52 protein-coding genes, 1 tRNA gene and 2 pseudogenes (1 of these 55 running past the window's edge) are annotated in these 57,671 nt (G+C 43.9%); 23 read left to right on the top strand and 32 right to left on the bottom strand.

Features of this window, described 5'->3' with window-relative positions:
- Positions 1-120 precede the first annotated feature (120 nt).
- The 3 genes and pseudogenes from FN961_RS20265 to mak all read left to right on the top strand — a co-directional run.
- Positions 121-363: pseudogene (locus tag FN961_RS20265) on the top strand (glucose/galactose MFS transporter); the annotation flags it as partial.
- A 20-nt stretch (positions 364-383) separates the two neighbouring features.
- A complete protein-coding gene (locus FN961_RS20270; protein ID WP_144041991.1) occupies positions 384-2,990 on the top strand; it encodes a glycoside hydrolase family 3 protein in 2,607 nt (868 codons plus the stop codon).
- A 45-nt stretch (positions 2,991-3,035) separates the two neighbouring features.
- On the top strand, positions 3,036-3,938 hold the full coding sequence (gene mak, locus FN961_RS20275; RefSeq protein WP_144041992.1) for a fructokinase: 903 nt from the start codon (positions 3,036-3,038) through the stop codon (positions 3,936-3,938).
- A 214-nt stretch (positions 3,939-4,152) separates the two neighbouring features.
- Here the strand turns inward: mak and FN961_RS20280 are convergent, their stop codons facing one another.
- The 7 genes from FN961_RS20280 to rpsU form a co-directional block, all read right to left on the bottom strand.
- On the bottom strand, positions 4,153-4,845 hold the full coding sequence (locus FN961_RS20280; protein ID WP_185972856.1) for a DUF2711 family protein: 693 nt from the start codon (positions 4,843-4,845) through the stop codon (positions 4,153-4,155).
- Between the two features lie 409 nt (positions 4,846-5,254).
- Positions 5,255-5,605, bottom strand: coding sequence for a VOC family protein (locus FN961_RS20285; protein ID WP_144042036.1), 351 nt, complete (start codon positions 5,603-5,605; stop codon positions 5,255-5,257).
- Positions 5,606-6,894: 1,289 nt separating this feature from the next.
- A tRNA-Ile gene (locus tag FN961_RS20290) sits at positions 6,895-6,971 on the bottom strand.
- A 216-nt stretch (positions 6,972-7,187) separates the two neighbouring features.
- Positions 7,188-9,023, bottom strand: a complete 1,836-nt coding sequence (gene rpoD / locus FN961_RS20295) for an RNA polymerase sigma factor RpoD (protein WP_221936140.1) — start codon at positions 9,021-9,023, stop codon at positions 7,188-7,190.
- A 125-nt stretch (positions 9,024-9,148) separates the two neighbouring features.
- Positions 9,149-10,876 (bottom strand): DNA primase, encoded by a 1,728-nt coding sequence (gene dnaG / locus FN961_RS20300; RefSeq protein ID WP_144041994.1) that lies wholly within the window; start codon positions 10,874-10,876, stop codon positions 9,149-9,151.
- A 99-nt stretch (positions 10,877-10,975) separates the two neighbouring features.
- The gene (locus tag FN961_RS20305) at positions 10,976-11,419 is read right to left on the bottom strand and encodes a GatB/YqeY domain-containing protein (protein WP_144041995.1); all 444 of its coding nucleotides are present in this window, start codon (positions 11,417-11,419) and stop codon (positions 10,976-10,978) included.
- A 6-nt stretch (positions 11,420-11,425) separates the two neighbouring features.
- The gene (gene rpsU / locus FN961_RS20310; RefSeq protein ID WP_012323795.1) at positions 11,426-11,641 is read right to left on the bottom strand and encodes a 30S ribosomal protein S21; all 216 of its coding nucleotides are present in this window, start codon (positions 11,639-11,641) and stop codon (positions 11,426-11,428) included.
- A 375-nt stretch (positions 11,642-12,016) separates the two neighbouring features.
- Here rpsU and tsaD point away from each other — a divergent pair, with 375 nt between their 5' ends.
- Positions 12,017-13,030: a tRNA (adenosine(37)-N6)-threonylcarbamoyltransferase complex transferase subunit TsaD gene (tsaD, locus tag FN961_RS20315; protein ID WP_144042038.1), complete on the top strand. Its 1,014-nt coding sequence runs from the start codon at positions 12,017-12,019 to the stop codon at positions 13,028-13,030.
- 110 nt (positions 13,031-13,140) lie between these two features.
- Here tsaD and plsY read toward each other — a convergent pair whose 3' ends face one another.
- Positions 13,141-13,755, bottom strand: coding sequence for a glycerol-3-phosphate 1-O-acyltransferase PlsY (gene plsY / locus FN961_RS20320; protein ID WP_185972857.1), 615 nt, complete (start codon positions 13,753-13,755; stop codon positions 13,141-13,143).
- Positions 13,756-14,366: 611 nt separating this feature from the next.
- Here plsY and folB point away from each other — a divergent pair.
- The 5 genes from folB (at position 14,367) to FN961_RS20345 (ending at position 18,012) form a co-directional block, all read left to right on the top strand.
- Positions 14,367-14,720, top strand: coding sequence for a dihydroneopterin aldolase (folB, locus tag FN961_RS20325; RefSeq protein WP_144041997.1), 354 nt, complete (start codon positions 14,367-14,369; stop codon positions 14,718-14,720).
- Entirely contained in the window at positions 14,721-15,221 is a 501-nt protein-coding gene (gene folK / locus FN961_RS20330) for a 2-amino-4-hydroxy-6-hydroxymethyldihydropteridine diphosphokinase (RefSeq protein WP_144041998.1), read from the top strand.
- 64 nt (positions 15,222-15,285) lie between these two features.
- Positions 15,286-16,086 (top strand): undecaprenyl-diphosphate phosphatase, encoded by an 801-nt coding sequence (locus tag FN961_RS20335; protein ID WP_144041999.1) that lies wholly within the window; start codon positions 15,286-15,288, stop codon positions 16,084-16,086.
- 28 nt (positions 16,087-16,114) lie between these two features.
- On the top strand, positions 16,115-17,008 hold the full coding sequence (locus tag FN961_RS20340; protein WP_144042000.1) for a class I SAM-dependent methyltransferase: 894 nt from the start codon (positions 16,115-16,117) through the stop codon (positions 17,006-17,008).
- A gap of 98 nt (positions 17,009-17,106) precedes the next feature.
- Positions 17,107-18,012, top strand: coding sequence for a L,D-transpeptidase family protein (locus FN961_RS20345; protein WP_144042001.1), 906 nt, complete (start codon positions 17,107-17,109; stop codon positions 18,010-18,012).
- 412 nt (positions 18,013-18,424) lie between these two features.
- Here the strand turns inward: FN961_RS20345 and FN961_RS20350 are convergent, their stop codons facing one another.
- Both FN961_RS20350 and FN961_RS20355 read right to left on the bottom strand, forming a co-directional pair.
- The gene (locus FN961_RS20350) at positions 18,425-18,691 is read right to left on the bottom strand and encodes an Lpp/OprI family alanine-zipper lipoprotein (RefSeq protein WP_144042002.1); all 267 of its coding nucleotides are present in this window, start codon (positions 18,689-18,691) and stop codon (positions 18,425-18,427) included.
- A gap of 219 nt (positions 18,692-18,910) precedes the next feature.
- Positions 18,911-20,152 (bottom strand): multifunctional CCA addition/repair protein, encoded by a 1,242-nt coding sequence (locus FN961_RS20355; protein ID WP_144042003.1) that lies wholly within the window; start codon positions 20,150-20,152, stop codon positions 18,911-18,913.
- A 161-nt stretch (positions 20,153-20,313) separates the two neighbouring features.
- On the opposite strand from FN961_RS20355, the gene FN961_RS20360 reads away from it, so the two are divergent.
- Together FN961_RS20360 and FN961_RS20365 are read left to right on the top strand one after the other, a co-directional pair.
- A complete protein-coding gene (locus tag FN961_RS20360; protein WP_144042004.1) occupies positions 20,314-21,924 on the top strand; it encodes an ExeA family protein in 1,611 nt (536 codons plus the stop codon).
- Positions 21,924-22,880 (top strand): general secretion pathway protein GspB, encoded by a 957-nt coding sequence (locus tag FN961_RS20365; protein ID WP_144042005.1) that lies wholly within the window; start codon positions 21,924-21,926, stop codon positions 22,878-22,880. Before FN961_RS20360 ends, FN961_RS20365 begins: the two co-directional genes overlap by 1 nt.
- A 70-nt stretch (positions 22,881-22,950) precedes the next feature.
- Here the strand turns inward: FN961_RS20365 and nhaD are convergent, their stop codons facing one another.
- A complete protein-coding gene (nhaD, locus tag FN961_RS20370; RefSeq protein ID WP_144042006.1) occupies positions 22,951-24,198 on the bottom strand; it encodes a sodium:proton antiporter NhaD in 1,248 nt (415 codons plus the stop codon).
- Positions 24,199-24,802: 604 nt separating this feature from the next.
- Here nhaD and FN961_RS20375 point away from each other — a divergent pair.
- Positions 24,803-25,006, top strand: coding sequence for a hypothetical protein (locus tag FN961_RS20375; protein ID WP_144042007.1), 204 nt, complete (start codon positions 24,803-24,805; stop codon positions 25,004-25,006).
- Positions 25,007-25,336: 330 nt separating this feature from the next.
- Here FN961_RS20375 and hemL read toward each other — a convergent pair whose 3' ends face one another.
- From hemL to FN961_RS20405, 6 genes are all read right to left on the bottom strand, one after another.
- A complete protein-coding gene (hemL, locus tag FN961_RS20380) occupies positions 25,337-26,623 on the bottom strand; it encodes a glutamate-1-semialdehyde 2,1-aminomutase (RefSeq protein ID WP_144042008.1) in 1,287 nt (428 codons plus the stop codon).
- A 29-nt stretch (positions 26,624-26,652) separates the two neighbouring features.
- The gene (locus FN961_RS20385; protein ID WP_144042009.1) at positions 26,653-27,672 is read right to left on the bottom strand and encodes an aspartate carbamoyltransferase; all 1,020 of its coding nucleotides are present in this window, start codon (positions 27,670-27,672) and stop codon (positions 26,653-26,655) included.
- A gap of 253 nt (positions 27,673-27,925) precedes the next feature.
- Positions 27,926-28,354: a c-type cytochrome gene (locus FN961_RS20390; RefSeq protein ID WP_144042010.1), complete on the bottom strand. Its 429-nt coding sequence runs from the start codon at positions 28,352-28,354 to the stop codon at positions 27,926-27,928.
- Positions 28,354-28,734 (bottom strand): cytochrome C, encoded by a 381-nt coding sequence (locus FN961_RS20395; protein ID WP_144042011.1) that lies wholly within the window; start codon positions 28,732-28,734, stop codon positions 28,354-28,356. Before FN961_RS20395 ends, FN961_RS20390 begins: the two co-directional genes overlap by 1 nt.
- Positions 28,734-29,960, bottom strand: a complete 1,227-nt coding sequence (locus FN961_RS20400; protein WP_144042012.1) for a sulfite oxidase — start codon at positions 29,958-29,960, stop codon at positions 28,734-28,736. Before FN961_RS20400 ends, FN961_RS20395 begins: the two co-directional genes overlap by 1 nt.
- Before the next feature lie 2 nt (positions 29,961-29,962).
- Positions 29,963-30,295 (bottom strand): c-type cytochrome, encoded by a 333-nt coding sequence (locus FN961_RS20405; RefSeq protein WP_221936139.1) that lies wholly within the window; start codon positions 30,293-30,295, stop codon positions 29,963-29,965.
- Between the two features lie 388 nt (positions 30,296-30,683).
- Here FN961_RS20405 and FN961_RS20410 point away from each other — a divergent pair, with 388 nt between their 5' ends.
- Positions 30,684-30,905, top strand: a complete 222-nt coding sequence (locus FN961_RS20410) for a DUF7661 family protein (protein WP_185972858.1) — start codon at positions 30,684-30,686, stop codon at positions 30,903-30,905.
- Between the two features lie 197 nt (positions 30,906-31,102).
- Positions 31,103-32,554: an aspartate ammonia-lyase gene (gene aspA, locus FN961_RS20415; protein WP_144042013.1), complete on the top strand. Its 1,452-nt coding sequence runs from the start codon at positions 31,103-31,105 to the stop codon at positions 32,552-32,554.
- A 50-nt stretch (positions 32,555-32,604) separates the two neighbouring features.
- Here aspA and FN961_RS20420 read toward each other — a convergent pair whose 3' ends face one another.
- Positions 32,605-33,300, bottom strand: coding sequence for a DedA family protein (locus tag FN961_RS20420; protein ID WP_144042014.1), 696 nt, complete (start codon positions 33,298-33,300; stop codon positions 32,605-32,607).
- Positions 33,301-33,694: 394 nt separating this feature from the next.
- Here FN961_RS20420 and FN961_RS20425 point away from each other — a divergent pair, with 394 nt between their 5' ends.
- From FN961_RS20425 to FN961_RS20435, 3 genes are all read left to right on the top strand, one after another.
- Complete coding sequence (locus FN961_RS20425; protein WP_144042015.1) at positions 33,695-34,408, top strand: TerC family protein; 714 nt, start codon at positions 33,695-33,697, stop codon at positions 34,406-34,408.
- A 304-nt stretch (positions 34,409-34,712) separates the two neighbouring features.
- Positions 34,713-35,051 (top strand): P-II family nitrogen regulator, encoded by a 339-nt coding sequence (gene glnK, locus FN961_RS20430; RefSeq protein WP_144042016.1) that lies wholly within the window; start codon positions 34,713-34,715, stop codon positions 35,049-35,051.
- The gene (locus FN961_RS20435; RefSeq protein WP_144042017.1) at positions 35,052-36,350 is read left to right on the top strand and encodes an ammonium transporter; all 1,299 of its coding nucleotides are present in this window, start codon (positions 35,052-35,054) and stop codon (positions 36,348-36,350) included.
- A 114-nt stretch (positions 36,351-36,464) separates the two neighbouring features.
- Here the strand turns inward: FN961_RS20435 and FN961_RS20440 are convergent, their stop codons facing one another.
- Positions 36,465-36,839 carry a MipA/OmpV family protein gene (locus FN961_RS20440; protein WP_229814754.1) on the bottom strand — a complete coding sequence of 125 codons (375 nt, stop codon included), beginning with the start codon at positions 36,837-36,839 and terminating at the stop codon, positions 36,465-36,467.
- Positions 36,840-36,856: 17 nt separating this feature from the next.
- Here FN961_RS20440 and FN961_RS20445 point away from each other — a divergent pair.
- Positions 36,857-37,291: pseudogene (locus FN961_RS20445) on the top strand (winged helix-turn-helix domain-containing protein); the annotation flags it as partial.
- Positions 37,288-38,592: an ATP-binding protein gene (locus tag FN961_RS20450; protein ID WP_144042019.1), complete on the top strand. Its 1,305-nt coding sequence runs from the start codon at positions 37,288-37,290 to the stop codon at positions 38,590-38,592. The pseudogene FN961_RS20445 and the gene FN961_RS20450, both read left to right, overlap by 4 nt.
- Before the next feature lie 29 nt (positions 38,593-38,621).
- On the opposite strand, the gene FN961_RS20455 is transcribed toward FN961_RS20450, so the two are convergent.
- Positions 38,622-40,331 (bottom strand): chloride channel protein, encoded by a 1,710-nt coding sequence (locus FN961_RS20455; RefSeq protein WP_185972859.1) that lies wholly within the window; start codon positions 40,329-40,331, stop codon positions 38,622-38,624.
- A 96-nt stretch (positions 40,332-40,427) separates the two neighbouring features.
- Here FN961_RS20455 and FN961_RS20460 point away from each other — a divergent pair, with 96 nt between their 5' ends.
- A complete protein-coding gene (locus FN961_RS20460) occupies positions 40,428-41,351 on the top strand; it encodes a DUF6776 family protein (RefSeq protein ID WP_229814752.1) in 924 nt (307 codons plus the stop codon).
- A gap of 80 nt (positions 41,352-41,431) precedes the next feature.
- Positions 41,432-41,800: an iron-sulfur cluster insertion protein ErpA gene (gene erpA / locus FN961_RS20465; protein ID WP_144042021.1), complete on the top strand. Its 369-nt coding sequence runs from the start codon at positions 41,432-41,434 to the stop codon at positions 41,798-41,800.
- 126 nt (positions 41,801-41,926) lie between these two features.
- Here the strand turns inward: erpA and FN961_RS20470 are convergent, their stop codons facing one another.
- The 5 genes from FN961_RS20470 to FN961_RS20490 all read right to left on the bottom strand — a co-directional run bounded on the left by FN961_RS20470 (position 41,927) and on the right by FN961_RS20490 (position 47,930).
- Positions 41,927-42,358 carry a hypothetical protein gene (locus FN961_RS20470; protein ID WP_144042041.1) on the bottom strand — a complete coding sequence of 144 codons (432 nt, stop codon included), beginning with the start codon at positions 42,356-42,358 and terminating at the stop codon, positions 41,927-41,929.
- A gap of 97 nt (positions 42,359-42,455) precedes the next feature.
- Positions 42,456-42,833, bottom strand: a complete 378-nt coding sequence (locus FN961_RS20475; protein ID WP_144042022.1) for a DUF2750 domain-containing protein — start codon at positions 42,831-42,833, stop codon at positions 42,456-42,458.
- A gap of 208 nt (positions 42,834-43,041) precedes the next feature.
- Positions 43,042-43,740, bottom strand: a complete 699-nt coding sequence (gene aqpZ / locus FN961_RS20480; protein WP_144042023.1) for an aquaporin Z — start codon at positions 43,738-43,740, stop codon at positions 43,042-43,044.
- A 162-nt stretch (positions 43,741-43,902) separates the two neighbouring features.
- Entirely contained in the window at positions 43,903-45,297 is a 1,395-nt protein-coding gene (locus FN961_RS20485; protein ID WP_144042024.1) for an alkaline phosphatase, read from the bottom strand.
- 113 nt (positions 45,298-45,410) lie between these two features.
- Positions 45,411-47,930: an alpha/beta hydrolase family protein gene (locus tag FN961_RS20490; protein ID WP_144042025.1), complete on the bottom strand. Its 2,520-nt coding sequence runs from the start codon at positions 47,928-47,930 to the stop codon at positions 45,411-45,413.
- Positions 47,931-48,270: 340 nt separating this feature from the next.
- Between FN961_RS20490 and FN961_RS20495 the strand changes: the two genes are divergently transcribed.
- Positions 48,271-50,421 carry a winged helix-turn-helix domain-containing protein gene (locus FN961_RS20495; protein WP_144042026.1) on the top strand — a complete coding sequence of 717 codons (2,151 nt, stop codon included), beginning with the start codon at positions 48,271-48,273 and terminating at the stop codon, positions 50,419-50,421.
- Positions 50,422-50,454: 33 nt separating this feature from the next.
- Here the strand turns inward: FN961_RS20495 and FN961_RS20500 are convergent, their stop codons facing one another.
- Positions 50,455-51,564, bottom strand: a complete 1,110-nt coding sequence (locus FN961_RS20500) for an anhydro-N-acetylmuramic acid kinase (RefSeq protein ID WP_144042027.1) — start codon at positions 51,562-51,564, stop codon at positions 50,455-50,457.
- Positions 51,565-51,612: 48 nt separating this feature from the next.
- Entirely contained in the window at positions 51,613-53,040 is a 1,428-nt protein-coding gene (locus tag FN961_RS20505; RefSeq protein WP_144042028.1) for a peptidoglycan DD-metalloendopeptidase family protein, read from the bottom strand.
- A 138-nt stretch (positions 53,041-53,178) separates the two neighbouring features.
- On the opposite strand from FN961_RS20505, the gene tyrS reads away from it, so the two are divergent.
- Positions 53,179-54,375, top strand: coding sequence for a tyrosine--tRNA ligase (gene tyrS / locus FN961_RS20510; RefSeq protein WP_144042029.1), 1,197 nt, complete (start codon positions 53,179-53,181; stop codon positions 54,373-54,375).
- 362 nt (positions 54,376-54,737) lie between these two features.
- Here tyrS and FN961_RS20520 read toward each other — a convergent pair whose 3' ends face one another.
- The 5 genes from FN961_RS20520 to mtnN all read right to left on the bottom strand — a co-directional run.
- Complete coding sequence (locus FN961_RS20520; protein ID WP_185972860.1) at positions 54,738-55,211, bottom strand: nuclear transport factor 2 family protein; 474 nt, start codon at positions 55,209-55,211, stop codon at positions 54,738-54,740.
- Positions 55,212-55,216: 5 nt separating this feature from the next.
- Positions 55,217-55,852 (bottom strand): trimeric intracellular cation channel family protein, encoded by a 636-nt coding sequence (locus FN961_RS20525; protein ID WP_144042031.1) that lies wholly within the window; start codon positions 55,850-55,852, stop codon positions 55,217-55,219.
- Positions 55,849-56,226 (bottom strand): DUF2721 domain-containing protein, encoded by a 378-nt coding sequence (locus FN961_RS20530; protein ID WP_144042042.1) that lies wholly within the window; start codon positions 56,224-56,226, stop codon positions 55,849-55,851. Before FN961_RS20530 ends, FN961_RS20525 begins: the two co-directional genes overlap by 4 nt.
- 209 nt (positions 56,227-56,435) lie before the next feature.
- On the bottom strand, positions 56,436-57,422 hold the full coding sequence (locus tag FN961_RS20535; RefSeq protein ID WP_144042032.1) for a cobalamin biosynthesis protein CobD/CbiB: 987 nt from the start codon (positions 57,420-57,422) through the stop codon (positions 56,436-56,438).
- Between the two features lie 46 nt (positions 57,423-57,468).
- Positions 57,469-57,671, bottom strand: the final stretch of a protein-coding gene (mtnN, locus tag FN961_RS20540; protein ID WP_144042033.1) for a 5'-methylthioadenosine/S-adenosylhomocysteine nucleosidase. The gene runs 490 nt beyond the window's last position; 203 of the gene's 693 nt are visible here — the last part of the coding sequence; its start codon lies off the right edge, out of view; it ends in the stop codon at positions 57,469-57,471.

Genomic DNA, 57,671 nt, shown 5'->3' on the forward strand with positions numbered 1-57,671 from the left:
ACCCGTATGGTTACCGGGTAACATAGTACGCCTTAGTGGAGGCTTGAGCCGTATGCAGTGAAAGTTGCACGTACGGTTCTTAGGAGAGCGGCACTTGGTAACAGGTGCCGCTTATCCGACCCTACTATTTTCAGCTTAGCGTTACAAGATTTAGAGCAGCACACCAGCCAAGGTTCTGGCATTTTATGTTTAGCGATTGTTGGTGGTGCCATTGTTCCGCTTTTCCAAGGGATCTTAGCTGATAGCTTTGGTATACAAATTGCCTTTGTGTTGCCGCTACTTTGTTATGGCTTTATCGCGTATTACGGCATGAAAGGTTGTGATGCAAAACGTCCGGTAGCGCACGTTCCAAATAACACATAATAATTAAGAGGTTTTGAGATATGAGCGGGCTTGTGTACAAAGGTTCATGGTTAACGATAACGTCGATGGCAGTCAGTGTCGCGATAACAATAGGGGCGACAGGTTGTGGTACTGGTCAGTCACTAGACACTGCAACTGCTGTCGAGTCGATAGAGAGTGATCAAGATGATGCTTTTGGAGGCAAGCCAACGGACATTGCTATTTGGCCTGCGTTGGATATTCCTCATCGCGATAATTTAAAGGTTGAGCAGCGAGTCAGTGAGCTGTTAAGTCAGATGACATTAGCGCAAAAAGTGGCGCAGATGATCCAGCCTGAAATACGTGATATTAGCGTTGAAGATATGCGTCAATATGGCTTTGGCTCATACCTTAATGGCGGCGGTGCATATCCTAACAATGATAAACATGCCTTACCTTCAGATTGGATCGCGCTGGCAGAAGAGATGTACCAAGCGTCAGTCGATGCCAGCCTTGATGGTTCGAGTATTCCCACTATGTGGGGCACCGATGCCGTTCATGGTCACAACAATGTGATTGGGGCAACGCTGTTTCCCCATAATATTGGCCTTGGCGCGGCAAATAACCCTGAACTTATTCGAGATATCGCCTCCATTACCGCTAAAGAGGTGATGGTGACAGGCATTGATTGGGTTTTTGCGCCAACAGTGGCTGTAGTGCGTGATGATCGCTGGGGGCGCACCTATGAGGGCTATTCAGAAGATCCTGAAATCGTACTTGCCTATTCGAAAGCGATTGTTGAAGGCCTACAGGGAAAAGCCGATGAAGCTAACTTCCTATCGTCTGAGCATGTCATCTCAACAGTGAAACACTTTATCGGTGATGGCGGCACACAAAAGGGCGATGATCAGGGAGACAATGTCATCGATGAACAAGGGCTATTTGATATTCATGGTCAAGGTTATGTTGGTGGGTTAACTGCGGGCGCACAATCTGTGATGGCCTCTTTTAATAGTTGGCATGGTGTGAAGAATCATGGCAATCGCTATCTATTGACTGATGTACTTAAAGACAAAATGGGATTTGATGGCTTTGTTGTCGGTGATTGGAATGGTCATGGACAGATAGTGGGTTGTTCGAATGAAAGCTGCCCTCAAGCGGTTAATGCCGGGCTTGATATCTTCATGGTGCCCACCGATGCGTGGAAACCTTTGTATGAAAACACGATTGCCGAAGTGAAGAATGGCCAGATCCCCCTTGAAAGAATAGACGACGCGGTTAGCCGTATTTTACGGGTAAAAGTTCGTGCGGGTTTATTTGATAAACTCAGTCCTGCTTTGCGTCCGTTATCTGGCAAGCTTGAGTTAATAGGCCATGAGCGTCATCGAGCAGTGGCTAAACAAGCCGTGAAGGAGTCGCTGGTTTTGTTGAAAAACCAAAACAACATTCTGCCTTTATCTCCCAAGATGAATGTATTGGTTGCTGGCGATGGCGCTGACAATATTGGGAAACAATCTGGTGGTTGGAGTCTGACATGGCAGGGAACGGATAATCAAAACAGCGACTTTCCTGGTGCCAGTTCAATTTACCGTGGCATTGAGCAAAAGGTACTCGATGCGGGTGGCCGTGTTTCACTCAATGAAGAGGGGGCATTTACCGCAGAAAACCGCCCGGATGTCGCCATTGTTGTATTTGGCGAAGAGCCCTATGCAGAAGGCAATGGCGACATTGATAATCTAGAGTATCAAAGGGGCGATAAGCGAGATTTAGCCTTACTGAAAAAGCTTCAGGGTGAAGGGATCCCCGTGGTTTCGATCTTTATCAGTGGTCGACCGTTATGGATTAATCCTGAACTCAATGCATCTGATGCGTTTGTGGCCGCTTGGCTTCCTGGAAGCGAAGGAGATGCGATTGCTGATGTGTTGTTTTCAACCCCTGATGGGCAGATAGATACCGACATGACTGGCAAACTTTCTTTTTCGTGGCCTTCAACACTAGAACAAACCGTGGTCAATCGTTTCGATGCTGATTACCAGCCGTTGTTTGAATATGGCTATGGTTTGTCCTACGGCGATAAAGACGTATCAAGTGTCGTGTCAGAAGTGAAGGCGGTGGACTTAACACCCTTGCAGCCCTTGGCAATATTCAATAACGTCGTCAAAGCCCCGTGGCATTTATCCATCGGCACGCCTGATAAACAGGAGGTGATCAGTTCGAGTATTCAGACTCATGGCCCTGTAAACATGCGAACCATAGACAGAATGGTGCAGGAAGATGCCCGCAAGCTGAACTTAGATGGCACCGAAGCTGGCGTGGTGGTGTTTGGTGCTAACTTCACTAAAGACCTTCGGGCATACGCATCGAATAATACGGTTGTGTCATTCGATGTAAAGTTAGATAACCTGAAGCCAAGCAGTGTTCAATTATCACTTGTTTGCGACACACCCTGTAGGACAAGTGTTGAGTTAGCTGATGAGTTTCAACAAGCACTTGGCTCTGGCTGGCACAACATAACCGTTGATCTCGCTTGTTTCGAATTGACCAGTGAGCAGCTTTCAAAAATTCAAAGTCCTTTCTTGTTGACCTCTAAAGCAGAGATGACGCTGAGTTTATCGGACATATTTTGGCTACCTCAATACCATGAACAGCCTGATATTTCATGTCATTGACCCGTTACGCCTTTAGAGTCGTGCGTTATTATTGGAGAAGAGCAGATGTATAGAATTGGTATTGATTTAGGTGGCACTAAAATTGAGTTAATCGCCTTAGATGCACAAGGCGGTGAGGCCTTTCGTAAGCGTATCCCAACGCCCAGAGAGTATCAATTGACGTTAGATGCCATCGTGACCCTTGTTGAAGACGCTGAGCAGTTACTTGGTGAACAAGCAAGTGTTGGAGTTGGTATTCCAGGGATACTGTCACCCTTTACCGGCAAGGTGAAAAATGCCAATTCAACCTGGATCAATGGTCATGCCTTAGATGTCGATTTAGGTGATAGATTAAAACGAGAAGTGAGGGTTGCTAACGACGCCAACTGTTTTGCAGTGTCTGAAGCGGTTGACGGTGCAGCCAAAAATAAAGGGATGGTATTTGGCGTTATCATCGGTACCGGCTGCGGTGCGGGTATTGCGATAAATGGCCGAGTCCATGCTGGTGGCAACGGCATTGGAGGTGAGTGGGGACATAACCCGCTACCTTGGATGACGGCAGAAGAGCACCATTCAACAAGTTGCTTCTGTGGCAACAGAGATTGCATCGAAACCTTTATCTCTGGCACTGGCTTTGTACGTGACTTTTGCGAAGCGGGTGGCAAAGCCTCTAGTGGGATAGAGATAGCTGAGATGATGGCCCAAGGAGATGAGCTTGCTACTCAAGCCTTTACACGTTTCATCGGCCGACTCGCCCGCTCTTTAGCCCATGTGATCAACATACTGGATCCTGATGTCATCGTATTGGGCGGTGGCGTATCAAATATCGATGCCATTTACAGTGAGCTCCCCGCAGTGCTGCCACTTTATGTATTAGGCAGGGAATGTGAAACACCCGTGGTTAAGAATCAATACGGCGCATCATCCGGCGTCAGAGGTGCCGCGTGGCTGTGGGGCAGAGATGCGTAAACTTCTTTAACTGACTCGCATAAATACAGAAACCTGCAGCCATGCAGGTTTTTTGTTGGAGTATTATCCGGTTTCAGTAAAAAGGTGCAATTGACAATGCTTGTCCAACTTACTCATGTTCGACTACCATTGGCCATTGTAGGATAATGACTTAAAAACAGTTAAATAGAATTGTTCACAAACATGATAACTGTCAGATTTTAGTCACAGCACTTTAGTTGCCTACTCCCCAGTAAACTTTTGTTCGTTCGTCACAATAAAACCCTTCAATCTCAGCCTTATTTATTAGTGATGTCAAAAGCTTATTATTAGCACAAATAAAGGTGCAGTGACTGTCCCAATGTGTCGCTATCAAAATTTTTTTATTGGGAGTATATGAACACGCTGAATATGGTAACTCATCTTTAATAAGGATATCCTCTATCCACTTTAGTCTTCTCTCTATTCCAAATTCGTCGCCAACCCAAAGCCATTCATAACCTAGCTCATGTAAAGCTGACAATAACTTTCCTTCAACAAATGGGCATATGCACCCTTCGTCTGGAATGCTAATACTGGTCTCTTTGCTAAACTGACGTATCGCATCAGAGAATGCTTTGTTTTCAAACTGGCGCTTAAGCCCACCAATATGTGTTCGTAATCCAACATCCATCTCGGAAGGAGTGTTTAATGACACTTTAGATATGATCTCAGCCCAACTGATAGCCGTACAGCCACTTCTTATCTCGGCATTGGTAGGGAAATCATCACCTTCAAATTTATTCATTGGTATGTTATCGGGCTTGTAAAATTGATGATATGCAATGAATACAGAGTTAAATCTGTTTTTATAATAATCTAGTATCAAGTCATCACTGGGGAATGATGCGTATATATCAAATGTAGGTAATATCTTTTTCTTAACCACGATTTTCCCTTTCAGTAGTTCTTAAAATCAACTAATTAGTGGGCTGAGCGATAAGATATCATTCACAGAGTACTTAGTTTCTACAACTAACTATGCCTGTCCAAATTTGTTTTGTTTCACCTTTTCATTCAGTTCCGTTAATTTTTGGATCTCAGGTAGTTGGTATTGGAGTATGCCCCAAATCATAATCAACGGAATGACAGCGTGCCATAAGAAGCCATTAAAGAACTACAATGACGTAAAAGTAATTTGGATAACTACATATTAGAATAACTTGAGCCAATAAGGAGCGATGGGCATTTGTCCTACAGCCAAAATCGGTAAACCAAAAATGATAAACATAGGCAATAGTGAGAAAGCTAAAAAGAAAACATTATTCCTTTAATTAGCTAATAATCTCAATTTTTCATCATTCTGACCAAACTGCGAATTCATTTCCATTTGGATCACTAAAGTGAAATCTTCTACCGCCTGGAAATGAAAATATTGGTTTAACAATTTCACCACCTGCTTTCTTAATTTTATCTTGGGTCGCTTCAAGTAAGTTAGCGTATAAAACAATTAGAGGGCTTCCATTTTTAGTAGAAACAACTAAATCAGATTTAAAGAAGCCACCATCAACTCCCTGAGCGGCAAAACTACAATAATCGGGTCCATAGTCTACAAATGACCAGCCGAAAACTGTGTTAAAAAAAACTTTGGTAGCTTCAATATTTTTTGCTGGAATTTCAATATAATTAATTTTATTATTTTTAGTCATTTCAGTGCTTGCATCCTTAATCACATCTGAGTTATTTGCACTTGTACTAGCTATAAATAAAGATAGCGCCAATGCGAGAATATATTTCATAAACCTTCCTGATTAGATAACAGCTTATTCAATGGCAGCACGATAACGTTCCAGTCGGCCTTCATATTTTTAACCTATCATTGCTAGGTCGCCGCTGTAAACAGATCACAGCTTATAAAAATTTAGAGAATTTCGTAAGCCTCTATCTTTAGCTAAACAACCAAACAAAAAAGTGGTTTACCACGGAGGACAGGAGGATCTCGGAGATAAGCAAACGACAATAACTTTAGGAGCTAAATAGAAGAGAGGAATAACCTAGTGTGGAAGCGGCCGCGAGTTTCGATTTCAGGACGAAGTTGCACCAATTGCAACTCTTTGAGCGTGAGGTAGGGATGCCGAACTGGCAGTTTAACAAGGAAGTTATTGGCAACCGTAAAGCGGCCATGGAGGGCTTTATAGCGGCTCGCAGAAGTATCTGCACATACGCCCACCGCAGGTGATAAACAGCAATGAAGATTCAACCTTCAATAATCAGGTCCAACACCAAATTAAGCCAGAAGCTAAATCAGAAAATGTAATCAGTCTTCATTCAAAGGCTAACAAGCTTTCACCGCGGAGGACACTGAGGGCCACGGAGAAGTGCAAAAACAAACTACAACATCATAAGCCAAACTAACAAAGGGGTCGTAACGAATTAACTAATGGTTAAATCGAAGAGATAACCTTCTTGTCAATCAGCAAGTGTAGATACGGCTGCGAGCTTCGACTTCAGGGATGAAGTCGTAGAGCGTATAGGGATATATTTACAGCGTCTCGCAGAAGTGTCTGCACACACCACGCTGGAGGCGATAGGTAACAATGGATGTGCGACTTCCAATGATCAAACTCAATAACAATGAACCAAATCAGAAAATGTAATTAGTCTTCGTTCGAAGGTAATACCAATCAGTATAAAGATGTGATCGCTCAGCGAGAGTTTAGCGCCTCTGAGGTAAGGCAACGAGTGAGAAGCATAGTTGTTCTACGGTTAAGCTCGTTAACACAGTATCAGAGGCGCTAAAACTCGCCCTTTGGGTGTGTTTTTGGCTACCTACTTCTGCGTTGAATGAACTCACAAGGGAATAACCATTCCGTCATCCATTCGCCTTGAATTAGTTTGCCAAAAGCCACACTGAGTAGATCACTTTCTTATACTGATTGGTATAAGGTAAATTCCAGACACAAAAAAACCTACACAAGGTAGGCTTATCTGTTTAAATTGGTGGCCCCTCCCAGACTCGAACTGGGGACCTGACGATTATGAGTCGTATGCTCTAACCAACTGAGCTAAGGGGCCTACTTAAGGAAGTCGTCACTACCGAAAGCGAACAGAAGTATACGAGTTTTAAATGACGTTGTCACCTGTGATTTGATAAGAAATTGCAACTTTGAACTCAACTGCTTATCTGTTAATCGATATGCGGATTTGTGGCGTCAGAATGCTGAAATTAAACGCAAAAAAAACCTGCCGAGTAGGCAGGTTTTCATTATTTACTTAATTCTTAGAGTATGACTACTCGTCGAGGAAAGATTTTAAGATCTCTGAACGTGAAGGGTGACGCAGCTTACGCAGTGCCTTAGCTTCAATTTGACGAATACGCTCACGTGTTACGTCAAACTGCTTGCCCACTTCTTCAAGCGTGTGATCGGTGTTCATGTCGATACCGAAACGCATGCGCAATACTTTCGCTTCACGAGCAGTTAGACCTGCAAGTACTTCATGAGTGGCGTTCTTCAAGCTTTCGCCTGTTGCCGAGTCTAGAGGTAGCTCTAAGGTCGTATCTTCGATGAAATCACCTAAGTGCGAATCTTCGTCATCGCCGATAGGGGTTTCCATTGAGATTGGCTCTTTAGCAATCTTAAGTACTTTACGGATCTTATCTTCAGGCATCATCATACGCTCTGCCAGCTCTTCAGGAGAAGGTTCGCGACCCATCTCTTGTAGCATTTGACGTGAGATACGGTTTAGCTTGTTGATGGTTTCAATCATATGTACTGGAATACGGATCGTTCTTGCTTGGTCAGCAATAGAGCGAGTGATCGCCTGACGGATCCACCAAGTTGCATAAGTTGAGAACTTATAACCACGACGGTATTCAAACTTATCAACCGCTTTCATTAGACCAATGTTACCTTCTTGGATTAGATCCAGGAATTGTAGGCCACGGTTGGTGTATTTTTTCGCGATAGATATAACCAAACGTAAGTTAGCTTCAACCATCTCTTTCTTAGCACGGCGAGCTTTAGCTTCACCGATTGACATACGACGGTTGATATCTTTGATAGCAGCAATCGCAAGTCCAGTTTCTTTTTCAATGGCATCAAGCTTTGCACGACAACGACGAACGTCATGCTCAACCATCTCTAAACCTTCAACATAAGGCTTTTTAGAGGCAAGTTCTTCATCAAACCATGCGATGCTACTTTCGTCAGAGGTGTAACCTTTAACGAAGTTTTTCTTTGGCATTTTAGCTTGTTCAACACACAGTTTCATGATGAGACGTTCTTGAACTCGAACTCTATCCATCATGGCGCGCATGCTTTTGACTAAGCGGTCAAACTGCTTAGGCATTAAACGGAACTCTTTGAATATCTCACCGATGTCAAAAAGAGCTAACGTTGACTCTGGGTGTCCACGGCCTTTTAGATTGATGATTCTAAGTGTGTTTTCATGGGCTGCGCGAAGTTGAGTGAAGCGCTCTTTAGCTTCTTCAGGATCCGGACCTTTTGGACCTTCCTCCTCTTCATCATCGTCATCATCTGATTCACTATCTTCATCATCAAGCTCTTCATCAGAAAGCTCTGAACCAACGTGAGTTGCTGTTGGAGCAACATCTTCAGCGTTTGGATCGACAAAACCTGAGATAATGTCAGACAAACGGACTTCTTCAGCTTCGTAACGGTCGAATTGCTCAAGGATCATAGCAATCGCTTGCGGGTATTCCGCAACGGATGCCTGAACGGTGTTGATCCCTTCTTCTATACGCTTGGCGATAACAATTTCGCCCTCACGAGTAAGAAGTTCAACTGTGCCCATTTCACGCATGTACATGCGGACTGGATCAGTTGTGCGGCCTAGTTCGGCTTCTACCGTTGCAAGTGCAGCGGCAGCTTCTTCGGCAGCATCGTCATCGGTGCTGTCTTCAGACATCATGATGTCATCTGCATCCGGTGCCTCTTCATAGACCCGAATACCCATGTCATTAATCATCTGGACAATATCTTCGATCTGGTCGGCATCGACCATATCTGCAGGCAAGTGATCGTTCACTTCTGCATAGGTTAAGTAACCTTGCTCTTTACCTTTGGCAAGCAACAATTTAAGTTGCGACTGAGGAGTGTGCTCCATAGATATCATCCAAGTTGGGTAACAGTTAAAACGACGCACATTGATTGCTGCGCAAATCGTCAATTATAGCCTTGTGTGTTTCAGTGTGCTAGTCATAAATGCTTACATATCAGGTCAGATATACCTTATTTGAGCCCTTTTATGACAGCAATAAGCTTAGTCAGTTGTATCCTTTCATCTTTAGTATGGTTCTGTTTTAGACTGAGCTCTTGATATCGCTGTTCAATATATTGATTATTGAGCCAAACCAAGGTTTTCCTAAACTCGAAATGCAAGTTTTCATCCGCCACTTGATGGTCCCATTGGGTCAGTTTTTTTAGGGTGCTAAGTTGATTATCGCCCCTGAACTGCTCAAGTAGTTGTGCGCTGTTTTTAACTTGTTTACGAGTTATGTCTAATAAAAGAGTCAGCAAATCTATGCCGGCCATCTTTAAATGTTTCAGTGCAGGTTGCTCTGGCAAACCTTCACCTAAAAGAGGATTTTGTACTAGCAAGGCGATGGCAAGTCGCAATGGTGTTCCTCGTCCTTTTAATGCTTTTGTTTGAAGCGGTTTAGCTTGCTCTTTAGCGGAGAAGCCTAACTTTTTCTTTAGCTCTTCGGCACTGTTCATACCGAGTTTATACGCTAAGTTTTCAAGTAGTAGACTTTGTAAAACAGTGTCTTGTACTTTTTCAATTAGTTTTATTGCCTGTTTTGCAAGTGTACCTTTATCAGAACCATGTTGCTTAGCTAAAGTTTCAAAAAGAAACTCAGGTAGCAACTGTGCTTCGTCAACTTGGCTTTCAAACACGTCTTTTCCTACCTGACGGACCATGGTATCTGGGTCTTCGCCTTCAGGAAGGAACATAAATTTCACTTGATTCCCTGGTTTTAACAAGGGAAGTGCAGTCTCGAGTGCTCGCCATGCGGCTTCTACACCCGCTCTATCACCGTCATAACAGCAGACAACCTCTTTGGCACTTCGCAATAAAAGCTGAAATTGTTCAGCGGTTGTTGATGTGCCTAATGAAGCTACTGCGTAGTCGACACCAAATTGAGCCAGTGCGACGACATCCATATAACCTTCGACAATGAGCACTTTCTGTGCATCTCTGTGCTTTTGTTTAAGCTCATAGAGACCATAAAGTTCATTGCCCTTATGAAATATGGGCGTTTCTGGAGAATTCAAGTACTTTGGCGTACCATCGCCTAAAACTCGACCACCAAAACCGATAACTCGGCCTCTTCTGTCTCGAATTGGAAACATAAGTCGGTCACGAAATCTATCGTAACGCTTGCCGTTGTCATTTTCTATTACCATGCCGGCGGTAAGCAATTTATCTTGTGCACCCGGACTTTGGCGGTATCGGCTTAATAAGCCATCCCATCCGTCAGGTGCAAATCCAATATTGAAATGTTCAACCACTTCATTGGAAAGTCCTCGATGTGTTAAATAATCGAGCACCTTTTGTTTGTCATTATTTTGTCTAAGCTGATTCTGAAAATACAGACTTGCTTCTTCCATTAACTGGTATAAATCACGACTGAGTCCTTCGTCGCGTTTGGGCCCTGACCCTTGCTCTCTTGGAACTTCAACACCAAGTTGACCTGCAAGATCTTCAATGGCATCTATAAAGTCGAGTCGGTCATACTCCATTACGAAGTCAATGACGTTGCCATGTGCGCCGCACCCGAAGCAGTGGTAAAACTGTTTATCTCGGCTTACGGTAAAAGAGGGCGATTTCTCGCTATGAAAAGGGCAACAGGCAGAGTGATTCTTACCCGCTTTTTTTAAGGGTACTTTAGCGTCGATTAGATCGACTATGTCAATTCGAGCTACTAGCTCATTGATGAAATCACGAGGTATCGCCATTAGTCAGTAAATAACGCCTTTCGCGAAGAAAAAAAAACATAAATGATATAAACAAACAAGCCGCGCAAGTGCACGGCTTATTCACGCATTAAACATAAATTACTTAAGTTTTGCTCTGATCATAGCGCCAATTGCCGCCATGTCTGCTCTTCCTAAGACCTTCGGTTTTAATGCACCCATTACTTTACCCATATCCGCCATGGAGGATGCGCCCATTTCAACAATGCTTGCATCAACTAGCTGAGCAACTTCCTCTTCGGAAAGAGGTTGAGGCAAAAAGTCTTCAAGAACCTTGATTTCTTCTGCTTCAATTGCCGCTAGCTCATCACGTCCAGCTGCACTGTACTGTGCAATCGAATCGCGACGCTGTTTAACCATTTTGGTTAAGACCGCTATAGCCTGATCGTCGTTTAGAGTTTCGCGGGTATCCACTTCAATCTGTTTGACGGCGGCTAGTGCCATACGAATAGTCCCTAAGCGTACCTTTGCTTTGGCACGCATAGCGTCTTTCATCTGTTCTTTTAGCTGATCAACTAGGCTCATAAGAGTTTAGTATAAACGTACGCGACGAGCGTTTTCGCGTGAAAGTTTCTTAGCAAGACGCTTAACAGCAGCGGCTTTAGCACGCTTACGTGCAGTAGTTGGCTTCTCGTAAAACTCACGAGCACGAACATCAGCTAAGATACCAGCTTTTTCACAAGAGCGCTTAAAACGACGTAAAGCTACGTCAAATGGTTCGTTATCGCGTACTTTAATTATTGGCATACGCCATCACCCCTTAGGTGTAGTTGTTGGGATCAATTTCTTGACCCGAGTTAATTTAAAAATGGTGCGGAATTCTATACCGACTCCGACCACTTTGTAAAGCCTATATTGCGATCCAAATACAGATCTTTCGGCCAACATCCGATCATATTTAAGCCTAGCCCAAATAGCAAGGTGAATAAACAGGGATCTGCTTGATAAATTACGCAGAGAATTTAACGGTCATTTGATGACTTAGCCTAGGTTTTTCGCTCGAAATCGATGGGGCGATCCAAATAAGCGGTTATTTGCTGTGCTCTGAGAGGGAATATATTGATATAAGGTTGCAACAGCAGGTAGAATTGTCGCCCTATTTTGACTGTTTGACGGGATATGATGCGGGTTTTAGGTATTGAAACATCTTGCGATGAAACAGGGATCGCTGTTTATGATGACGAGTTAGGCTTGTTATCACACACATTGTACAGTCAGGTAAAGCTGCATGCCGACTACGGCGGAGTTGTACCTGAGTTAGCCTCTAGAGATCACGTAAGAAAAATAGTTCCTCTTGTTAAGCAGGCCTTAGCTGAGGCCAATTGCACCTTCGACGATATTGATGGCGTAGCTTATACCAAGGGACCTGGATTAGTAGGTGCTTTGCTCGTGGGCGCGTGTATGGGAAGAGCGTTAGCGTATTCGTGGGATAAACCTGCAATAGGCGTTCATCATATGGAAGGGCATTTGCTTGCGCCTATGCTTGAAGATGACGTTCCCGCATTCCCGTTTCTTGCCCTGCTTGTTTCTGGCGGACATTCAATGCTGGTTGGCGTTGAGGGGATTGGTAAGTACGAGGTGTTAGGCGAGTCAGTCGATGATGCGGCAGGTGAAGCATTTGATAAGACGGCCAAGTTGATGGGATTAGATTACCCCGGTGGTCCACGTCTGTCTAAACTCGCTGCTGAAGGCGAAACAGGTCACTACCGTTTTCCACGTCCGATGACAGATAAGCCTGGCCTTAATTTTAGTTTTTCGGGGTTGAAAACCTTTGCTGCCAATACTATTGCTAAAGAGCCTGACGATCATCAGACCCGTGCAAATATTGCTTTAGCGTTTGAAGAGGCGGTGGTTGATACCTTGTCGATAAAATGCCGCCGTGCATTAACGCAAACGGGCTATCAAAACTTAGTGATTGCTGGCGGTGTGAGTGCCAATACGCGTTTGCGCAGCTCTCTTGCTGAGATGATGACATTCCTTGGTGGTAAGGTCTATTATCCACGAGGTGAGTTTTGTACCGATAACGGTGCAATGATAGCTTATGCTGGCTTGCAAAGGTTGAAGGCTGGTCAAATGGACGATCTTGGTGTGAAAGGTGTGCCACGTTGGCCATTGGATACACTGCCACCGGTATAATATTTTCTGGCTAAAACGGTAAAGTATTCATCAAAGAAATGAACACCCCTATTGATAGAATCATAGCGGTGTTTTTTTATGCTCAAAAAAGGAGGTATTAGCCGTGAACCTTAGCTTTCTTTTCCTGCTTTATTCACCTTCTTGCGTGAAAACTTAGCTTCTTCACCTTTTAATAATCTGCGAATGTTGTCTTTATGGCGAATAATAATGAGCGCCGATAACATGGTGACAGGGATAACAAATCTGTCATCCAAGAACCAGGTATAAAAGGGCGCGAGCAGCGCGGTGACAATTGCGGCAAGGGAGGAGTAGCGGCACACAAGCACCATGACTATCCAAGTGCCACCCAGTAGCAGCGCTAACATAGGGCCTATCGGTGCCATAGCCCCAAAAGCTGTTGCGACCCCTTTTCCGCCTTTAAAATGAAAAAACACGGGGAAGATATGCCCAAGACAGGCGGCCACGGCAATGATCCCAAGTGAAACGGAGTCTAAGCCTAGGCGGAAGGCGATATAAGCGGGTAAAGCGCCCTTTAACATATCAAAGAACAGCACCAGAGCCGCAGAGCTTGCTCCACCGATACGCAATACATTGGTCGCACCTGGATTACCGGAACCTTGTGTTCTGGGGTCGGGTAATCCTCGCAATCGACACACCAGCACAGCACTCGAAATTGATCCGGCCAAATAGGCGGACAATATCATTCCTAAAGTAAGTGCTGTCATGGTCAAATTGGTTTCCTTATCCTTCTTAAGGTATCATCGCGCCACAATATTTTTAGACTACATTTATCTCGCATCACTCCCGATGATAGAGTGAGCTATTTAGGTAATAAAAATATTGAGCCAACATGAAATTTGTTGGAATTAGCGGGGGTATTATGACCCTTTTCTATTGAAATTGTCCCGATTTAGGACTTTCGTTAGAATATATACTCAAGTGACCTCAAGATGCTCGTTTCAGAGCTCCCGTAGGATAGCTGAACAAGGCAGTGATTGATACAATGGTTATTCCATTGTTGATATCACTAACGCAGTGCAGATATTCTACGGGAACTCCCGAAGGGCAAGGCGAGAAGCAACATTTTTCTGCGTTATGAAATATTGAATTAGAATAACTAGTCCAGCCATTTCATGCCTTGAACTCTGTCACTTCTCGACATGCTGAATCCTGTATCTTGAAGTCACTTGGGTATAAACAATATCACTGATTAGATTGGGATTATATCTTCTTTATTCGATTTAGCTTATCTGACCTCAGTGATTGACATTTAGTGTATTAAAGTTTCTTTAGATATTATTTTTCACCCTTTAACGCGTTTATCATTGAGGTTGTCATGGATAGGGTATTAATCAGGCAGTTAAAAATTGAAACCATTATCGGTATCTATGAATGGGAAAAGCAGATCCACCAAACTTTGTTGGTCGATCTCGATATGGCTTGGGATAACAGACCCGCTGCCGCAACCGATGATTACAAGCATGCACTTTGTTATGAAACGGTATCAAATCGCTTAACCGCACTAATCACCGATAAGCCCATCGAGTTGATTGAAACGGTGGCTGAGATGATCGCTGATTGTTTAATGAATGAGTTTACTGTGCCTTGGGTCAAAGTGACTGTGATGAAACCGGGTGCTGTACCGACAGCGGTTGCTGTTGGTGTTGAGATTGAGCGAGGACATGGGTAAATGAGCGTAAGAATTTTTATCAGCTTAGGCAGTAATATTGAACCTGAGCGTTACATTAAGGCCGCGTTAAGTGAGTTAAGCTATCATTTTAGCAACTTGCTTTGCTCATCGGTGTTTGAGAGCGAATCGGTAGGGTTTGATGGCAGTAACTTTTTAAACATGGTCGTGGCGGCTGACACTGATTTAAGTATCCCTGAGGTTATTGCCGTTTTTAAGAAGATAGAGCAAGCCCACGGACGTATTCCAGGGGCAAAGAAATTCTCAGCAAGAAGTTTAGATCTTGATCTGCTGCTTTATGACGAGCTTGTCACGCAAGATCCGATTGAGTTACCTAGAGCTGAGATTTTAACCAATGCATTTGTGCTCTGGCCTCTAGCAGAGATTGCACCTGAGTTGCTGCATCCCGTTGCTGCTCAGTCTTATCAATCCTTGTGGGATGATTATGATAAGTCGCAACAGAAGCTCTGGACCATTCCATTCACCTGCCCGCAAATGGCATAACGTAAACTTAGGTTACTCAATATAAGTAACCGAATCATAGATTGATATTTTTTAAAGGAAGTTCATGGACACTTTTCAGGTCATCGTACTAGCGCTGATTCAAGGCTTTACTGAGTTTTTACCTATTTCAAGTTCGGCGCATCTCATTTTACCTTCGCAAATATTAGGCTGGGAAGATCAAGGGTTAGCATTCGATGTTGCCGTTCATATCGGTTCGTTATTAGCGGTCATACTTTATTTCCGTAAAGAGGTTGTGTCGTTATTAACCTCATGGGTTGCCAGCATATTCAAGGGAAAGCAGACTGATGACAGTAAGCTTGCCTGGTGGATCATTTTAGCTACGTTACCCGCAGTGGTGCTTGGTTTTACATTAAAGGATTTAATTGAAGAGTATTTGCGTGGTCCGGGCGTTATTGCCATTACTACCGTTATTTTTGGTTTGTTATTGTGGTGGGCAGATAGAATGTCTCGCTGTGAGTTGACGGAATACCAAACCGGTTGGAAAAAAGCATTGCTGATTGGCTTTGCACAGGCGTTGGCACTTATCCCTGGTACGTCGCGTTCAGGTGCGACAATTACCGCTGCGTTAATGTTAGGTTTAGGTCGTGAAGCAGCGGCTCGATTCTCTTTTTTAATGTCGATCCCTGTTATTTTAGGTGCGGCGTTATTGATGGGAAAAGATCTGGTTGAAAGCGGTCATGCCATCGACTACACCTCATTAGCACTGGGCATCCTTGTGTCATTTGTGGCTGCGTATGTTTGTATCCACCTGTTTTTGAAAATTATCAGCCGTATGGGAATGACGCCATTCGTTATTTACCGTTTGGCATTGGGCGCATTGTTATGCGTCTTTATATTTGCGTAATACCAATTGGTATAAGAAAAGAGAAATCATGAAAAGTCTTTACCTTTGTCCTAAGTGCGAACAACCTCTGTTAATTCATGAGGCTTCTCAAGGACTACACTGTTGTAAAAAACACCATTTTGATAAGAATGAAAATGGTTATTGGATTTTTAGTCAGGCTAAGAAACCACAAATTGATTCTAGGCAGATAATGAGAGCAAAACGATTCCTGCTGGAATCTGGCATCTTTCAACCTGTTGTAGACGTTATCGATACGATGATACAACAGGCTGAGCTCGCTGAAGGCCCGATTAATTATTTAGATTACGAGTGTGGTGAAGGCTATTACTTAAGAACCATTAAGGACAAGCTAGCTCAAAGTCCTGAGGGTGAGAAGCTTGCACAAAGGCTGAATGCTTACGGGATCACAGAGGCTGAAAATGCTATTTTTTCAGCGGCTAAAATCCAGTCTGAAGCGAATGCTGAAACGCAAGCACAGGATGAGAGCATCGATACCGAAGCCACTGATAGCCACTTTATTGTCAGTACGCTAAAGAAATTACCTTTTGCCAGTGAAAGCTTTGATTTAATCACCTTGATTGATAAGCAGCTTAAGGGGAAGGAGCTAATCAGGTTGTTAAAAACGGGGGGATATCTCATTCAAGTTTCACCCGCGCCGCGCCATTTATGGCAGATTAAATCGATGGTTTATCCGGATCTAACTGAAAAAGAGTTAGCGTTACCTAAGTCGAGTGAGCTTGAGTTACTGCACACAGAACAAGTGAGCTTCACGCTGCCTATCGATGGTACTCAAGCTTTAGCGTTACTTGAGATGACGCCTTATGCTTGGCGTGCGAACGAGAGAGTGCGTAAACAGTTAGCGTCCAGTTCATTTGATTCACTTGAGATAGATTTTCTTATTAGTTTATCTAAGAAGAGATAATACTAAGTCAAAGGTTTTCTTCAGCTTCAGCTCAGGCTAATCTTTGGTTTAAATAAGTAAAAAGTAAGCTTTAAACACAACAGGAAGTAGAGTTAATTATGATGCGAGTCATGCTGTGGTTCATTGTAAGTTTAATCCCTTCAATTGCGTCGGCCAATGTTTATCCGTTACCTGATAAAGGCAGTCGTCTTATTGGTGAGATTAAAGAACATATTGTTGTTCAGGGCGATTTTTTTCAAACGATAGCCAAACAGTACAATATTGGCATTCTTGAATTGATGGAAACTAATCCTGGGGTCGATCCTTTTTTGCCAACCGTCGGTACTCGCATCGTTATCCCTACTCAGATGTTACTGCCAGATGTACCTCGTACAGGCATCGTCATTAACCTGCCTGAGCTGCGTCTGTATTACTTCCCTGAAAATGGCAAAGAAGTTCATGTTTTCCCTGTCGGAATAGGCCGTATTGGGCGTGAAACTCCAGAAATGGTGACTAAGATTAAGTCGAGGATCCCCAATCCAAACTGGACACCTCCTGCGAGTATTCGTAAAGATCACTTAGAAGAACGTAGTGAAGTACTGCCGCGGGTTGTACCAGCAGGCCCTGATAATCCTTTGGGTAAGTATGCGATGCAGCTTTCCTATGGCGATGGCAGTTATTTAATTCACGGTACAAACAAAGATTTTGGTATTGGCATGCGAGTCAGTTCTGGGTGCATTCGCCTCAATCCTGACGATATCGAGTGGTTGTTTAACCAAGCCAAGTATGGCGATGCGGTTAGAGTGATCAATCAAACGGTGAAGATATCTTCGGAGCCTAACGGTGCACAGATTATTGAGGTTCATTCAGCCTTATCTAAGTCTGAATCTGATGCAAGCAGAGAGAAAGTTGTCAGCTTGAATGCGGCTATTGTTAAATTTATCAGCCAAGGCAATGTAGACAACTTTAAAGCCAATGATGCTTTGCTAGCCCAAGATGGAATACCGGTTAATATCAGCCTATAAAACGGATAAGCAAATAGTACATAGCGCCTTAAATTGGGCGCTTTTTTATGCCTGATTGGTATGAATGTCGCGCAATTCAAATTCGTTGCTTGGCAGTGTCGTCGTCAGAATAACCTCATTGAACATGATGCCACTTAACAGCGTCCAGAGCGTCTTTTATTACTTTATTGATACCATGTTTAGCTTGCGTTAATTTGCAGCGAAAAAGTGATGTCTATTGGTCAGTACAGAGGTCGAACAGTTGGAAAGTCAGGCGCAGAAGTAGCTTTATACCAATATATAAAGTGGGTTAAGGCTGTTAATCATTTGGGCTTGGTTGAGTATGACGGGGATTAAGTATTAGGCAGTGATAGAGCAAGATTTCAAAGAGGGGATATATCGGCAACACAGATGTGTTGCCGATACAGACAAATTACTTCTTGTAAGAAGAAGCAACGTTGTCAATGCGAGCGTTAGCGCGCTGAGCTTCTGCTTGAGCATCCATAGCAGCTGCTTTTGCATCTTTTACGTTTGCAGAAAGAGCGCCTTGCTCAGACTTAAGCGAACTAACTTCAGAAGAAAGTTGGTCTACTTTGTTGCCAAGGTTAGCTACACTTTCTTCAAGAGCAGTAGTGTTTGCACAGCCACCTAGAAGGGCAGTCATTGCTACGCCAGCAATCATAAGTACTTTTTTGTTCATTGGGAAATCCCTTTTAAATAGGTTGGGTTAAATTGCACAGCTGTAAATTACAACTGAGCTGGTTAATTATGTCATAGCTGGTGTATTTTGCTACGAATTTTCACCCTAAGGCCTGAATACCTTAATGAATATAGGAAAAAAAGCAAGTTGAACCCTTTTTTTTCGACAGTTTAACGCCTGAGAACAACACTTACAGCCAATTTAGTTCGAAAATCATACTCAGTTTATAGGGAGACTTTTAAAGTTTGTTTTAAATTCTGTGACAACTTCAATACGCTTAATTTGCAGTTGCTGTTTAATCTCAGCGCCTTTAAATCCAGCTTCTATGATCGGCTTAACATCGACTGAACTTGCAGCCTTAAAGCTTTCTTCAAGATATTGGGCTTGTGGGTAGGGCTGAACTTCTAAGCCTAACCTGCCTCTCGAATCTGCTTCACACGCTGTTGCAAGTTGCGCGAGCCTGTGAGGTTTACGCCATAAATCGGCCTTATCGAATATTTTTATCAAGGTTTCTGGACGCAATTGATCGATGTTATGGACATTTTGATGTTGATCACTGACCAGGAGGGCTAAATCTCGATATTCGTTGGGAACTCTGACACGTATACAGAGTGCTTTGATAAGCGCTAAGCCAGATTGACCATGACCATGATGCTTTGGCAAAGACGCTTTTGGGCTTAGTGCTTTGCCCAAATCGTGAACTAATGCCGCAAATCTCACGCTGTTTTCATTCGATAGCTTAGCGGCTTGCTCTAAAACCATTAGCGTATGGATGCCAGTGTCGATCTCTGGGTGCCATTTTTCAGGTTGAGGAACCCCAAAGAGGGCATGGATCTCAGGAAACAGTATTTCAAGGGCCTGGCATTGATTGAGCACTTGAATAAAGATTTGTGGGCTGTCTGTTGAAAGTGCTTTATCGAGTTCAAGAAAAACCCGTTCAGGTGTTAACGCCTGTAGCTCACCGCTTTGACTAATTCGAGTCATGAGCGCAAGGGTTTCGTCTGCAACGGTAAATCCGAGAGTATGAAAACGTGCTGCAAACCTTGCGACTCTTAACACCCGCAGTGGATCTTCGATAAATGCATCAGAGACATGGCGAAGCTGTTTATTGTTAATATCGGCCATCCCATTGTGGGGATCGAACAGCACACCTTTATCGTCCTGTGCAATGGCATTGATGGTGAGATCTCGACGAAGAAGATCCTCTTCCAGCGTCACATCAGGGCTTGCATCGCAGCTAAACCCGCCATAACCGCTACCTGTTTTTCGCTCTGTACGGGCTAAAGCGTACTCTTGCTGAGTTTTAGGGTGCAGAAACACAGGAAAGTCTTTACCGACCTGTTTATAGCCGAGTTCAAACATCTGCTCAGATGTTGCGCCGACAACCATGTAGTCACGATCTTTAATAGGGAGTTTGAGTAAATTGTCGCGCACTGCGCCGCCGATCAGATAAAATTTCACTATTTGGGTTCACTGTCTCTTTTAGTGTATTGGTTGAAGCTTATCATGCATTGAATAGGCATACAGACGCATTTTTTCATCCATTTTTTGACATGGTGGGCTGTTAGCTTTAGTTTGAACTGATTTTTTACGATTTTGTTGTTATAAGGATAGATAACTGCATGTACAAGGCGTTTTTTGGATTAAGCGATAACCCTTTTTCAATCGCTCCGAACCCCCATTATCTTTTTCTCAGTGATCGCCACCGCGAAGCGTTAGCACACTTAACTTATGGGTTAGGCGACACCGGGGGATTCGTCTTGTTAACCGGTGAGGTAGGAACGGGTAAAACGACGGTTTCACGTTGCTTGCTAAACCAGTTACCAGAAAACACAGACACCGCCTTTATTCTCAATCCCTCACTGACGGAACTTGAGCTGCTGGCTACCTTGTGTGATGAGCTATCTATCGAATATGAGAAAGACCCAAGCCTTAAGCAACTGACAGATCTGTTAAGCAAATACTTACTTGCGAATCATGAGAAGGGTCGTAATACCGTCTTGATCATTGATGAAGCACAACATCTCAGACCCGCAGTGCTCGAACAACTTCGTTTACTGACAAATCTTGAAACCGATACTAAGAAGCTCTTACAAGTTATTTTGATTGGTCAGCCAGAGCTTCAACAACTGCTTAAACGACAAGAGTTGCGTCAACTCGCACAGCGGATCACTGCCAGATATCACTTATTACCACTCACTCCTGAGGATGTTGGCTTATATGTGCATCATAGACTGCAAGTTGCCGGACGTCATGAGCCTTTGTTTAACACAGGCGCTATCAAGGCGCTGCATAAATACAGTGGCGGTATCCCGCGTTTAATTAACTTATTATGTGAGCGCGCCTTGATGGCGAGCTACGCTAAGTCAAAAGTCCCCGTCGATAAAAAAATGGTCATGTCAGCGTCGGCAGAAGTGTTAGGCGAGGACATCAAACAAGCTAACTATCTACTGCCAGCTGGTATTGCTGCGACTGTCGGACTCAGTTGTGTGCTGGGGTATTTAGTATTTGCGAACCAAAAGGCGGCGCCAACCCATGCAGTTTCATCAACAGCAGTTAAGACTGAGACTAAGGTTGAGCCACAAAGCGAGAGCCGTGAAACTAAGCTTGATGCCAGCCAGCGAGTGCTTAATGACGCCATTGCAAGTAGCCGCAATATCGATACTGCTTATGCCAGTATATTGGGTTTGTGGGGCAAGGTGCCGTACATTGGTTTAACAGCCTGTCAGTCGGCTCAGCAACAAGGGTTATCTTGCTTTCAAGAGCAAGGTAACTGGAACTCATTAACCAGACTGAACTTTCCTGCTGTGGTGTATTTAGTCGATGGGCAAGATCAAGCCTTTTATGGCACCGTGGTCTCAAGAAGTGGTGAACAACTGCTGCTACAGCTTAATGAGCAACAACTTTGGGTCGATAGAGACTGGTTTACTCGCCACTTTAGCGGCACCTTCGAAATTCTCTGGCAGGCACCAGATCTACAACCACTTGAGATAGGGCAAGGTTCTAGCGCTGCTCAGATACAGTGGTTGGAAAATAGTCTAGCCAAAATTGATAATACAACCCCACGTTTGGTGAGCCGATTTGATAGCCAGTTAGAGGAGCAGTTGAAACGATTTCAACGTAAGCATGGCTTAAGGGCGGATGCGATTGCTGGCAGTCAAACACTAGTGCAGCTTAATCTATACTTGAGCGTTCAAGGGCCTAGATTAATGAAAGTTAAGGGTCAATATTAATGTCTATTTTACTCGATGCTGTTACTCGGGCTAAACAGCAAGATTTGAATATTCATCTGGATCCGGTACTGACGCCGCGAGCGCAGTATGATCAACTTCAGAAAACGAAAAATAGCGGCCTATTATTGCTACTCAGTGGAATTATCATCTCTCTTTTGGTGGTGATTATCTGGCTTGGCCGAAGTCAATTCATGAGTACTGAAGTGAACGTTGAGCCTGAAAAGAGTGCTGCTGTATTAGTTTCATCAGACACTGACCACAAAGAGGTTGTTCAGACTAAAATAACAGTTAAGCCAGTGTCGGGTGTTCAGTTGGCGGGAAAAGTTGCACTACCACTGGCCGCGACGATGCCTGTTCGTTATCAGGCACCGATAGCGCCTCAAACTGCGCCTGTTACCAGAACGGTGACATCACAGAGCCCAAATCAGGGCAGTGATGCCATTGTGCTGGGCGCACACGCAAATCATAAAGGTCAGGAGTTGCTGGCGTCGCTTAAATCCCAAGTGAATTCAGCTGCAGAAGATGTTGGCTTGAGACAAACAACATCGACACCTGAGCCAAAACAAAGCCAGTCTAAAGCTGAAACTAAGCCGCGAGATTATCAAAGTGAGAGGAATTTATTAGCGGCATTTGAAGCGGCATTAAAAGAGGTTGAAGTGAGCAACTCTGTTGCGACACCTGTGACAGCTGAAAAGTTGGATCCTATTCCGACTCCAGAGCAAGACTCGCTGCCAAAGTATGGTCAGTTACCAGCCGTTTTACAGTTGCAGGTTCCCGAGTTCAATATTAATGCCCATGTCTATTCTAGTGACCCTAACAATCGCTGGCTCAATGTTGATGGAGCAGAATTGCAGCAAGGTGACAAGATTGGCGGTAAGTTAGAAATTGTTGAGATCCGCCCAAGGGATGTGGTGTTATCGATACAGGGGACTGAATTTAAGGTGCCAGCCATCTAATTGGTGAAAAGTTGATGCATAAAAAAGCCTGCGAATGTTCGCAGGCTTTTTTTTGTTCTTGTACCGCTAACTAGCCGTAGAAATGATTGGCAAGCAGTAAAGTTAGGCCATAACCCAAGGAGTAACAAAGCAGTAATGCAGGCACATATCGAAGGTAACTGACAAAGGTCAGCTCCTTCACTTTACTCATGGCGATGATCCCGGATGCTGAACCAATGACAAGTAATGAGCCGCCGACACCAACGGAGTAGGTCAACCCTAACCACTCTGGTGTACTTAACACTGGGTCTGCTTTTAGTAGCGCAGCTGTAAGGGGGACGTTATCCAGAATTGATGAACCAATTCCTGTGACAAAGTTTGAAATATTAGGGTCATACATAGAGTAGACCTGAGTTAATAGATCTAAGGTACCAATCTCTTTGAGCATACCGACAAGCAGTAATATGCCGAGGAAAAAGAGCAGAGTGTCGAATTCAACTTGACGAATATACTCGAGGATCTGCATCTCTTCTTTATTACTTCTGGAGACGTGTCCCACCAGAAATAAAATAGAGAGACCGGTTAAAAACGTCAGTACAGGCGGAATTCCATATAAAATGTTGAGCACCATTGTCGCGATAATCGTACAGAAGAAGATGATGGCTATCACCACATCGACTTTATGGTAATCGCGTTGAATGGGGGTGTTGCTCACATGCCCTTCAGCCTTAAGTGAAAACAGCACGGCGAGTAACATTACGCTCACAGCCGCTGGAATAAAGAGGATAAGCAACTCTGACATCTGGACATGACCTTCGAGGAAGATCATCAAGGTGGTCACATCGCCTGTTATCAAGGAGACCCCGCCTGAATTGACGGCAAAGATGATTAACACCGCCATTCTGCGTCGCATCTGCGTGTCGAGTTTGAAGGTGGTTAATAAGCCTAATGAGACGAGTGTAGCGGTGACATTGTCGCAGATAGCTGAGAGAACCAGCGAAAAGAGAGCCACCAGTATCATTAACATGCGTACTGAGACTTTTTGTGGAAACAGCTTTTGCACCAGAATTTGGATCATCCCTTTTGCATTAAGATAAGCAACAAAGGTCATGGTCGACATTAAGAACAGCCATAGGGTGGCAATCTCAAGTAAGTTTTCGTTTAACTCTGCTTCAATCAGTTTCTCTTGTCCGGGGCTCCCCGCTGACATAAAGAGCACAACCCATGAGATACAGCCAAAAAACAGTGTGGTTTTGGTTTTATTAAGGTGAGTCACTTCTTCAAAAATAATACTTAACAGTGCCAGAACGGCGAGGGAAATCAGGAATATGTAGAGCATACGGCAGTTCCTAAAGCTGATTATTTGTCGACCAGTCAAAACTGAACAAAGCTTAAAATCAAGGTTCAATTAATCTTGGCGTGTTAGCGGAGCGGATTAGGCCACATAGAAAGGGATAAAACAAGTGATAACCGCATCGGAATTTAAGGATAATCGTGAGGTGCGTCACCTTGAGTATTTATAGCTTTGAATTGGCATCACGAATATGGGGTGTGATGAAGCGTTTTACGCTTCGATTAACAGCATATTAAGAAGGAGGTTTTTTGTTGTGCCGAGTGCATGAGTTTTCGTTTCAGTGGTCGCTAGTCCTATTTTGTAAAAATGCTAGCACAAAAAACTAATTAATTTTTTGCAATATTAGTACTGTGAAATAGATGTAATTATTGATTTTAAATAATCACTTACAGTGTTTTGTTTTTGACTGTGATGCGCCTAACTAGAAAAACACCATTGTTTATGGCGTTTCTTTAAGTGTCAAAATATTGACTGGTTAAAAAGTATTCAGTAGAGTGTTACAAAATGCATCTGATAGAGTACATGTTTTTTTCGGATGAAAGATGTTTACACACTATCCATATTTACACTGATTTAAGGGGGAAGTAGGATGAAATTTTTGATTCGGGCTATTTTATTACTAGGTTCTCTCGTTTGGTTAGTAGTGTGTGCAAAGCAGTTTGTTGCTCTAGGTATACTCGACCATCCCTCAGTTGCAATCGATAATCCGACGCTGTTAATTCAAACATTTATTGCACTGATGATTTTACGTTCAGCCTGGATGTTCGGTCAGGAAAAAAGAAGACGCTTCTAAACTAATACCAATCAGTATAAAGATGTGATCGCTCAGAGAGATTTTAGCGCTGCTGAGGTAAGGCAACGAGTGAGAAGCATAGTTGTTCTACGTTTAAGCTCGTTAACACAGCATCAGAAGCGCTAAAACTCGCCCTTTGGGTGTGTTTTTGGCTACCTACTTCTGCGTTGAATGAACTCACAAGGGAATAACCATTCCGTCATCCATTCGCCTTGAATTAGCTTGCCAAAAGCCACACTGAGTAGATCACTTTCTTATACTGATTGGTATAATCAAACACAAAAAAGGACGCGATATGCGTCCTTTTTTGTGTCTGGATGTCAATGAAGACTATTTAGCCATCTTAGCAAAAACACGGTCAGCCGCTGCTAATGTCTCTTCCAACTCTTTCTCACCGTGAGCCATAGATAGGAAACCAGCTTCATAAGCACTCGGTGCTAGGTAAACACCTTCATCTAACATGCCGTGGTAGAAAACAGGGAATTTTTCAGCATCACATTTAGTCACTTGATCGAAGCGAGTCACAGTTTCTTCTTCTGTGAAGAATAAGCCGAACATGCCGCCAACATAGTTAATCGACATTGGGATGCCATGTTTATTCGCTGCGGCTTTAAAGCCTTCAGCAATACGCTTAGTCTTAGCTGCTAGCGCTTCATATAAGCCTTCAGTGCAAAGCTCTTCCATCTGCGCGAGACCAGCTGACATGGCAATAGGATTACCAGATAGGGTACCGGCTTGATAAACTGGGCCTGTCGGTGCAATAAACTGCATCACATCTTTACGACCGCCAAATGCGCCAACTGGCATGCCGCCACCGATCACTTTACCTAAGGTTGTTAGATCAGGAGTCACGCCGTAGTAACCTTGAGCACCGCTTGAAGATACGCGAAAGCCTGTCATCACTTCATCGATGATTAACAAGGCACCGTATTGGTCACAAATAGCGCGTAGACCTTGAAGGAAGCCATCAATCGGTGGAATGCAGTTCATGTTGCCAGCTACTGGCTCAACAATGATGCACGAGATATCTTCTGGGAACTGTTCAAATAATGCTTTAACAGATTCAAGATCGTTATACACAGCCGTTAACGTCAGTTTGGCAAAATCTTCAGGGATACCTGGAGAGCTAGGCTGGCCTAGTGTCAACGCGCCAGAACCGGCTTTAACCAATAGACAGTCAGCATGGCCGTGGTAGCAGCCTTCAAACTTGAGAATTTTGTCACGATTAGTGAAGCCACGTGCAAGACGAATCGCACTCATGGTTGCTTCAGTACCAGAGCTCACCATACGAACCTGTTCCATTGAAGGAACCATCTCGATGACTTTCTCAGCCATTTTTACTTCAAGTTCAGTTGGCGCACCAAAAGAGAGGCCATTTTCAACGGCATCTAATACGGCTTGACGAATTTTAGGGTGGTTATGGCCTAAAATCATTGGTCCCCAAGAACCTACATAATCAATATACGCTTTGCCGTCGGCATCATAGATATAAGCACCATCGGCTTTATCAATAAAAAGCGGTGAACCGCCAACGCCATTGAAAGCACGTACTGGTGAATTAACGCCACCAGGAATGGTTTTTTTAGCCTGTTCAAAAAGTTCGTCGGAACGGGTCATGATCAATCCTTTAAAGTCTGTTGCCGTGTTTATAGTTCGGCTTTTCGTGAATACCAGTTAACGGGACACTCGTATTTTTCTAGTTGTGTGTCAACACCCAAAGTCAGTGCAAACAGTGCCATGCGGATCAGCAGTCCGTTATCAGCTTGTCTAAAGATAGCCAGATTAGGATGACTGTTAAGGTCATTATCCAGTTCGTTAGCTTGCTCACGTGAGTCTCTAGGCAGCGGATGCATGATCACTGTGTTTGATTTACAGTGTTGCGTGTAAATACTGCGGTTAAGTCGGAACTTACCACGGTATTTATTGGCCTCTTCCTGTGAAGGAAAACGCTCCTCTTGAATGCGTGTCAAATAGAGTATATCAGCCTGATCTAGATTACCTTCAAGTTGATCGGTAATTGTGATCTTATGCCCAGCATTTTCGATGTCTGCTAGCACATAGTCTGGCATGGCCAACTCTTTTGGCGATACCAAGGTGAAGCTGACATTCTTGTACATACACAGCAGACGTGACAGTGAATGCACCGTACGGCCAAATTTAAGATCCCCGACCATCGCGATGTTCATGCCGCTAATATCTTGCCCTTGGGTTGCAAGTTCTTTTTGGATGGTAAAAAGATCGAGTAGGGCTTGAGTCGGGTGCTCGTTAGAACCATCACCGCCATTAATCACTGGTACCCGGCTTCCCTCAGCGAACTCTTTAACTGAGAAGGCTTCAGGGTGACGCATAGCAATCACATCAGAATAACTGGACAGTACCCTTGCAGTGTCATATAGGGATTCACCTTTAGACAGTGACGATGAAGCCATGCCTACGGTTTCATTGACTTTGCCGCCAAGCAGATTAAATGCACAACCGAAGCTGATGCGAGTACGGGTGCTAGGTTCGAAAAATAGGTTACCTAAAATAGCGCCTTCTAAGACAGTGGTGCGTTTTTGTCTAAGGGCATAAGGTGACATACGGGAAGCAACATTGAATATCTTTTGTACGGCATCCAAATCAAGCTGGTTTACCGAGAGGATATGAGATCCTTGAAACTGAGTCATCAGCCTTTATTTCCAATTTCTGGGGGCAGGAATAACAAGGAAGACCCGATTATTTCGCCTAAAGTTGTGTAGGGTGGCTGAGGCGGCATTATACTCGAATCTCCGGTGTAGTGGAATAACTCCGCAGAGTATTTTGTGCGTCTTTTATGGCAAGTATCTAATTTGGTCGGGGAGCGTGTTTTGTGTCTGTTCCTGAAATAGAAAATCCGGCACAGAGTGCCGGATTTTGTCAGTCTTAGATGAGTGCTTTCGATTACTTAGCTAAGTTCAATGGTGCTTGTTGCGAATAGTAATACGCCACATTTTTCATCTCAGCTTCTGACAACATGCCTGCTTGTGCTTGCATGATCGGGTTGGCGCGTTTTCCCTGTTTAAACTGGATAAGCTGTTTAAATAGGTAGGCCGATTTTTGCCCCATTAAGCTAGGATAAGTTGGCATTATGCCTAGCATGACATTGCCGTGGCAGGCGATACAGCGTGTGTTAGCTAACGCTTCACCTTGGGCAAGATCAAATTTCTGTGACAGTACATCTTGACCTAGTTTAAGTCCGGATACAGCCTGAGAATCACTAAATTCTGTTTCAGCACTCACTGGTGTTGCTGCGGCAAAGCAACTGCTAGAGAGTAGAAGGCCAGCGGCAAGCAGTGATGTTTTGATACTTAACTGATGCAGTAAAGTCATTATTCCTGCTCCCCTTGCTGTGGAAGCGGTGGCATCTGAGCAGCTTCCAACGGCTTACGTCTAAAGATTTTCATATTGATGCCGGACTCGTTGTAATAGGTCTCCAGATAATCGAGAACAGGATCCCAAGTTTCATTCAGATCCCATAAACCTTGAGTGTCGATCATCCATTGGATCGTGTCGCGCCACACTTCTCGGCTTCCCACATTTTGTGGAATAATCAAACTGGTGTGACAGGCATTACACTGGTTTTTCACTATTTCCCAGCCAGGTGCCATGATGAGGCCTGTGGCCTTATCTACTGGATATTGCTCGGCTGCAGCTGCGCCGAAGCTACTGGTACCAAGCAGCAAAGCAAACGCATAAAGGTGTTTTTTCATTATACGACCCTTACAGCAACTCTATGGCAACCGTTGAACAGGTAGCCTTTCGGGTTCCATTGTGGTTGAACCATAGGCTGGCTATCGCCTTTTGTATCGGTTGCTTTAGCCCAAATTTCGTAATAACCCGTTTGAGGCAGATTTAGGTTTATCTTCCACTGCTGCCAAGCCATTGGGTTGACAGGTTTAGTCAAAGAGGCGGTTTGCCAAGTGGTGCCATAGTCATAGCTCACTTCAACTTTAGCCACGTCACGGACGCCTGCCCAAGCATGACCACTGACTTCAAGTGATTTGCTTAACGTGAGTTCACCGCCAGTTTGTGGGGCAGTAATAAGCGACTTAACAATCATCTCTTCAATGACTTTAAAGTCTTTGTTGTCGACTTTTTCACCTGGAGCTACTGGGTTTTTAGGCACTTGGTACGCAGGAGCCCCCATTTTCTTACCATCATGTACGCGATCACGTACGCCCATACCTGTCGCACATTTTTGTGACACAGAGCCAGGACGACCACCGAAGACGATACGCAGTGGGTAGCCGTGCATGTAAGGGATAGCTTCGCCGTTCATGCCCCATGCAATCATGCCATTCTCATTCATGGCTGCATCAATCGGTACGCCGCGAGAGATGGCAGCACCTTTACCGCTGATATGCTTATCTGCGCCATAGTGAGCGGTATAAACAGCATCGCTTTTCACGCCACAGTCAGCCAGTACGTCTTTAATTAATACACCAGTCCATTCGGCACAGAATACAGCAGTGTTACTCCACTGGTTTCCTTTTGCGTTAGGGTAGAAGTTCTCACGGCTGTTACCACCACACTCAAGCACTAACTGTTGAGTATGAGTTTTGAATTTGCTCTTGAGCTCGGCAATGGTGTAAGTCTTTGGTGTTTCAATCGACTCACCGTCGACAGTGAACTCCCAAGTGTCAGGATCGATATTCTCAAAGTCAGGCATTTGGCCATTCCAGCGAATAAAGGCGACATCAGCAGGTGTTTTTACTGGGGCAAGTAGGTGTTCTGGTGGGAATGCGTTTAACGGACTCGAGTTAAGCACTTTAAAATGTTCAGGAAGATCTTCAACCTTTGACCAAGTCACGGCAGAAACATCGAGAGCTGCCATACCTGCAGGACGATTTTGAGCAAATGCCCAGTTAAGCGGTAGCATTGCTGTGACTGAAGTGGCTACTGCCCCTTTTAAAAATTTACGTCTGTCGATAGTCATTGTTACTCTTCCTTACCTTTATTGAAGTGATCAGCCATCGCTTTCATCTGCTCTGTGGTCAGAAGGTTGGCGACTTTAGTCATTGTTTTATCTTGGCGTTGGCCACTTTTAAATTGTTCTAGCTGTTGCACCATATAAGCTGCATTTTGCCATTTTAGATTTGGGATCGAGGTAAACTCACTGCTTCCATCTTTACCATGGCAGGCCATGCACATATTTAATAAATCTTGGTCAGTCGCCGCTGAGCTTATGCCACTGAACATTGTCAGAGATAAGCCTATAGAGAGGCAGACGCCCTTTATGGCAGGACTTTTTTTAGTCTTATTTACACTCATATCCTTCCTTCACTTTTTATCTTAGCCATGTCGCTTAATTTGCATGTAAGCGAAACTTGCTTAATCCACCCGCAATTGATTTAGATCAATGTTTTTAGCTAGGCTTTGCTATAGCTGGTGAAGTTACCCTTAAAGTTGATATTTGGTGTGTAAAAAGTTATAAAAAGTTCTAAAAATAAAATGAAAATGCTTTAAAAACATATGTTAACGTTAAATTGGAGCTGATTGTTTTTTATTCTGATGTCATCTTGTTAAGCTAGATGATATGGCCTTATTATTGTTGTTTTTACAGGGTTTAATGAGTAAAGAGACCCTGAGGTTGTTTGGTAATAACGCTCGAAATAGTTCGATCTATGGTGAGTCATATCAAGAGAAGAAGGTGAGACTTATGCTGCTAAAATTTGATGTGTTTGGTAAAACCATGCTGGTTGAGCGTAAGCAGAATTGTTGGCTGCTCTTTGTTGATTCTGGCAGAGGCATGCGGACTCGGGTATTTGATGTGGTGATCCCACCGGAGCTTGCTCAAGCAGATTTAGCTGTGTACCTCGATGATATTTTTCACGAACATTCAAGTGAAAGGCATCCTAATGTCACCTCCATAGATAAATAACGAGATAAATAGAGAGGTATTTTCTAAAAGGTATTTAAGCCATTTAACGTCAATGTTACCCTAAGTTTGTAAAGCCATTTTCGATGATATTAATCATGTAATACAAATAAATATCAATAACAAAAGACATCTTGTCTTATGTGGTTGTTATGTCATTCAATCTACATATTTATCACAAGTAATAAGTGAATTCAGCCATGACGGTAATGTACTCAAATCGTAGCGAAGAAACACGTTTAGAAACGGATCTACTGGGGGATAAATCGATCCCCAAAGAGGCGTATTACGGTATTCATACTCTTAGAGCGATGGAAAACTTTAACATTAGCAGTGAAAAAATTGGTGATTGCAGTGAGTTTGTTCGTGGCATGGTGAAAACCAAGAAAGCAGCGGCACTGGCAAACGGAGAACTAGGGACTATTTCTAGCGATATTGCCAAGGCGATTGTTGCGGCGTGCGATACCTTACTCTCTACTGATGGTTTCTATGATCAATTTCCGATAGATGCATTTCAGGGAGGAGCTGGCACGTCGGTGAACATGAACACCAATGAGGTGATAGCCAATATCGCCTTAACGCAGTTGGGTTATGACAAGGGAAGCTATCAGCATATTAACCCAAATGATCATGTTAATAAGTCTCAAAGTACCAATGATGCTTATCCGACAGGGTTTAGGGTCGCGCTGTTTGAGCGTACAAATTCAGTGTTAGCTGCACTAACTGAGTTGATCGATACCTTTATGGTTAAATCGTTAGAGTTTGATGATGTATTAAAAATGGGGCGTACTCAGCTGCAAGATGCTGTGCCGATGACATTAGGCCAAGAGTTCCGCGCGTTTGGTGTCACGTTAAAGGAGGAGATTAAGAGCGTTAAACGTTGTCAGGAGTTATTGCTGGAGGTCAACTTAGGCGCGACAGCAATTGGTACAGGTCTTAACACGCCACAGGGCTATTCCCAGTTAGCGATTGAGAAACTGGCAATGATCACAGGTCATGCTTTTGTGCCTGCTGATGACTTGATTGAGGCGACATCAGATTGTGGCGCTTATGTGATGCTATCGAGTGCCCTCAAACGCTTCGCCATTAAGCTGTCTAAGATCTGCAATGATCTTCGTCTGCTCTCATCTGGTCCTCGTTGTGGATTTAATGAGATTAACTTACCGCAAATGCAGGCGGGTTCATCGATAATGCCAGCGAAGGTGAATCCTGTTATTCCGGAAGTGGTTAATCAGGTAGCATTTAAAGTTTGTGGCAATGATCTTACGATTACAATGGCGGCTGAAGCGGGACAACTGCAGTTAAATGTCATGGAGCCAGTGATCGGACAAAGTTTGTTTGAATCTTTATCACTGCTCGAAAATGCGTGTTTTACCCTTAACGATAAATGTATTAAGGGGATCACTGCAAACCGTCAGATTTGTCAGGATTTTGTGCTCAATTCAATCGGTATTATCACTTACCTTAATCCGTATATTGGCCACCATGAGGGCGATATTATCGGTAAGATTTGTGCCGAAACAGGGAAAAATGTACGAGAAGTAGTATTAGAGCGCGGTTTACTTTCAGTGGAAGAGCTTGATGAGATATTCTCAATTGAGAACCTAATGAACCCGCAATATAAAGCGAAACGTTTTGCTATTGAAGCGTAATCATTAGCAGATAAAAGCTAGAAAGCCGAAGTGGTTAGCTCCGGCTTTTTTTATGAAGGCATGGTTTTATTCGGTAAAGGTGAAATCGGTTTCACTGTTCGTTTTCTTTTGAGAAAAAAGCTGGTCAAGAGGCTAATGATGGCAATGCCTAACGTTAAAAAAGGTGCAATCATCAGTCCCATTGTGACGACTTTAGCGATCTTCTCCGGTAGAAACGAGAGTGAGTAACCGAACCCAAGCAGTAATGCACTCCAAATAGCGGCACTTAACCAAGCAAAGTAATGGAAATGAGCCACTTTCTTAATATGTAGTCCCATCATCAATGGTAGTAAAGGTCGAACGACAGGGATAAAACGAGCGGTAAACAACGCCAGTAGCCCATGGCGGTTGAGTAAACTATCCACTGTCTTCATGCGTTTTTCAGGTACAGCATCTATCCACTTCTGAATTTTTGGCAGTTTATGTAACCATCGCCCCTGTATGAAGGCGACCCAACTGCCGGTTGCTGCAGCAACAACTAAAATCAGAAAGACCAATGGCAGACTTATAATGCCAGCTGCAGCTAAACTTCCCGACAGGATGACGACACTATCACAAGGCAGTGGTGCTGCAGGAAGAAGGGCACTTTCAAGCCAGATAAGTGAAAAAACACATAGGTATATCATCGCTGCACTGCCGGGGCTTTGTAACAGCGCAAAATCTTGCTGCCACAGGGCGGTGAGTACTGAGATAAATGAATCTAGCATACTGGTGTTCCTAAAGAGGGCTGATATTGTGCTCAAACCGTTTGGTTAGGCTGAGCATACTTCTAGTGATTGAGATAAACCCTTATGCCTCACTATACATCAGGTATTTATTGTCCCCTATCAACTATGCGGAACATTAATAAACTTACATCTTCTGTTAATTATTAATTAATATAAGCTTGCTTAAAGTACCCTGACCAATCTTCCTTTTATTGTTTATCACTAGATTTAGAACACTCAACTTCAATCATTCTATGTAGTGAACCTACCTGTTGATGATGACGCTTGTATTCCTGCAAGTGCGCTGAGTTTTCCTGACCATAACGGATAGCCCTTATAACCATGTTCATTACCTTTAATGAACGTGGCGCATACTTTATCTTTGGAATTTAAAATGGAACTGCTACTCGATCCCAATGCCTGGTTGGCATTGTTGACCTTAACCCTGCTAGAAATAGTCTTAGGTATCGATAATATTATCTTCATCAGCATCTTAGTGAGCCGACTGCCTGCACATCAAAGAGAGCGTGCCCGCACTTTGGGACTAGGCTTAGCGATGCTAAGTCGTATCTTACTGTTGATCTCTATCGCATGGGTGATGAAACTGACTGCGCCTTTCTTTAGTGTGATGGAGCATGCTGTTTCTGGGCGAGATCTCATCTTGCTGTTTGGCGGACTCTTCCTTATCTACAAGAGTACCACTGAAATCCATGCCTGCTTAGAAGGGGAGAGTGAGGAAGCGCCGAAGGTTAAAAGCAGTGGTTTTATGTTTACCTTACTCCAAATCGCCATCTTAGATATCGTGTTTTCATTGGACTCGGTGATCACCGCTGTCGGCATGGCCGATGATGTTGAGGTGATGATACTGGCGATAGTGATAGCTGTTGGTGTGATGATGTTTGCAGCTAAATCAGTGGGTGATTTCGTTGAGAAACACCCAACGGTGAAGATGTTAGCATTAACTTTTCTGACTTTAATTGGCTTCACTTTAGTGGGTGAAAGCTTTGGTCTACATATCCCTAAAGCTTATATCTATTTTGCGATTGGTTTCTCTATCTCGGTCGAGATGTTGAACTTAAGAGCTAAATCGAAGAAGTTGCAAAGTTAACGATTCATTGAGCTACAGCTAAGTTTTATCAGAGAAGCCTGCCACTACGGCGGGCTTTTTTCTCTCTTTTGTTCTCTTCTACTATTTCCCATTCCAGATCTTGCTGCACTTCTATGTCGCAAAGGTGCAGGAGTGTGCACTATTAGCGTGCATGTCAACTTTTGATGCACCAGTCTGATGCGCTTTAATGGCCAGGTAAAACTCATTGTTATGTTAATGCTTTGAAAATATAGATTTTTCGTTAATGGCCTAATTCCTGCTTTACCGTTACTTATATTTACTATTTGTATAACGGGAGATGGCATTGAAACTGATCACCGCAATCATAAAACCTTTTAAGTTAGATGATGTCCGTGAGGCGCTGTCTACATTGGGAGTTCAAGGTTTAACGGTCACTGAAGTTAAAGGTTTTGGACGTCAGAAAGGACACGCCGAACTTTATCGAGGTGCTGAATATTCTGTCGATTTCCTGCCGAAAATCAAACTGGAAATTGCAATTAGCAGTGGCCATGAAGATGAAGTGATAGAAGCGATTATAGCGGCCGCCAATACCGGGAAAATTGGTGACGGAAAAATATTTGTCTCACCACTTGAGCAAGTTGTCCGCATTAGAACGTCAGAAGAAGGTGATGAGGCAATTTAGATGAAATGGATTAAAGGGTGTTTTTTGATTAGTTTTAGCCTGTTATCTTTACCTGTTTTGGCTGAAGAAAGTGGGTTTAATGGTGCGAATACTGCTTGGGTACTAAGTGCATCAGCGTTGGTCTTGTTAATGACGTTACCGGGTTTAGCCCTGTTTTATGGCGGGTTAGTTCGCAGTAAAAATGTGCTCTCGATTCTTATGCAATGTTTCTCAATTGCAGGTCTCGCATCTGTGCTCTGGTTTGTGTTGGGTTACTCATTGGCGTTTGATAGCGGTAACGGCTTTATCGGTGGCTTGGATAAAGTGATGCTGGCAGGCGTTGGCAGAGATGATCTGGTTGGTGATATTCCTGAACCGCTATTTATGTTGTTTCAGATGACCTTTGCGATTATTACGCCCGCGTTGATTATCGGTGGCTTTGCAGAGCGAATGAAGTTCTCTGCCGTAATGTTGTTTTCGGGTGCATGGTTATTATTGGTTTACGCTCCAATAACTCACTGGGTTTGGGGCGGAGGCTGGTTAGCCGAGTTAGGCTTATATGATTTTGCTGGTGGTACCGTGGTGCACATCACCGCCGGTGTGGCAGCACTAGTTGCTGCAAAAGTACTTGGTCCACGTAAAGGCTTTTTGAATTCAGCTATTTTGCCTCATAACTTGACGATGACCTTAATGGGGGCTGGCATGTTATGGGTTGGCTGGTTTGGCTTTAACGGTGGCAGTGCCTTAGGGGCTAACGGTAGTGCGGCGATGGCCATTTTGGTGACGCATCTAGCGGCATCAATGGGAGCGATGACCTGGGCTGCAATAGAGTGGATTAAGTTTGGTAAACCTAGTGCCTTGGGAATTGTGACTGGCATGGTTGCTGGGCTTGGTACGATTACGCCAGCATCAGGGTATGTAGGGCCTGGTGGCGCACTTGTGATTGGTCTCTTAGGCGGCATTGTCTGTTTTTACTCTACGGTTTATATCAAACAAAAATTGAAAATCGATGACTCATTAGATGTGTTTCCCGTGCACGGTGTTGGCGGTATTCTGGGAACGTTATTGGCAGGTGTCTTTAGTTCAACACAACTTGGTGTGTTTAGCGGTTATGGCTTTGCTGAGGGTAATGAGACCATGCTAGATCAACTCGGAGTACAATTTATTGGTGTTATCGCCACTTTTGCCTATACCGCAGTTGTTTCTTGGGTGTTGTTTATTATTATCGGCAAACTGCTCAATGGATTAAGAGTCAGTACAGAGCAAGAGATCACAGGCTTAGATCAATCTGAACATGAAGAGAGTGGTTATATTCTGTAGAATTTATCGTCTATTGATATTCCCAAAAAAAACAGCCACTGAAATTCAGTGGCTGTTTGCATTAATGGATATGAAATCCTCTCATTCTTGAGGATGGATTATATTCAAGTATGGTTAGAAGCTGTAAGTGAGTCCAAGGCTAGACACCCACTGGTTTTTGCTTTCAATTAGCGGTGAATCAGCAATGCTAGACCCTAAACGAGAGTAGCCAGTTGACTGAGTCAGATCGAGATGCTCTGATAATGGCACCACCAGTGAATAACCTGCTTTATAGACGAAGGTGCTACTGCCTTTATGTGCAGGGCGTTTAGTCGTTGCTTCTGAAGTTAATACACCAGTGTAATAGTTCACGTAGTCGCTACCCAAGTAGCTTGCGCCGACGAAGGGCACAAAATCGGCAAAGCCAAGATTCATAGGATGGTAATAGGTCACACCTGCTTGATAGCCATTATAAACGCCTGTCACGTCGTGCTGAAATTTGGCCGACAAAGTCCCTTTTCCCAAACGTAAAAGGGCTAGAGCTAGGAGCGGACGATTACCTGACTAAACCGATACGCCCTCAGGTGCTACTAGCCCGTATTAAAGCATTATTGCGCCGCGCCAGTGACGAAGAGCCTAAGTTGCAACTGGTGTTTGATTCGCTAGTGCTAAATGCGACCGCACAATCTGTCACTATCGATCAGCAACCAGTGAATTTAAACGCCAATGAGTTTGATGTATTGTGGCTGTTAGCGCTGAAAGCGGGCACCATAGTGAGTCGTATTGATCTTACTTATCAATTGCGTGGTATTGAATACGATGGTTTAGATCGCTCAATCGATAATCGTATTTCACGGTTACGTAATAAGTTAAACAAAGCCCCCAAGCAACCCTTTAAAGTGCGCACTATTCGCGGCAAGGGTTATCTGTTTTGCCGTGACGATAATACGTTAGAATCATGAGAATGTTAATGAGTTCGCTAGTGCTGGTGGTACTGGCTACTATCGCTGGTTTAGGTTGGTCAATTAGCGAGTTTGCGGCTCTGCAAAATCAAGATACAGCAACTGCTAACGTCAACAGTCGAATAGCGGCATTAAAACTTGTTGGCAGCACGCTAGCCATTAGTTTTGATAGTGAAACCGGTCTCAGCGACTCTTTTATCCGCAACTGGAATAAGCACAATACCGAACAGCTATCGTTGGTGTCCTCGGCTGAGTTCGGTCTTCCACGATCACTGCAGTTGCAGTTTGATACAGGAGCGCCTTTGTTACTTGAATCTAACGAAGGCATTTCGCTGCACTACCGCCTACCCAATACGGGGAAAATACTGAACATCAGCACCAATTTGCTAACACCACCAGAGGTTATGTTTACGCTTAATGAGCTCTATACCATTATCTTTTATGTTGGGGTTGTTATGATTCTGCTGCTATGGATATCCCCCTTAATACGGCAGTTAGTCAACTTGAGTAAGGTCACAGAGGCCTTTGGGATGGGAGAGTTAGGGCAGCGGATCAAAGTCAGTAAAACTTCCTACATAAGCTCAATTGAAATACAATTTAATCGTATGGCAGATTGCATTCAGGAGTTACTTGATGACAACAAGTTACTGAGCAGTGCTGTATCTCATGACCTTAAAACGCCGATAGCAAGACTGAGGTTCGGAATCGAGGCTTTGGAAGAAACTCAGAATGAGCAGTTGCGAGTTAAGTACTTTCAACGCATTAATCGGGATCTGGATACCATGGAGGATCTGGTGGTTACTTTGCTCAGCTATGCACATTTGGAGCAGGCAAATATTCAGCCGGATTTACAACCCATTGAGCTCAATAGTTGGCTACGAGATATTGTGAAACATTGTGTTCACCCTGAGCGTCAGATTGACTTTATTGGGTTTACCAAGCCTGTTGTGATTTACACTGACCCCAAATACTTGTCGATGCAGGTGAATAATCTACTCAGTAATGCCGTTCGGTTTAGCCGATCGCGTATCTTCTTAATGGTGATAGTTGATGAGGCTGGGTTATGGGTTCATGTTGAGGATGACGGTAAAGGTATTGATGACGAAGAAGCCATGCAGGTGATAAAACCCTTTGTTCGAGGTCAACACAGTCGTGGCAATGCGGGCCACGGTATGGGGCTTGCCATTGTGAATCGAATTGGGCAATGGATGGGCTCGCCTTTGTGTATTGGGCACTCTACTATTTTAGGTGGGGCGCGAGTATCACTTCACTTCAAGTCATTCACTGAGAAAAGCGATTAAAATTAATTGATATAACTCCATTCAATTCCCTAATCTTGCCCTGAACGTATCTCTTTTTGTAGCGCAGCCCAGCTTACAACACCCACAACGTTATCTCTATGTTCCTGATAGATATAGACCTCACCTCGTCGTTTAGGGGAGAGAATATCATAGGCCTCATTGAGTGTGGCAGTATCTGGAAGGCCTTTAATGGGATGGCGGGTGAGCGAACTGTCTTTATCTGAAAGTTGCATCTCTAGCTGTAACATCTCCATCATGCCAAGTCCGTTACGAACGAGTACTGAGCGGCCTTCTGCACGTTTAAGCACCTCAAGTAATAGCTCGTTGTTATCGGTGACGATAACCATACGTTTATCCATTAAGGCGCGGACACCGATTTTTTGCAGTGCCAACTTAACGGCTGAGACTTTGTAGCCTAGTCCCATAATATCTAGCTGCCTTAAGAGCAAAGAGGTTGTATTAAAGGCTTTATTAGCAACAAGAAAGGCGGGAATGCTGACAAACATCGCTGGCAGTATAATAGAGGGGTTATTGGTCATCTCAAGTAAGGCTACGAGTGCGGCTAATGGCGCGCTTAGGCAAACCCCCATCACGGTGATCATCCCAATGATGGTATAGAAACCAATATAAGGGGTGATAGAGGGAAAGAAGACGGCACTGGCAAGGGCTAATATGGCACCGACGAGGGCCCCAATCCCATACAACGGACCTATCATTCCCCCTGGAACAGCTAGCCCTATTGCGGCAATCGTCGCAATCATTTTGCAGACTAACAGCGCGATTAAAAATACTATGCTGGGGTGTTCATGGATAGCTTGTGTGATGGTGAGTTGGCCACTGCCCAATGCTTCTGGAATAAGTAAACCGACAATGGTGGTGATAACCCCTGCAAGTAGCAAGCGATAGATAAGCGGCCAGTGTTGACCTGTTGCAGTAACTTTTAATAAAGAGGCATTAAATAGGGCGGCTACACAACCTAAAATTACACCACAGATTGCCAAAATGGGATACTGGGATAGTGGGATATCGATGATGCCAATCTGCTCGTATTCGTGAACGTTTCCGAAGACAAGCTGTGAAGATACGGTGCCACAAATAGCTGCAATGATAATAGGGAGAAAATAATGCGCTTTGTATTCCCGTAAAATCACTTCGAATACGAAAATAACCGCAGCGAGAGGAGTATTGAAAGTGGCGGCGATCCCAGCTGCAATCCCACTGGAGCAAATAATGCGCACGCTATTATCGGGTAACTTAAATTTTTCAGCCATGACACTGGCTGTGACGGCTCCCAGATGAATAACGGGTCCCTCTAATCCAACGGAGAAGTTGGCGGATAGCGCGAATAGAGCCTGAAAAAACTGACTTGGGGCTGTTTGCAGTGGAAGTTTACCATAATGTAATTTAACCCTATGTAATACATAGGCGATCCCCATACGTTTATAGCGTTTTGAGGTCATTCGAGCGACAATCCAAATTAAAACTGAGCCGATAAGCGGTAATAAGACTCGCCAGTCGTCGATTACCTCAGTAAAATCCAACTCGCTGGTTTGAGTATAGGTATTGATCCACTGAAGCAATAAGCGAAACAGTATGATCACAGCTGATGCCATCAGTGCAAATACTAAGGCGAGCAGTGACAACTGTAGACTGACCTTTGCCTGAGATAAGATATCTTTAAGATCAGCGTTTAGGTACTTCTGCCATTGAACACGGATTTTTTTGAGTCGATACAGCAAAAGCGCCTTCCAGATTATCCTTTGTCGTCACCATGTTTAGTGAAACAAAAGTTAAAATAAGTCATTAAAACCATTTAGAGAAGAGGTTGTTAGTTAATGCCAAATTATCATCGTTGGGTCGATCGTATGCAAGTGATTGAACGCAAGATCAGACCATCGAGTGTGTACCTTTTACTCTTAGTACTCGTGGCATTCGCCATTGGTGGCTTGAGTATGAGCCTTTGGTTCGATCAAAATCAACCAAAAAAACAGAGTAACACAGAAGAGGTTGATAAATGGGCTAAAGAGCTCAATGCTCAAGCTCAAATTCTGGCATCAAGGAATTTGGAACTGGTGTTAGAGCGAGAAAGCAGTGAACAAATGCAGCAAATGTTCGCTGAGCAACACCATAAGCAGCGTGAGTTAGAGAGGGAACTTAGATTTTATCGCAGCATTATGGCGCCAGAAAATAATGCCGATGGCGTGTCTATTGAAGCGGTTGAGTTCACGCCGAGTCTGCTACCGAGGCAATATCGACTCCAGCTTATTTTAACTCAGCTGCAAAAACGCAAACAGTCCCTCAAAGGCAAGTCATCAATCACTTTAGTTGGTGTTCAGCAGGGTAAGGTGGTTGAGCTAGATGTCGCCACACTCATGGACAGTAAAGAGGTGTTCGATTTCAATTTTAGATACTTTCAGATTTTAGACGCTGAAATTACCTTGCCAGAAGGCTTTGAGTTATCCCGTGTTAGGGCTAAAGTTAAGGTACCGTCGAGTCGCTGGACTAAAGGGTCTGAGGCCGAAGTCGAATACAGTGTGGAGCAGTTGTTACCTGAGTATACTCGTGAGGGGCAATTAGCTGAGGAGTTGGCTGTAAAAGAGGCGCTCAATAAAACACTAAATAAGACAGAAGTTGGAGCTGATATTGGCTTGGTTTCTGATGTTATTCTAGAGGAAAACGCATTGGGTAAAAGTGGTGTTGACGCTAACCTAGTGAAAGATGACCTTTTAGGTAGCTCTGTGAGTGAGTCACAGAAGTAAAAATGATATAAGTATAATACTTGAACAAAATAGTCAGGTATTGGATAATCCCGCTCAGGTAATCGATGTAAGAGGTACTAATGTCTGAAGAAATAGCTGAACAAGCAACGGAACAAGATGAATTGCCAATCCAATTTACGGATGCGGCAGCGTCAAAGGTTAAAACCTTACTCGACGAAGAAGAAAATGATGCGTTGAAGCTTCGGGTATACGTTACCGGTGGTGGTTGTTCTGGTTTTCAGTATGGGTTTACCTTCGATGAGAAAGTCAATGAAGGTGACTTTACGGTTGAAAAACAAGGTGTACAACTTGTCGTTGACCCGATGAGTTTGCAGTACTTAGTGGGCGGTGAAGTGGATTACACTTCAGGTCTTGAGGGTTCTCGCTTTTTCGTGAAAAACCCAAATGCAACAACAACCTGTGGTTGCGGCGCGAGCTTCTCTGTTTAGTACACTCACAGTTAGTTGAACATTTTCAATAAAAAAGCCAGCATTAGCTGGCTTTTTTGTGTCTTGAACACTTATGCCACATCCCATGGATGGGAGATGTGGTGTTTGTGTCTTGCGTTCTGCTAGCTAATTCATGATGTTCAAGTTTATCTTACTGTTAAAATAAGCTTTAACTTTAGGTGTGAACGCTATCCATACCTGCAATATAGACAATAAGATCAATATGGCGAAAATAAAGTAGTCAGGTACTTTTCCTTCGAATCCACCGAGCTTAAACAGTGATGGATTACCGACCACTAAGTTATCGGGATCATATAATATAATCGGAAGCATACTGATCAAACCGAGTTGTATCACCGTATAGCCTTGCAACATATACATGGCTGATCTTTGACGCCCGAGTATGGCAACAACCATTAGCAAGGTCAGTATACAGAACAGTACGCCTTGCTTGGCAATGATGCCACTGATAGAAGCGACAGCGAAGAACAGACATAAAGCAGCAAGTCGCTTAGGCAACTTGGTTTTATGCTTTGTCTGGCCGCGCTGATTGGTGATGGACTGATCTTGGGTATCAAGATCAGTCTCTGCACTTTCATTGTCTACGGCTTTAGAGGCTTTAGGCTCCAAGTTGTTTCTCCCCGCTAAACTCGAACTAGTGTTTTTGTTGCTTTGTTGGTGCTAAACGTTGAGCAACATCAAAAGGTTCGATGACAACACCTAAGTCGTCTTGAACAGGGAACACAGCAACAAACAGATCATCATCCTGCATACCAGGAACCCAACGCTCTAACCATTCATCTTGCGGGATTGCCAGTGGAGTGCAATCTTTCCAGTCATCGACAGCCCATAAGTTAGCGGCTTCTTCGCTTGGCCACATTGGGATGCAATCTTCATCATCAGTGGTGAGCATCACACAACCATCGTTGTCTTGTAGTGTCCAAAGTGTTTTATGCTCTTTGGCCTGCTCGACGAAGTAGTCGTATCTTGCTTCGGGTGTCATTTGACTTGCTTCTTTCGCGCTTTTACTCATGGTGTTATCTCATCTATTTGCTTGGGCCTGAGCCAATTGATGCAGATAATAGCATCTCGTCGGATGGAAATTAAAAGGTTTTAGCAGATAGCTGAAGAGAAATAGTAGATTTAAGGATTTTGGCTGATAGAAAAAAGAAAAACGACGCTTATCTGAGGATCCTAGCGTCGTTTTTGTTATTGAGATTTGAACGTGTTTTTGACTGTGATTAGCTTTCTTTAGTGTCAAAGAACTTGTAGATCACCCCAGCCAATATTGCACCTGCAATCGGGGCAACCCAAAATAACCACAGTTGAGACGTCGCCCAATCGCCAACAAAGAGTGCCGGACCTGTACTACGGGCAGGGTTAACAGAAGTGTTAGTCACCGGAATACTGATAAGGTGGATCAAGGTAAGCCCTAAGCCGATAGCGATAGGGGCAAATCCTTGAGGAGCACGCTTATCGGTTGCACCTAAGATGATCAATAGGAAGAATAGCGTCATTACCACTTCAGTGACTAAGGCTGACGTTAGGTTATAACCTCCAGGCGAGTGATCGCCATATCCGTTAGAAGCAAAACCATCAGCAAGGCTAAAGTCAGCATTACCTGAGGCAATAAGGAATAATATTCCAGCTCCGGCAATACCACCTGCAACTTGAGCGATGATGTAAGGCAGTAGTTCATTGGCAGGGAAGCGTCCGCCAGCCCATAGTCCTATTGATACGGCAGGGTTGAGGTGGCAACCGGAGATATGCCCTATGGCGTAAGCCATGGTCAGTACGGTTAGACCGAAGGCAAATGCGACACCTAAAAAGCCGATTCCTAATTCGGGAAAACCGGCGGCTAATACGGCGCTACCACAGCCACCTAAAACAAGCCAAAGTGTACCAATAAATTCAGCAGTCATTTTTTGAGTTATATTCATTTAACAGTTCCTTATGTATTGTCACCAGCCTCAGATTCAGGGTAATTCTGAGTGTGATGCACAATAATTAGACTTAACTACTTTACGGGTTACTAATCAAGTGTGAAAGTGAATTTTATTATCAATCTTGTTACATTTTTGAGTGTTAGCCTCTTTATCGCGTTACTTTGTTTTACCGTCTTGCGCTTTAATGATGTCGATTAAACGGGCGCCTATTTCGGTATTATCTTTGTGACCAGTGAAGAATTGTTGACCTTTTCCATAGGCGAAAATGGGTACATCAATCGCGGTATGTCCGCTTGTGGTCCAGCCGGTATAGGTGGCTTTATCGATAAAGTGTAGTAAATCTTTTTCAATGAGCTTAGCTGACTTTTCTTCTGTTAATCGGCTATTGAGCTGAAGTCGCAGTGAGTCTAGGTTTTTAGCATCGATGTTAAAGCGAATATGTTGAGCTAAAAATGTAGATAAAGTGGCGGAAGTATCGAGCACTGTAAGGTCGTCAACGATCGCTCGTGCGATAGCATTGGGTAAGCTGGTAACATAATGAAGTAGCTTACCTTTCCATTGATAAACACCATCACTGCCAAGTGTTAGTCCACCCGTTGAGTGGTCTGCTGTTGCCACAAGTAATGTATCGGGATTGGCGTCGATAAATGTTTTAACGTGTTCTAGGGTTGTGGCAAAATCATGCATTTCATTCATTGCACAAGCGACGTCATTTCTGTGACCACACCAATCTATTTGACTGGCTTCGACCATGAGTACAAATGGCGCCTCTTGGTCAGAGAGTAATTCCAGTGCTTTGTGAGTCATGGTCGCTAACCTTAAGGGGTCTTCACTTCCTAAGGCGAAAGGTAAGCCCTTGGGCGCAAATAAGCCTAATGCAGGTAGTGATTTAATCGTATTTAAATCGCTTAATTTATCAATGTATTGATAGCCTAGCTGTGTGAATTCTTGGGTTAAATCTCTGTGCTCTCTAACAAAATATCGAGTGCCTCCGCCTAACATTAAGTCGGCAATCGGCCGGCCATTGATGACATTTGATAGATAGCTGTCGGCTATTTCATCGTAATTTTTACGACTTTGGTTATGGGCGAGAAAGCTGGCCGGTGTCGCGTGGTTTATCTGGGATGTAACAACAACAGCGGTGAGCTTGCCTTGCGCTTTAGCGACTTCAAGCATAGTGGATAAGGGGTTGTGCTCATGATCCACTGAGATGGCACCATTATAGGTTTTATGGCTGGTGGCGAGTGCAGTGGCCGATGAAGCGGAATCTGTAACGTAGGTGTCATCATCGGGATAAGTGCTCGACATTCCCACAAGAAGTTGATCAAAAATAGTTTTCTCAACCACTCTAGTGGTCGGATTGTCGGCATAGTAGCGATAGGCGGTTGTGTACGCTGGTCCCATGCCATCGCCGATAAGGTAGATGATATTTTTTGGCAGTTGCTTGGCATCTGTAACATGAAGTGATGGTGCGTCTTGAGCTAATAATGGTTGTGATGCAAAACAGCTGCAAAGAGCCGAAATAGTGAGGAGCTTGTTTAGCTGATGCATAAGTGTAGTGTTCCCTAAAGCGGCTCTATACATATTAGAGCCAATAATTTACGCCGCACAGAACCCAAGATGCCATCAAGGAGCCATTTTATAGACTCCTGAAGGGCTATGGATTAGTGAAATGAGACTTGAGTCTCTATTGTTTTGTGTTGAGGTTGATTTCCATGGCTCAGCTTTGGTTGCATGAGGTGCTGCTTAAGCCAGTTTTCTTGCTCCCAAAGCATATGCAGTATCGATTCTTTTGCTTTGTAGCTGTGGCTCTCAAATGGGAAGGTGACGAGTCTAGATTTTCCCCCTAGACCGCGAATGGCTTTATATAAACGGGCCGATTGCATTGGGTAGGTACCTGAATTTGAATCCATCTCTCCATGCATCAATAGTAGGGGCTCATCGATTTTATCTGCATGGGTAAAAGGAGATATCTGTTGATATAAGCTGGGTGCCTCCCAAAAATTACGTTTCTCATGTTGGAACCCAAAAGGGGTTAAGGTGCGATTATAAGCGCCACTTCTTGCGATCCCTGCTGCAAACAGATCTGAGTGTGCTAGCAGGTTTGCCACCATAAACGCTCCATAAGAGTGGCCGCCAATCGCTATTCGTTCTCTATCTGCAATGCCCATATCGACTAACGTGTCGATAGCTGCGGTGGCATTGTTAACCAATTGAGTTCTGAAGCTGTCATTGGGCTTATCATTGCCTTCGCCGATGATAGGCATGGCTACTCGGTCAAAAATGGCAAAACCGTTGGCGACAAAGGGAACAGGTCCTTTAGCACTTATCTGTGTGTATTGATTCACAGAGTAGTTAACCTGACTCGCGACTTCAGGGTTTTTGTACTCTCTGGGATACGCCCACATAAGGACTGGAAGCGGGCCATCCTCTTTTTTGTAACCAGATGGCAGATAGAGAACTCCTGAAAGCGGCAGCCCATCATTGCGTTCATAGGTGACAAGCTGTCTGCTCATGCCCTTGAATTCACCTAGTGGTAGTTGTTTCTGATATAAGACTTTCTCTTTGCCGGATTCAACATTTAACAGCACCAAGTGTGATGGTGTGTCTCTTGACTGTCGGTTAATGACCAAGGTCAATGGCTTGAGTTTGGTGACATATTTAACGGTTTCAAGTTGTTTATCTGATGAGTGCCACAGAGTGTGGGTGTTGTGTTCATCTGCATCATTATTACCGTATTGTGACAAGGTGAGTGATTTTAGAAAAGGCTGATATCCCTGTGGTGATGCACCAAGGCCGTAATGAAGTAGGGTGTTGTTCTTGATATGAAATACACGCCCTAGTGACTGACCATCTTGAGTGAATGGCTTACGATAGAGGCTTCCAGGGTCATTATACGTATCGCGGCTCGCTTTTTGGTACCAGAGGGATAACGGATTACCAGCCTGCTTTTGTGTATCTAAAAAGCTGACTCGAATCTGTTTTTTATCAGAGTGACGCTCCGTGATAAGCGCTCTGTTTTGCTCTCCCCATGAGACTTTACTGATCCTCCATGGCGTCTTAACCAGGGCTTGAGGAGATAGGTTAAAGGGGGCATTGAGTTGCAGTAACTGATCTCTATGTGCAACTTCGGTTCTGCTATCCCCTTCATCTAACGCTTTGACATAGGCTAGGGTACTGGGTTTATCGCTACGCCAGTGTACCATTCGTGGGCCTTTTCTGACCGAGTCGCTACCTGGAGGACGATACTCGCCACTTTCAAGCTGGGCAAGGGTACGAAGTTTACTGCCTGAGGTATGAAAAACCTCGAGGGTTTGGGCAAAATCATAGTATTTCACCATATGAGAAAACGGTGCAGAGATGCGTTTTACCAAAAGGTAGCGATCATCTGGTGAGACGCTATAGCTTCTATTTATTGCCGGTGTACCTATTTTAATGATGCTGCCATCGAGGGAGATAATACTCAATTGGCTGGTGGTTAGTGAGCTGAACTCCGCTTCGTCTTGGGCATTTTTTAATAGATCTTGATAGGTTCTTCTAGGGGCTTTTTTACCTAAGGTTTCACTGACATTAGGGCTGATACTTTGGGTTGTAGACCTTAAAGGCTCTGCAGTGATGGCTAGGTTAGTGATCACTCCCTTACTGCTGTTTAGCCATTTATAGCTAAGTCCGAGACTGGCATTAAGTCGTTTGGGGTTAAGTTTGGTGGTGAGATGAGTGCCTATTTCATACAGGTAGAGATCGGCTCCGGATTCAGATAATCCAATAAAGCTTAAAAAGCGACTGTCGGGGGAGAACTGAACATTCGTTAGCTCAATGTTCAATGGTAGCGTCACCTTTACGGGCTCAGCGCGTAAACTTGCCGAGTTTACGTTTATTAGCTCAATGCTTAAGTAGCGGGATTTTATCCGGCTAGGAATGAGTTGCTTGGGGGAGAGTCTCAGTCCTGCTAGTTTTAGTTCAGTTTTTGCGAGAGTTTGAATTGATTGATGTGTTCTGGGTGTCAGTACCGCAAGCCATTGGCCATCATCAGATAAGCGGGTACTCACTTTTTTAGTTTGCTCGACGACATCCTGCAGTGGTTTAGTGGGCAACTGGTAGCCACTGCTCAATGCAGTTTGACTGAACACCAGTAGGGAGACAAACGCGATTAGCGCATACCTTGGCAAGGTGGGATGGAACATTCTTATCTCCTGAGACTAAGTAAAACTGACAAATGGACGTTAGCCGTTAATTAGGCTGCAGCTTCTTATTCTGAGGTGAGTACCGTGTGGTTATCTCCTCAATTGGAGCTGGTTGCTAACTGGTTATACTTGTAGTGAATTTGATGAGTGACGGCAATCCGTACAGGGTCGTTTATTTGTTGTTTATACATCTATTTAACATCTATGACTTTATTTATCAATTGGTTATCTTGTGAGCGTAACATTCAAGCCGACTTGTATCTGTGTTTAATAGATGTAAAATCTAAATTCTGTACTTGAGCCATAATAAAAATTAATTCAAGGCAAAATGAGGAGTCGGATGATAGAGATAAAAAAAGAGGCTGTGTTTAAACTCGGAAATTGCGAAGTAAACCCAAGCGATAATAGCCTTAATTTCTCTGATCCTAATCGTGAGGGGATTGAGCTGACTAAGGTTTCAGTTCAACCTAAATTTATTGAGTTGCTGAGCTATTTAGCTCGCCAATATCCTAGGGTCGTTCCTCGTGATGAACTGATAGATAAGATTTGGGAAGGAAACGTTTATGTGGGTACTAAAGCATTAACGAACGCCATTTGGCATCTGAGAAAACACCTAAACCCTCTTCTTGAAGGGGAACAGGCGATTGAAACCGTGAGAAAAATGGGCTATCGCTTACTTATCTCACCCGAGTTTGATGAATCAGATCTGGTTGATGAACCCGATCTATATCAACAGGAGCAGGCTAAAGTTCAACTACTGACGACATTAAATCGTCGGCTGCTCACCGTCGGTTTGATTAGTTTTACGCTCTTCTGCCTATTTAGCCTGTTTCATCTTTATCAAGACAGTATTCGTTACACGCCTACCGAACGCCATAATCTTACACTTGCCGCGGGAGCTGAGCTCTATCCTGCAGTGTCACCTGATGGTCGATGGCTTGTTTATGGCAGTCGTGGAAAGAATAAGCGCAACAGTTTGTACCTTAAAGACTTGCTTCAACCAACTGAAACCCCTAAGCGATTGACCTCTACAAAAACGTCTGAGTATAGAGCTGTATGGCGTCCTGACGGTGGGGCACTCTATTATCCTTCTGAACATATAGATGAAAGAAAATGTTATCTCACGGTGCTTAATCTGGACAGTAATGAGGCGGCTAAACTGGGAGCTTGTTACAGCGATAGTGCTGCTATTGATATCTCACCGGATGGACGTACTCTCGTTTATATTTGGAATGAAGGTGATGGTAACCATTCTGGGATCTATCAACTTGATTTAATCAATGAGGGAGCAGAACCTGTGCGGCTCTCCAGTGATGAGAACTGGAGTTCAAGGGATCGTGATATGGTGTTTAGCCCTGATGGTCAGTGGTTAGCAATTGCGCGGCGATTCGGAAGCATCTCTGAGGATATTTTCATTAGAGATTATCAAACAGGCGAAGAGCGTCGTTTAACTTTCGGCTTAGAGGATATAAGAGGCTTGAGCTGGCATCAGGATAACGAGCGACTTATCTTCAGTACTGAAAATTCAGGGGTAAGAAACGGCTATATTGTTGGGATTGATGACAAGGTGATTCACCCACTAAAAGTGGAGGGGATGAGCTATCCTCGTTCAATTCCATTTAGCAATGAGCTGGTTTATTCCAACTACGAGCAGAGTTATCAGGTCGCGTCATTTGCACTGGAACAATCGATCCCAACGGCGACGTTTCCGTTACTTCAAGTTGAATACAATTACCGGAACCCTGATTATTCAGATGTGGCAAAACGTATTGTATATGTCTCAAATGAGACTGGTTTCAATGAAATTTGGTCGAGTGACCCAGATGGTGACAGCAGGGTTCAACATACAGATCTTAAACGTCGTGTCGCTTATCCAAGTTGGTCTCACGACGGCACTAAAGTTGCTTTTCTAGCTCCTGATGATAAAAATGAGGGTAACAAAATTCACGTGCTGGATATTAAAACAACCAACATTAGCATTTTGGCAACGCCTTACTTAGATCATAACCGGCCGAGTTGGGGTTGGAATGATGAGATGGTATTGGCAAGAACAAAGGATGGAATCACTGAGTTTTATCTGGATAATCGCTTGCCTAAGATAATAAGCCCGATAGATATGCGCTTAGGTAAGATGATAGGAGAAGATAAGCTAGTCTTTACTCAAGTAGGAAAAAGAGGCTTGTGGATGATGTCATTATCTACGCCAGACAATACCACTGAACTCATTTCAGGCAAGGAGTTTACGGAGAGGTATAATTGGGTAGCCACAGATAAAGGCATCTATTTTAGAGAGAGTCATACTCGATATCAGTTGATCAAGTTTTGGCGCTTTAATACGCAGCTTATCACCCCGATCCTTAAAATTCCGCCTAGTAGTATTCCACGCTCAGGATCCATGGCTTATATTCCAGGCAATAATAGCCTGTTAATCACTCTCTCTGAAAACTACAAAAGAGATGTGATTAAGCTGAAGCATAAATTACTACAATAGTGATGAGGGTTTTAACGCCCTCACCATTGGTGGTTAGATTGCAGGGAACAGAGAGCCTAATACTGCTTCTCGGGACGCGCCTGTAACGGCTGGTAAGTTGCCCGAGAGCCCTTCATGATGACGCATGGCAAGCCAGGCAAAAGCGATCCCCTCAACCCATTGAGGGTTCATACCCAATGTTGCTGTAGAGCTGAGTTGATAGCTTGGTAGCAGAGCCTTAAGTCGTGACATCATTTCAATATTAAATGCACCACCACCACACACAAATAGCTCACCGTCACCCGAGAGTGTAAGCACCTCCTTGACTATGCTGTGACAAGTGACATCGAGTAAGGTGGATTGAATATCGGCTTCACTTAGATGGCCAAAGGCGGCCGTTTGTTGCTCTAACCACGCTTGGTTAAACAACTCTCGACCTGTGCTTTTAGGAAAAGCCATAGAGAAATAGGAGTGTGAAAGTAGCTGAGTCAGCAACTTTTCATCGGTAACACCACTGGCAGCCCAAGTGCCATCTTTGTCGTAATGTTCACTCTTTACTTGCTGGATCCAAGCATCGATAAGGGTATTCCCAGGGCCTGTGTCAAAACCTAACACTGGCTGTTCATCGCCAGGGAGATAGGTCAGGTTAGCTATCCCACCGATGTTAAGAATGATGCGGTTAGTCCCTGGTTTGGAAAACATCTGCTGATGAAATGCTGGGACTAAAGGTGCACCTTGCCCACCGAGGGCGATATCTTTGCGTCTAAAATCAGCAATAACATTGATGCCAGTTTCGACGGCGATGGTATTAGGATCACCAATTTGCAGGGTGAACCCCATATCCAGATTCGGCATATGTCTGACAGTTTGCCCATGGCTACCAATGGCAATAACATCGTCTTTATTTACGTTGGCTTTCTCTAGTAAAGCATTCACGGCAGAAGCAAACAGTTGGCCAACACTGCGATCCAACTGTCCTAAACGCGTGATTTCATCGCTTCCAGGTAAGCAAAGGCGCTGCAGACCATTTAAGGTATGTTTTGGTATGTCCTGACTGTGCCTTTCTATCAATGTGGGGTGTTCTTGGCTGAAATCGACCAGTACCGCATCGACACCATCCATGCTGGTGCCGGACATCAAACCGATAAAATAACGTTTATTCATTTGATATTAATCACTCTTTATCGAGCGAATCAACCGCTCTATTTTATGCTACTGGGAGGCAAGTTGTACTAACTTGTTCTGTTGAAGTTTCGACATAATCTGCTCGCTAAGTGCTAGAAATGTCGCCTTTTCTTTGTTGGCTATAGGGAGGGACTTAGGCAGCTTAACCGTTCGTGGGTTTCTATGGGTGCCATTAACGATAAACTCATAATGAAGATGAGCGCCTGTGACTCGACCAGTCGCACCTAATGTGCCGATAATCTCGCCCTGTTTAACGCTTTCACCTTGTTTTACTTTACGTTTTTTAAGGTGGAGGTACTTAGTGGTGTAGGTGTCATTGTGTTTAATAAACACATAGTTGCCATTGTACTGATTGTAAGCGGACTTGATGACACGCCCTTTACCAGCCGCTTTAATGGGGGTTCCAACTGCTGCAACATAGTCAACGCCGCGGTGAGCGCGCACTTGGCCTGTTACAGGGTGAAGACGCTTGGGATTAAAACTGGAACTGACATATTTAAAATCGACAGGCGATCGTAGGAAGGCTTTACGCATACTGCGGCCCTCCTCTGAGTAATAGTTACCATCGGTGTAACGCACGGCCGTGTATCTGTCACCTTGGTTGATGAACTCGGCGGCAAGAATATTGCCGTTGCGAAGAAATTCACCGTCGGCAAACTCCTCTTCAAAGATGATAGAGAAGTTATCATCTTTTCTTAAATCTAACGCGAAATCGATATCCCAGCCGAAAATCGTTGCCAATTGCATGATCTGATTTGGGGTTAAGCCGGCAGTAACACCTGCATTCCAGAAGTTACTATTGATCGTGGCACTGGCGAATTTAGTTCTGCTTTCAATCTGTTTATTAATGATGTTCTCTGTGTAGTCGCCGTCTTCTTTGCCGATCACTAATGTCGACACTGGATCTAAATGGAATTTAAGCTTGGTGAACTCACCATCACTATTCTTAGATATCATGATCTCCTGACCTGGCATGATCTTAAGTAAGTGTTTTTTGGCTTTGGGCAGTAGAGTTATTTCGTACACATCACGCGCGCTTAAATCGGCACGTTTAAACAGAGCTGCTAAGGTATCACCACTTTTTACAGTGAACTTTTCGGTGTCATCTTGCCCAACTTTTTCAGCGGTGAGCACGGCAATGGAACTGACTGGCTTGATGGTGTCAGCTTCGCCTTCTACTGCGGCTTTATTTTTGTCGTAATTTGGCGGTGTTGGGGTGCGAAAAGCCAGTGGCACCTTTAGGTTATCTTGATTTATCATCTCATGCTGTGATGGCTTGGATTTATCGAGATGCTGTAGGTCAATACTGCCAGAAAGCTGGCTGTTAGCATTTTTTGATGCTTGGGCGTCATCGGCAGGTAACACTAAGATAATTAAGGTCGCACAAACTAATACTGTAAGCAGTATCTGGTGCTTTTTTGGCAGCAATTTAAATAACGTTATAACCTTTCCCATCGAACCCTTTCCATTGAGCTAAGTAGCAATTTGATATTTATCGCAATCCCTTAAGTGTACACGCTTTCAATTGTGGTGGCTAACAAGTAACATGTCTCTCTTTATTTGATTAATAGGCTCTTTGGAGTAGCTGGCGAGATGGCTGATTTAGACCAAGCATTAGCAGAAATTAAACGTGGTACCGATGAGATTTTACTTGAAGCGGATCTGCTGGAAAAGTTGAAAGAGGGACGTCCTTTACGTATTAAGCTTGGAGCTGATCCTACCGCTCCCGATATTCATTTAGGCCATACGGTCATCTTAAACAAGATGCGTACCTTTCAGGAACTTGGTCATGAAGTTATCTTCCTTATCGGTGATTTTACTGGCATGGTGGGCGACCCAAGCGGCAAGAACAGTACACGTCCTCCGTTAACGCGTGAGCAAGTGCTCGCTAATGCTGAAACCTATAAGCAACAGGTTTATAAAATCCTAGACCCAGCCAAGACCCGTATAGAGTTTAACTCTAGCTGGTTAGAGCCGCTAGGCGCTGCGGGTATGATACGTCTAGCATCACAGCAGACTGTTGCGCGTATGATGGAACGTGATGACTTTAAGAAGCGTTACGGTTCTGGTCAATCGATTGCTATCCATGAGTTTATGTACCCGTTACTGCAGGGTTACGATTCAGTTGCACTAGAAGCCGATGTTGAACTGGGTGGAACGGATCAGAAGTTTAACTTGCTGATGGGACGTGAACTGCAAAAATCTGCAGGTCAAAAACCGCAAACCGTGATCATGATGCCTCTACTCGAGGGATTAGATGGCGTGAAGAAGATGTCAAAGTCGGCGCACAACTACATTGGTGTGAGTGAGCCTGCTGGTGAGATGTTCGGTAAGATAATGTCTATCTCTGATGATCTAATGTGGCGTTACCTTGAGCTTCTTTCTTTCCGTCCATTAAGCGAAATTGAGCAGTTCAAACTGGATGTTGAGCAGGGCACAAACCCGCGTGATATCAAGATCGCTTTAGCAAAAGAGATCATCGCTCGTTTTCATGATGAAGATGCGGCAGAAGGGGCTCATCAAGAGTTTATCAATCGTTTCCAGAAAGGCGCGATCCCTGATGATATCGAAGAGGTTGAAATCGTTGCCGGTGAAGGAATTGCCATTGCTAACTTGCTTAAAGAAGCGGGTTTGGTGAATTCAACTTCAGATGGTATGCGTATGATTAAGCAAGGCGCTGCTAAAATTGACGGTGCTAAGATTGAAGATACACGTCTACAGCTAACCGCTGGAACAACGGGTGTTTTTCAAGTCGGTAAGCGTAAATTCGCTAAGATAACCTTAGTTTAGCTTTAAGTTAGATTATACCAATCAGTATAAGAAGTTGATCTACTCAGAGTGTTTTTTGGCAAACTAATTCAAGACGAATGGATGACATAATGGTTGTTCCCTTGTAAGTTCATTCAACGCAGAAATAGGCAGCCAAAAACACTCCTTACAGGCGAGTTTTAGTGGTTCTGATGCTGTGTTAACGAGCTTAACCGTAGAACAACTATGCTATTCACTCGCTGCCTTGCCTCAGGACCGCTAAACTCTCGCTGAGCGATCAAATCTTTATACTGATTGGTATTGATAAAAATGGCCTCCAGTCTTGGGACTGGAGGCCATTTTTTTATCTGTTTTCTGAGAATCTATCGCAATAAATTCTGACTTTATTGAATCGCCAACTGATCTGCCATGGTTTGATAATCCATCAAATCTTCGTGTTCTTTTACTCGATGAGTGTCCATATCAAGTTTCACTGTAGTCACACCTGGGATGGCTAAATCGATGATTTTACCTGGCTTACCAAACTGCTCACCGGGTCCCTTGTAGTGGTAACTGCCAATCATGACCACTAAGGAGCCTGAATTAAACATATGCTCGATATTAAAACCATACTCTAGTACGCCTTGATGGGCCCGTTTTAAGAAACTGAGGATATGACGTTTACCCGTGTATTTCTTGCCTGCCGTTCTATCATTGAACACACTTTCACGATTATAAAAATCGACTAAGGCTGGGTAGTCGTGATCGGTGAGCGCCTTAATATACTTAACGGCTAACTGTTGCTCGCGAGGCATCTCTCCATTTGCGGCCATGGAGGGAAGGCTAATAAATGCCACTATGAGACAAAGATATCGCAACATCATTACTTCTTATTCTGTAGGTTTGTTTTTAGATCAAATGCCGGAAGTGACAAATGCCATTTAATTGCTGCCAGTCGTATCCCTAATGCGACGAGCATAGCAAGCACAAGCGCGTGCTTATCTTGTGTCCCAAAATGCAGACATAGACTGTAAGTCACTCCGCCTAAAATGGACGCGGTGGCGTAGATCTCTGTCCTTAAGATCATCGGTACCTGACGACACAATAAGTCTCGAATAATGCCTCCTCCCACGCCAGTTATCAAGCCCATTACAACAGCAATCATGCCGCTTAATTCAAGACTTAGTGCTTTTTCAGCGCCAATCACCGTAAACAGTGCCAACCCTAATGCATCGGCGACAGGTAAGGTATGTTGAGGGATACGCTTAGGCTTACGAACGATAAGCATGGTCAACAACACGGTGAGTAGGATCACTATGATGTAGTTTGGATCGCGGATCCAAAACACTGGCGTGGTGCCTAATAATGCATCGCGAATGCTTCCGCCACCAACGGCAGTGACAGATGCCAGCACTATTACACCAAAAGGGTCCATACGGTGACGACCAGCAGAGAGCGCACCAGAAAGTGCGAAAACGGCGGTACCACACAGGTCAAAAAAGTAAAACCAAGAGGTCATTGATCCAACTCTTCAAGATGGTAGTTGAGCGCCACGACAGAGATACGGATCTCGATAACGGAAAGCAGCAGTGAATAGAGCAGTAATAACAAACTGGAACCGAAGATGAATGAGCCCACTTTATTGAGACCAATATAGATGAAGATCATACAAAGTACGCAGAGCGCAAAACTCATGACGCCAGATTCTTGCATGCGCCGAATTATAGTGATCCTCTGTCGTAGATTCTTAAGTTGTTGACTCTGAATGGGTTTACCTGTGCTACTGAGGTTTCTGATCAACGCGGCTAAAGCGAAAAATCGGTTGGTATAGGCAAGTAATAATAAAGAGATCGCTGGAAATAACAGCGCAGGTGTGGTTAACGACACATGTATATTTTCTAACAATTGCCTAGCCTATGAAAAAGAGTTGTTAATCGTTAGATAATACCAAGGCATATATCTCCAAACAACCACGAAATACAATATTCAACATGTAGAGATGTGGTGTCATAGGTTCAATAAAAGGATTACGAAGTTATCGCTCTAGGACGATGTGGAATGAAATTGTCTTATCATTCGTTTTTAAGCAAGGTGTTCAATGTTTAGCCGATTTGTAAGTATCGTAAACCTGCCCAAATCAATGGAATTAGCACAACAAAGCTGATCCAGATTAAATGGGTTACTCTCGTGAGCTTAATGGCATCGCGTATCGCGTTTTGCTTGGGTAGAGGCCCATAATTGAGTTTGGTGGTATTGACCCTGACGCCGTTAAATTTCATCGGGCCACCAAGCTCGATGTTTAATACACTCGCAGCAATCGCACAGGTTTGTAGTTCATGATAAATACGGCCATTGAGAGCTACAGGCTTAAAGAGCGTTGCTAAACTCTTTGGCCCACCTTGAATGGCTAAGCTCAGATTCCAAAGCCAACTGGGTAGAGCAAACAGTACGGTATTTAACCAATACACTGGGCGAGAGAAATAGCGGAATTTGGGATTGATGGGGACCCAGCAAAGCTCGAGTTGTTTAAGCATACGAGCAGCGAGCACCAAAGACGCGCCGCCGATGATAAAGAAAAGCACACTGGCCACCGTGCCGTAAACAGGGGCGGTAACCAGTTTTTCGATGGTGGCTTTACTCAGTCCTACTTCGGTGAGTTCCTTTGTGTCCCGAGTAAGCCAAGGGAGCAACATCGTGCGTGCTCTAGCTTTATCTTCCTGATTTAAGGCGCGATTAACCTCATCGGCAACCAGATTGAAATTCTCATCATTTAGGCAAATATAGAGAATGACAAATTCAAAAAACCATGGGAAAGCCGCCAGTTGCAACATGAAAGCGATAATCGCCCAAAAAGGAACCACAAGAAGTAGCGCGGATAGGGCGCCAGCGATCACCTGTTGAGAATGGCTTCTATTGCGGCGATTAACTTTAAGGGCCATCTCTTTAGCTATTAAGTTGAAAGCAACTAAAGGTTGAGCAGCGCGGGGAAGTGGTGCGATTTTTGAGAGAAGAAGGCTAATAAAAAGGATCAGGGTTCCTTGGTACAAAGCTGAATCGTTGAGTAGCAGCTGAGCAAACTCCGGAACCATGGTATTAGCCTTACTTTTATTGGTTTAAGTGTAACCTATTGAACAATTATAGATGCTTAAGCAACGCCATAACCATCAATGCTGAATGGTGTCCGGCTTTGACTATGTATGAGTCAAAATCCACAGGTGAATCGTTGTTGGCATTATCAGACAGTGAACGGATCACCACAAATGGGACACCAAACTGATGACATACTTGTGCGATTGCAGCGCCTTCCATTTCACAAGCCGCCATTGTTGGGAAGTGCT

Source organism: Shewanella hanedai, assembly GCF_007197645.1.
Lineage (GTDB): Bacteria > Pseudomonadota > Gammaproteobacteria > Enterobacterales > Shewanellaceae > Shewanella > Shewanella hanedai.

Coding starts and splice junctions, on each gene's coding strand:
- FN961_RS20305 (WP_144041995.1), bottom strand. CDS start 11,419: ATGAGCCTAGTTGATCAGCTAAAAGAACAGATGAAAGACGCTATGCGT.
- FN961_RS20525 (WP_144042031.1), bottom strand. CDS start 55,852: ATGACCTCTTGGTTTTACTTTTTTGACCTGTGTGGTACCGCCGTTTTC.
- folB (WP_144041997.1), top strand. CDS start 14,367: ATGGATAGGGTATTAATCAGGCAGTTAAAAATTGAAACCATTATCGGT.
- nhaD (WP_144042006.1), bottom strand. CDS start 24,198: ATGCTCTACATATTCCTGATTTCCCTCGCCGTTCTGGCACTGTTAAGT.
- aspA (WP_144042013.1), top strand. CDS start 31,103: ATGACGGTAATGTACTCAAATCGTAGCGAAGAAACACGTTTAGAAACG.
- FN961_RS20425 (WP_144042015.1), top strand. CDS start 33,695: ATGGAACTGCTACTCGATCCCAATGCCTGGTTGGCATTGTTGACCTTA.
- FN961_RS20490 (WP_144042025.1), bottom strand. CDS start 47,930: ATGTTCCATCCCACCTTGCCAAGGTATGCGCTAATCGCGTTTGTCTCC.
- FN961_RS20420 (WP_144042014.1), bottom strand. CDS start 33,300: ATGCTAGATTCATTTATCTCAGTACTCACCGCCCTGTGGCAGCAAGAT.
- FN961_RS20335 (WP_144041999.1), top strand. CDS start 15,286: ATGGACACTTTTCAGGTCATCGTACTAGCGCTGATTCAAGGCTTTACT.
- FN961_RS20365 (WP_144042005.1), top strand. CDS start 21,924: ATGTCTATTTTACTCGATGCTGTTACTCGGGCTAAACAGCAAGATTTG.
- FN961_RS20390 (WP_144042010.1), bottom strand. CDS start 28,354: ATGACTTTACTGCATCAGTTAAGTATCAAAACATCACTGCTTGCCGCT.
- plsY (WP_185972857.1), bottom strand. CDS start 13,755: ATGACAGCACTTACTTTAGGAATGATATTGTCCGCCTATTTGGCCGGA.
- FN961_RS20400 (WP_144042012.1), bottom strand. CDS start 29,960: ATGACTATCGACAGACGTAAATTTTTAAAAGGGGCAGTAGCCACTTCA.
- erpA (WP_144042021.1), top strand. CDS start 41,432: ATGTCTGAAGAAATAGCTGAACAAGCAACGGAACAAGATGAATTGCCA.
- rpsU (WP_012323795.1), bottom strand. CDS start 11,641: ATGCCAATAATTAAAGTACGCGATAACGAACCATTTGACGTAGCTTTA.
- mak (WP_144041992.1), top strand. CDS start 3,036: ATGTATAGAATTGGTATTGATTTAGGTGGCACTAAAATTGAGTTAATC.
- FN961_RS20340 (WP_144042000.1), top strand. CDS start 16,115: ATGAAAAGTCTTTACCTTTGTCCTAAGTGCGAACAACCTCTGTTAATT.
- FN961_RS20270 (WP_144041991.1), top strand. CDS start 384: ATGAGCGGGCTTGTGTACAAAGGTTCATGGTTAACGATAACGTCGATG.
- FN961_RS20375 (WP_144042007.1), top strand. CDS start 24,803: ATGAAATTTTTGATTCGGGCTATTTTATTACTAGGTTCTCTCGTTTGG.
- FN961_RS20405 (WP_221936139.1), bottom strand. CDS start 30,295: ATGAGTGTAAATAAGACTAAAAAAAGTCCTGCCATAAAGGGCGTCTGC.
- FN961_RS20345 (WP_144042001.1), top strand. CDS start 17,107: ATGATGCGAGTCATGCTGTGGTTCATTGTAAGTTTAATCCCTTCAATT.
- FN961_RS20350 (WP_144042002.1), bottom strand. CDS start 18,691: ATGAACAAAAAAGTACTTATGATTGCTGGCGTAGCAATGACTGCCCTT.
- rpoD (WP_221936140.1), bottom strand. CDS start 9,023: ATGGAGCACACTCCTCAGTCGCAACTTAAATTGTTGCTTGCCAAAGGT.
- FN961_RS20500 (WP_144042027.1), bottom strand. CDS start 51,564: ATGAATAAACGTTATTTTATCGGTTTGATGTCCGGCACCAGCATGGAT.
- FN961_RS20435 (WP_144042017.1), top strand. CDS start 35,052: ATGAAATGGATTAAAGGGTGTTTTTTGATTAGTTTTAGCCTGTTATCT.
- hemL (WP_144042008.1), bottom strand. CDS start 26,623: ATGACCCGTTCCGACGAACTTTTTGAACAGGCTAAAAAAACCATTCCT.
- FN961_RS20475 (WP_144042022.1), bottom strand. CDS start 42,833: ATGAGTAAAAGCGCGAAAGAAGCAAGTCAAATGACACCCGAAGCAAGA.
- dnaG (WP_144041994.1), bottom strand. CDS start 10,876: ATGGCGATACCTCGTGATTTCATCAATGAGCTAGTAGCTCGAATTGAC.
- FN961_RS20450 (WP_144042019.1), top strand. CDS start 37,288: ATGAGAATGTTAATGAGTTCGCTAGTGCTGGTGGTACTGGCTACTATC.
- aqpZ (WP_144042023.1), bottom strand. CDS start 43,740: ATGAATATAACTCAAAAAATGACTGCTGAATTTATTGGTACACTTTGG.
- tyrS (WP_144042029.1), top strand. CDS start 53,179: ATGGCTGATTTAGACCAAGCATTAGCAGAAATTAAACGTGGTACCGAT.
- FN961_RS20535 (WP_144042032.1), bottom strand. CDS start 57,422: ATGGTTCCGGAGTTTGCTCAGCTGCTACTCAACGATTCAGCTTTGTAC.
- folK (WP_144041998.1), top strand. CDS start 14,721: ATGAGCGTAAGAATTTTTATCAGCTTAGGCAGTAATATTGAACCTGAG.
- FN961_RS20395 (WP_144042011.1), bottom strand. CDS start 28,734: ATGAAAAAACACCTTTATGCGTTTGCTTTGCTGCTTGGTACCAGTAGC.
- FN961_RS20505 (WP_144042028.1), bottom strand. CDS start 53,040: ATGGGAAAGGTTATAACGTTATTTAAATTGCTGCCAAAAAAGCACCAG.
- FN961_RS20385 (WP_144042009.1), bottom strand. CDS start 27,672: ATGACTCAGTTTCAAGGATCTCATATCCTCTCGGTAAACCAGCTTGAT.
- FN961_RS20495 (WP_144042026.1), top strand. CDS start 48,271: ATGATAGAGATAAAAAAAGAGGCTGTGTTTAAACTCGGAAATTGCGAA.
- FN961_RS20285 (WP_144042036.1), bottom strand. CDS start 5,605: ATGACTAAAAATAATAAAATTAATTATATTGAAATTCCAGCAAAAAAT.
- FN961_RS20410 (WP_185972858.1), top strand. CDS start 30,684: ATGCTGCTAAAATTTGATGTGTTTGGTAAAACCATGCTGGTTGAGCGT.
- FN961_RS20485 (WP_144042024.1), bottom strand. CDS start 45,297: ATGCATCAGCTAAACAAGCTCCTCACTATTTCGGCTCTTTGCAGCTGT.
- FN961_RS20460 (WP_229814752.1), top strand. CDS start 40,428: ATGCCAAATTATCATCGTTGGGTCGATCGTATGCAAGTGATTGAACGC.
- tsaD (WP_144042038.1), top strand. CDS start 12,017: ATGCGGGTTTTAGGTATTGAAACATCTTGCGATGAAACAGGGATCGCT.
- FN961_RS20360 (WP_144042004.1), top strand. CDS start 20,314: ATGTACAAGGCGTTTTTTGGATTAAGCGATAACCCTTTTTCAATCGCT.